Origin of the sequence: Zhongshania sp., assembly GCF_029212375.1 — a bacterium.
Taxonomy (GTDB): Bacteria; Pseudomonadota; Gammaproteobacteria; order Pseudomonadales; family Spongiibacteraceae; genus Spongiibacter.
Map to the genome: position 1 here is coordinate 110,778 of NZ_JARGNU010000007.1, position 57,671 is coordinate 168,448.

General features: G+C 54.1%; 47 protein-coding genes (2 of these 47 cut by a window edge). 24 read left to right on the top strand and 23 right to left on the bottom strand.

What is annotated here, in order from left to right; all coding sequences use genetic code 11:
- The 13 genes from P1U47_RS09390 to P1U47_RS09450 all read right to left on the bottom strand — a co-directional run.
- Positions 1-1,161, bottom strand: partial view of an SAM-dependent methyltransferase gene (locus tag P1U47_RS09390; RefSeq protein ID WP_301028534.1) — the 5' portion only. It extends 33 nt beyond the left edge of the window; only the first 1,161 of its 1,194 coding nucleotides appear in the window; its start codon is at positions 1,159-1,161; the stop codon falls past the left edge of the window.
- 164 nt (positions 1,162-1,325) lie between these two features.
- A complete protein-coding gene (locus P1U47_RS09395; RefSeq protein WP_301028535.1) occupies positions 1,326-2,978 on the bottom strand; it encodes a phosphoenolpyruvate carboxykinase in 1,653 nt (550 codons plus the stop codon).
- 82 nt (positions 2,979-3,060) lie between these two features.
- Positions 3,061-3,912 (bottom strand): Hsp33 family molecular chaperone HslO, encoded by an 852-nt coding sequence (gene hslO / locus P1U47_RS09400; protein ID WP_301028536.1) that lies wholly within the window; start codon positions 3,910-3,912, stop codon positions 3,061-3,063.
- Between the two features lie 84 nt (positions 3,913-3,996).
- Entirely contained in the window at positions 3,997-4,398 is a 402-nt protein-coding gene (locus P1U47_RS09405; protein WP_301028538.1) for a S4 domain-containing protein, read from the bottom strand.
- Positions 4,391-5,068, bottom strand: a complete 678-nt coding sequence (yrfG, locus tag P1U47_RS09410) for a GMP/IMP nucleotidase (RefSeq protein ID WP_301028539.1) — start codon at positions 5,066-5,068, stop codon at positions 4,391-4,393. Before yrfG ends, P1U47_RS09405 begins: the two co-directional genes overlap by 8 nt.
- 27 nt (positions 5,069-5,095) lie before the next feature.
- Complete coding sequence (locus tag P1U47_RS09415) at positions 5,096-5,275, bottom strand: hypothetical protein (RefSeq protein ID WP_301028541.1); 180 nt, start codon at positions 5,273-5,275, stop codon at positions 5,096-5,098.
- A 266-nt stretch (positions 5,276-5,541) separates the two neighbouring features.
- A complete protein-coding gene (locus tag P1U47_RS09420) occupies positions 5,542-5,727 on the bottom strand; it encodes a hypothetical protein (protein ID WP_301028542.1) in 186 nt (61 codons plus the stop codon).
- Positions 5,728-5,855: 128 nt separating this feature from the next.
- Complete coding sequence (locus P1U47_RS09425; protein ID WP_301028544.1) at positions 5,856-6,041, bottom strand: hypothetical protein; 186 nt, start codon at positions 6,039-6,041, stop codon at positions 5,856-5,858.
- A gap of 219 nt (positions 6,042-6,260) precedes the next feature.
- The gene (locus P1U47_RS09430) at positions 6,261-6,839 is read right to left on the bottom strand and encodes a TetR/AcrR family transcriptional regulator (protein WP_301028545.1); all 579 of its coding nucleotides are present in this window, start codon (positions 6,837-6,839) and stop codon (positions 6,261-6,263) included.
- Between the two features lie 364 nt (positions 6,840-7,203).
- The gene (locus P1U47_RS09435) at positions 7,204-8,445 is read right to left on the bottom strand and encodes a cyclopropane-fatty-acyl-phospholipid synthase family protein (RefSeq protein ID WP_301028546.1); all 1,242 of its coding nucleotides are present in this window, start codon (positions 8,443-8,445) and stop codon (positions 7,204-7,206) included.
- Positions 8,446-8,472: 27 nt separating this feature from the next.
- Positions 8,473-9,258 carry a DUF1365 family protein gene (locus tag P1U47_RS09440; RefSeq protein WP_301028548.1) on the bottom strand — a complete coding sequence of 262 codons (786 nt, stop codon included), beginning with the start codon at positions 9,256-9,258 and terminating at the stop codon, positions 8,473-8,475.
- Entirely contained in the window at positions 9,255-9,596 is a 342-nt protein-coding gene (locus tag P1U47_RS09445; RefSeq protein ID WP_301028550.1) for a hypothetical protein, read from the bottom strand. Before P1U47_RS09445 ends, P1U47_RS09440 begins: the two co-directional genes overlap by 4 nt.
- On the bottom strand, positions 9,593-10,627 hold the full coding sequence (locus P1U47_RS09450) for an FAD-dependent oxidoreductase (RefSeq protein ID WP_301028551.1): 1,035 nt from the start codon (positions 10,625-10,627) through the stop codon (positions 9,593-9,595). The genes P1U47_RS09445 and P1U47_RS09450 overlap by 4 nt, the downstream gene beginning before the upstream one ends.
- Positions 10,628-10,741: 114 nt before the next feature.
- Here P1U47_RS09450 and P1U47_RS09455 point away from each other — a divergent pair, with 114 nt between their 5' ends.
- From P1U47_RS09455 to P1U47_RS09485, 7 genes are all read left to right on the top strand, one after another.
- Positions 10,742-11,968 (top strand): MFS transporter, encoded by a 1,227-nt coding sequence (locus tag P1U47_RS09455; RefSeq protein WP_301028552.1) that lies wholly within the window; start codon positions 10,742-10,744, stop codon positions 11,966-11,968.
- A gap of 11 nt (positions 11,969-11,979) precedes the next feature.
- Positions 11,980-12,543, top strand: a complete 564-nt coding sequence (locus P1U47_RS09460) for a chalcone isomerase family protein (RefSeq protein ID WP_301028553.1) — start codon at positions 11,980-11,982, stop codon at positions 12,541-12,543.
- 167 nt (positions 12,544-12,710) lie between these two features.
- Entirely contained in the window at positions 12,711-14,573 is a 1,863-nt protein-coding gene (locus P1U47_RS09465) for a TonB-dependent receptor (RefSeq protein WP_301028554.1), read from the top strand.
- Positions 14,574-14,590: 17 nt separating this feature from the next.
- Positions 14,591-15,187: a TonB-dependent receptor gene (locus tag P1U47_RS09470; RefSeq protein ID WP_301028555.1), complete on the top strand. Its 597-nt coding sequence runs from the start codon at positions 14,591-14,593 to the stop codon at positions 15,185-15,187.
- A 159-nt stretch (positions 15,188-15,346) separates the two neighbouring features.
- Entirely contained in the window at positions 15,347-16,183 is an 837-nt protein-coding gene (locus tag P1U47_RS09475) for a mechanosensitive ion channel domain-containing protein (protein WP_301028556.1), read from the top strand.
- Positions 16,184-16,265: 82 nt separating this feature from the next.
- Positions 16,266-18,713: an acyl-CoA dehydrogenase gene (locus P1U47_RS09480; protein WP_301028557.1), complete on the top strand. Its 2,448-nt coding sequence runs from the start codon at positions 16,266-16,268 to the stop codon at positions 18,711-18,713.
- Positions 18,714-18,738: 25 nt separating this feature from the next.
- Positions 18,739-19,056 (top strand): DUF2007 domain-containing protein, encoded by a 318-nt coding sequence (locus tag P1U47_RS09485; RefSeq protein WP_301028559.1) that lies wholly within the window; start codon positions 18,739-18,741, stop codon positions 19,054-19,056.
- A gap of 290 nt (positions 19,057-19,346) precedes the next feature.
- Here P1U47_RS09485 and ilvD read toward each other — a convergent pair whose 3' ends face one another.
- On the bottom strand, positions 19,347-21,188 hold the full coding sequence (gene ilvD, locus P1U47_RS09490) for a dihydroxy-acid dehydratase (protein WP_301028561.1): 1,842 nt from the start codon (positions 21,186-21,188) through the stop codon (positions 19,347-19,349).
- A 193-nt stretch (positions 21,189-21,381) separates the two neighbouring features.
- On the opposite strand from ilvD, the gene P1U47_RS09495 reads away from it, so the two are divergent.
- The gene (locus P1U47_RS09495) at positions 21,382-22,560 is read left to right on the top strand and encodes a mechanosensitive ion channel domain-containing protein (protein ID WP_301028562.1); all 1,179 of its coding nucleotides are present in this window, start codon (positions 21,382-21,384) and stop codon (positions 22,558-22,560) included.
- 25 nt (positions 22,561-22,585) lie between these two features.
- On the opposite strand, the gene P1U47_RS09500 is transcribed toward P1U47_RS09495, so the two are convergent.
- Complete coding sequence (locus P1U47_RS09500) at positions 22,586-23,068, bottom strand: NUDIX domain-containing protein (RefSeq protein ID WP_301028563.1); 483 nt, start codon at positions 23,066-23,068, stop codon at positions 22,586-22,588.
- 101 nt (positions 23,069-23,169) lie between these two features.
- Here P1U47_RS09500 and P1U47_RS09505 point away from each other — a divergent pair, with 101 nt between their 5' ends.
- Positions 23,170-23,958, top strand: coding sequence for an SDR family oxidoreductase (locus P1U47_RS09505; RefSeq protein WP_301028564.1), 789 nt, complete (start codon positions 23,170-23,172; stop codon positions 23,956-23,958).
- 6 nt (positions 23,959-23,964) lie between these two features.
- On the opposite strand, the gene hemW is transcribed toward P1U47_RS09505, so the two are convergent.
- The 5 genes from hemW to trxA all read right to left on the bottom strand — a co-directional run bounded on the left by hemW (position 23,965) and on the right by trxA (position 29,816).
- Positions 23,965-25,143 carry a radical SAM family heme chaperone HemW gene (hemW, locus tag P1U47_RS09510; protein WP_301028565.1) on the bottom strand — a complete coding sequence of 393 codons (1,179 nt, stop codon included), beginning with the start codon at positions 25,141-25,143 and terminating at the stop codon, positions 23,965-23,967.
- A gap of 128 nt (positions 25,144-25,271) precedes the next feature.
- On the bottom strand, positions 25,272-25,757 hold the full coding sequence (locus P1U47_RS09515) for a septal ring lytic transglycosylase RlpA family protein (RefSeq protein WP_301028566.1): 486 nt from the start codon (positions 25,755-25,757) through the stop codon (positions 25,272-25,274).
- Positions 25,758-26,391: 634 nt separating this feature from the next.
- Positions 26,392-27,855: a 4-hydroxy-3-polyprenylbenzoate decarboxylase gene (gene ubiD, locus P1U47_RS09520; RefSeq protein WP_301028629.1), complete on the bottom strand. Its 1,464-nt coding sequence runs from the start codon at positions 27,853-27,855 to the stop codon at positions 26,392-26,394.
- A 130-nt stretch (positions 27,856-27,985) separates the two neighbouring features.
- Positions 27,986-29,254 carry a transcription termination factor Rho gene (rho, locus tag P1U47_RS09525; protein WP_301028567.1) on the bottom strand — a complete coding sequence of 423 codons (1,269 nt, stop codon included), beginning with the start codon at positions 29,252-29,254 and terminating at the stop codon, positions 27,986-27,988.
- A 235-nt stretch (positions 29,255-29,489) separates the two neighbouring features.
- A complete protein-coding gene (gene trxA, locus P1U47_RS09530; RefSeq protein ID WP_008253347.1) occupies positions 29,490-29,816 on the bottom strand; it encodes a thioredoxin TrxA in 327 nt (108 codons plus the stop codon).
- An 83-nt stretch (positions 29,817-29,899) separates the two neighbouring features.
- Here trxA and P1U47_RS09535 point away from each other — a divergent pair, with 83 nt between their 5' ends.
- The 3 genes from P1U47_RS09535 to waaA all read left to right on the top strand — a co-directional run bounded on the left by P1U47_RS09535 (position 29,900) and on the right by waaA (position 32,889).
- Entirely contained in the window at positions 29,900-30,826 is a 927-nt protein-coding gene (locus P1U47_RS09535) for a hypothetical protein (RefSeq protein WP_301028568.1), read from the top strand.
- A gap of 47 nt (positions 30,827-30,873) precedes the next feature.
- Positions 30,874-31,527, top strand: coding sequence for an isoprenoid biosynthesis glyoxalase ElbB (elbB, locus tag P1U47_RS09540; protein WP_301028569.1), 654 nt, complete (start codon positions 30,874-30,876; stop codon positions 31,525-31,527).
- Positions 31,528-31,602: 75 nt separating this feature from the next.
- Complete coding sequence (gene waaA / locus P1U47_RS09545; RefSeq protein ID WP_301028570.1) at positions 31,603-32,889, top strand: lipid IV(A) 3-deoxy-D-manno-octulosonic acid transferase; 1,287 nt, start codon at positions 31,603-31,605, stop codon at positions 32,887-32,889.
- A gap of 21 nt (positions 32,890-32,910) precedes the next feature.
- On the opposite strand, the gene P1U47_RS09550 is transcribed toward waaA, so the two are convergent.
- Positions 32,911-34,317 carry a TolC family outer membrane protein gene (locus P1U47_RS09550; protein ID WP_301028572.1) on the bottom strand — a complete coding sequence of 469 codons (1,407 nt, stop codon included), beginning with the start codon at positions 34,315-34,317 and terminating at the stop codon, positions 32,911-32,913.
- A 122-nt stretch (positions 34,318-34,439) separates the two neighbouring features.
- On the opposite strand from P1U47_RS09550, the gene P1U47_RS09555 reads away from it, so the two are divergent.
- The 6 genes from P1U47_RS09555 to P1U47_RS09580 all read left to right on the top strand — a co-directional run bounded on the left by P1U47_RS09555 (position 34,440) and on the right by P1U47_RS09580 (position 40,166).
- Positions 34,440-34,883, top strand: coding sequence for a DUF1249 domain-containing protein (locus P1U47_RS09555; protein WP_301028573.1), 444 nt, complete (start codon positions 34,440-34,442; stop codon positions 34,881-34,883).
- Positions 34,884-34,956: 73 nt separating this feature from the next.
- Complete coding sequence (gene cpdA, locus P1U47_RS09560; RefSeq protein WP_301028574.1) at positions 34,957-35,763, top strand: 3',5'-cyclic-AMP phosphodiesterase; 807 nt, start codon at positions 34,957-34,959, stop codon at positions 35,761-35,763.
- Positions 35,760-36,350, top strand: coding sequence for a YqiA/YcfP family alpha/beta fold hydrolase (locus P1U47_RS09565; RefSeq protein WP_301028575.1), 591 nt, complete (start codon positions 35,760-35,762; stop codon positions 36,348-36,350). The genes cpdA and P1U47_RS09565 overlap by 4 nt, the downstream gene beginning before the upstream one ends.
- Before the next feature lie 111 nt (positions 36,351-36,461).
- Positions 36,462-38,351 carry a DNA topoisomerase IV subunit B gene (gene parE / locus P1U47_RS09570; RefSeq protein ID WP_301028576.1) on the top strand — a complete coding sequence of 630 codons (1,890 nt, stop codon included), beginning with the start codon at positions 36,462-36,464 and terminating at the stop codon, positions 38,349-38,351.
- Between the two features lie 308 nt (positions 38,352-38,659).
- Positions 38,660-39,082 (top strand): c-type cytochrome, encoded by a 423-nt coding sequence (locus tag P1U47_RS09575; RefSeq protein ID WP_301028630.1) that lies wholly within the window; start codon positions 38,660-38,662, stop codon positions 39,080-39,082.
- Between the two features lie 196 nt (positions 39,083-39,278).
- Positions 39,279-40,166: a serine protease gene (locus tag P1U47_RS09580; protein WP_301028577.1), complete on the top strand. Its 888-nt coding sequence runs from the start codon at positions 39,279-39,281 to the stop codon at positions 40,164-40,166.
- Here P1U47_RS09580 and P1U47_RS09585 read toward each other — a convergent pair.
- Positions 40,129-42,093, bottom strand: coding sequence for a hypothetical protein (locus tag P1U47_RS09585; protein WP_301028578.1), 1,965 nt, complete (start codon positions 42,091-42,093; stop codon positions 40,129-40,131). The genes P1U47_RS09580 and P1U47_RS09585 overlap by 38 nt on opposite strands.
- Positions 42,094-42,397: 304 nt before the next feature.
- Between P1U47_RS09585 and P1U47_RS09590 the strand changes: the two genes are divergently transcribed.
- The gene (locus P1U47_RS09590) at positions 42,398-43,021 is read left to right on the top strand and encodes a response regulator (protein WP_301028579.1); all 624 of its coding nucleotides are present in this window, start codon (positions 42,398-42,400) and stop codon (positions 43,019-43,021) included.
- Between the two features lie 22 nt (positions 43,022-43,043).
- Here the strand turns inward: P1U47_RS09590 and rep are convergent, their stop codons facing one another.
- Positions 43,044-45,050, bottom strand: coding sequence for a DNA helicase Rep (gene rep / locus P1U47_RS09595; RefSeq protein ID WP_301028580.1), 2,007 nt, complete (start codon positions 45,048-45,050; stop codon positions 43,044-43,046).
- A gap of 492 nt (positions 45,051-45,542) precedes the next feature.
- Between rep and P1U47_RS09600 the strand changes: the two genes are divergently transcribed.
- The 5 genes from P1U47_RS09600 to P1U47_RS09620 all read left to right on the top strand — a co-directional run.
- On the top strand, positions 45,543-46,157 hold the full coding sequence (locus P1U47_RS09600) for an Hpt domain-containing protein (protein WP_301028581.1): 615 nt from the start codon (positions 45,543-45,545) through the stop codon (positions 46,155-46,157).
- Positions 46,147-49,137, top strand: coding sequence for a response regulator (locus tag P1U47_RS09605; protein WP_301028582.1), 2,991 nt, complete (start codon positions 46,147-46,149; stop codon positions 49,135-49,137). The genes P1U47_RS09600 and P1U47_RS09605 overlap by 11 nt, the downstream gene beginning before the upstream one ends.
- Before the next feature lie 42 nt (positions 49,138-49,179).
- Entirely contained in the window at positions 49,180-49,866 is a 687-nt protein-coding gene (locus tag P1U47_RS09610) for a response regulator transcription factor (RefSeq protein ID WP_301028584.1), read from the top strand.
- Between the two features lie 200 nt (positions 49,867-50,066).
- Entirely contained in the window at positions 50,067-50,564 is a 498-nt protein-coding gene (locus P1U47_RS09615; RefSeq protein WP_301028585.1) for a hypothetical protein, read from the top strand.
- Between the two features lie 449 nt (positions 50,565-51,013).
- Positions 51,014-57,671: part of a hypothetical protein coding region (locus tag P1U47_RS09620; protein WP_301028586.1), annotated on the top strand (this coding region is incomplete at its 3' end). The annotated region continues 1,651 nt past the right edge of the window; the window shows 6,658 of its 8,309 annotated nt.

The following is a 57,671-nucleotide window of genomic DNA, read 5'->3' on the forward strand; positions in this document are numbered from 1 at the left end:
GTGTTCTTGAATGCCGTAAAAAGCTTTAATGCCCGCGATCTGTTGCAATACTTCGCTGTTGTCTTGGGGCTGGCGCCGCTTTTGGGCGAGGATCATTTTATTTTTACTGGTGTGCTCCAGTGAGATAAATTCGAATACTTTAGTGTCGTAGCCGTGCGCTTCCAATAATAGCGCGCGCAGGCCATCGGTGAGCATTTCGGCCTCTTGGCCAAGGTGAATACCGTGTTGTAGCAATGGTGCTAACAAGGCGGGGCTTTTTAGCTGGGGACGAATTTGTTTGTGGCAACACGGCGAGCACATAATAATGTTGGCGCCGCTGCGAATGCCCATGTGAATGGCGTGGTCGGTGGCGGTGTCGCAGGCGTGCAGGGCAATCATGACGTTAATGTGCTGGGCGGCAAAATGCTGAACGTCGCCCTGTTCAAATTTAATGCCTTCCAAGGCTAAATTTGCCGCGGTTTTATTGCAGAGGTCGACGAGTTCTTGGCGCAATTCAACGCCGGTGACTTGGGCGGGGATATGCAGTTGGTCGTGAAGATAGTCGTGCAGGGCAAACGTTAGGTAGGCTTTACCCGAGCCAAAGTCGGCTATATGCAGTTCTTTTTGGGTGGCCAGTCCCGTTGTGTTTATCGCGCCAGCGAGCACTTCGATGAAGCGGTTTATCTGCTTCCATTTGCGTGACATCGCGGGAATGATTTGGGCTCGCTGATCGGTAATGCCAAGCGCTTGAAGATACGGGCGGCTCTGCTCTACAAAGCGATTTTTTTCGCGATTGTGTTGCTGAGTCTCGGTTTGGTTGTTGGTCTTGTTGCGGTGTTTATTGAGCAGTGCTTTGCCTTTTTTATTGAAGCGCAGTTGAATTTCCCATTCTGTGCTAATCAAGTGGGCGTTGTTGAAATCGTTGCCCAGCCAGCGGTGCAGCAGCCGCACGGCGTCTTCTATGCTCATGTTCTTGGTGACATGACGACTGCGGTATTCATAGAGGAATGACAGTAACGCGGTACTTTTTAGGTTTATTGGGCGAACGCTAATACGAGTAAGTTCGGGTTCATCACCCTGATACTTAGACAGTATTAAACGCTGCAATTGGCCATTTTGAAAAGCGTGTTGGCAGTCGCTGATAAAAATCGCGGTATGTTCTGCGGAGGAATCTGTTGTCATTAGCCGTGTCCAGTAAAAAGCCGAGCTAATTAGAAGGGCTGAGCCCTTGCAGGCAGGGGAGTGGTAAGTGTGTGCCGGATTAGGGTGTCAGGCAAGTTTGGCGGCATATTTAACGGCACAAAAAAGGGCAGCTAAGCTGCCCTTTTTTGTTACTCAGCCCGAATTTACGCTTTAGGGCCTGCAGCAATAATCGCCTCAGAAACGTCAAATTTCTTGATGTTTTCTTGGAATAGGCGAGCAAGCTTAGTTGCTTCAGCGTCGTAGGCTGCAGTGTCGCCCCACGCTTTGCGCGGGTTGATGTATTTGTCATCAACACCTGGAATCGCTTTGGGGATAGTCAGGTTCAGCGCTTCGAGCTGCTCAGTTTCGGCGCCAATTAGAGTGCCGTTCTGGGCGGCAGCAACGACTGCGCGGGTAACTGGGATTGGGAAACGTGAGCCAGTGCCGCCAGCGGCGCCTGAACCACCGGTCCAGCCGGTGTTGATCAGGTAAACCTGTGAGTCGAAGTCGTCGATACGTTTCATCAGCAGCTCGGCGTAGTCGCCAGCCGGACGAGGCATAAAGGGCGCGCCAAAGCAGGTGGAGAACGTGGGGTGGATACCCGCTTCTGCGCCCAGTTCAGTGGAGCCAACCCGTGCGGTGTAGCCGCTCAGGAAGTGAAATGCCGCCGCTTCTTTAGACAGAATTGAAATTGGCGGAATCACGCCAGATACGTCGCAGGTCAGGAAGATAACGGTTTTGGGTTCGCCTGCAGCGTTCTCAATAACACGTTTCTCTACGTTTTCCAGCGGGTAGCAGCAGCGGCCATTTTCAGTGAGGCTGGTGTCGTCGTAATCGGCGTGGCGAGTGTGGTCGTCAATAACCACGTTCTCAACAATGGCGCCAAAGCGAATCGCGTCCCAAATAATGGGTTCGTTTTTCTGGCTTAGGTTGATGGTCTTGGCGTAGCAGCCGCCTTCAATATTAAATACCGAGCCTTTTGCCCAGCCGTGTTCGTCGTCACCGATCAAGTAGCAGCTTGGGTCGGCAGACAGGGTGGTCTTACCGGTGCCAGACAGACCGAAAAATAGGGTGGTTTGGCCAGACTCGTCGACGTTGGCCGAGCAGTGCATAGGCATAACGTCTTTTTCGGGGAGCAGGAAGTTCTGCACAGAGAACATCGCTTTCTTCATCTCACCAGCGTAGCGCATGCCTGCCAGCAGTACTTTGCGCTGGGCAAAATTGATGATGACACAGCCGTCTGAGTTAGTGCCATCGCGCTCAGGCTCGCAAACAAAACCCGCGCAGTTGATGATGGTCCACTCTTCTTTGCCCTTAGGATTGTATTTGGCGGGGCGCACAAACATATTGCGGCCGAACAATCCCTGCCATGCAGTTTGGGTGTTTACTACCACGGGGATGTAGTGATCTTCGTGGGCGCCAACGTGGAGTGAGGAGACAAAGCTGTCGTGGTCGGCTAGGTAGTCTTCAACTCGGTTCCACAGGGCGTCGAATTTAGCGGCGTCGAAGGGACGGTTTACGCTGGTCCAGTCGATGGCGTCAGAGGTAGAGGGCTCTTGAACGATATAGCGGTCGCCAGGTGAACGGCCAGTGCGCTTGCCGGTGGTGACTACCAGCGCGCCGCTGTCGGCGAGACGGCCTTCGCCGCGACTCAGGGCTTGCTCAATTAGTTGAGCGGGGGTCAAATCTGTGTAAATCGTCGTTTCAGCACTCATTCTCTGTTTTCCTGTCGCGTAATCCTGAGAGCAGCCTTGGGTGTTGCTGTGGGGTGGGCAAGAAAGAGAACCCCCAAAGTGGCTGGTAATTTGGGGCGCCATTATTACAAAAAACCTGAAGCAGCGCTAATCTTTGCGGGCATAAATCTCGGTTTGAGAAGTGTGCCCAAATATGGTGCTTAATTTAATGACGGGTAATGTCGCTGCCTTGCTCAAAAAGGGCGTCGACATCGCTGGGGCTAAATTGGTAGAGGCGGTTGCAAAACTCGCAATTGGTCTCAATTTGGCCCTGCTCCAGAAGGATGTCGTCGAGCTCTTCGCGGCCGATAGATATTAGGGCTTGGGCGACGCGTTCGCGGCTGCAGCGACAGCGGGCGACCATTGGCTTGCTGTCAAATAAGCGAACGGCGTCTTGGTGGTAGAGCCGATAGAGCAGCGTTTCGACATCTAAATTGAGCAATTCGTCATTTTTGATGGTGTGGGCAATGGTGCTCAGGTGTTCCCAGCGGTCTAGGTCGGGTTTGATACTGGGCAATTGTTGCAATAGCAAGCCGCTGGCGTGTTGGCCGTCGGCGCACAGCCAAACGCGGGTGGCGAGCTGCTCGCTGCGCTGAAAATAGGCTTCTAGGCAGTGGGCGAGGCTATTGCCATCTAAGCTGACAATACCTTGGTAGGGTTTGCCGTTGTCTGGGGCGATGGTCATGGCCAGTTGCCCATTGCCGATCAGGGCTTTGAAGTCGGTGCTCATGGCTTCGTTGGCATCGCGAGCAATGGCGCGGAGCTCTTGCTTGGAGTTGGCTTCGGCCATAATCAATGGGATTTCGCCGTCGCCGCGCACTTGCAGTATCAGCGCACCTTCAAATTTAATAGTGGCGCTCAGTAAACTCGCGGCGGCGAGGAATTCGCCCAGCAAATTGGCGACGCCTGGGGGGTAGTGATGAATACTAAGAATGTCTTGGTAGCTTTTTTCTAAGCGAATATGCTCGCCACGAACATCGCTGTTGTCAAAAATAAAGCGGCTGATGGTATCGCTCATGGCGGGTCTGGTGTCCGTGATCAAAGAAGCGGCCAATTATAGCGTTTAGGCAGGGCTGGGTCTTGTTTGACTTGCGGCTAATATTTACTCGTCGTTTAGGTTTTTAAAGCGATGGATTTGACGGCGTTGCTTTTTATTGGGTCGCTCGGGGTGTAATAGGCCGGCCGCCGCGCCGAGTATTTTGCGGTCGGCGGCGATTTGTTCGCGGGCGCGAATACTGTCTTCGGTCTCGCGGTAGAGTAGTGCCGCCTCTGGTGCGCCGCGGCGCTGGCCGGATAGCGCGATTACATCCACTACTTTGCTGTCCCAGCCCGAGCGAATCGTGAGCGTTGCGCCAACTTGCACTTCTTTACTCACTTTGCAGCGCTCGCCGTTGTAGTGAACCTTGCCGCCTTCTACGGCCTGTTTGGCAAGGCTGCGAGTTTTGTAAAAGCGCGCTGCCCACAGCCATTTGTCGAGGCGAATACCCGCTGGGTTATCAGTCATTGGCCGTACTCCGCTTGGGAATGGGGAGTATTTCAGAAAAGTGGTGAATAGCGGGGTAGCTCAACTGCTCGCGGCTGGGTTGTTTGCTGTCCGGCTGGCGCAGGGTAAGTAGATGGCGAATACCAAATGCCGCGGCGGAATCGAGCACGCTGGCGGTGTCGTCAACCAGCAGCGTGCGCTCTGGATTAAAGTCCCAGTGCTGTTGTAGCCGATGCCAAAACTCGGGGTCTTCTTTGGGTTTGGCCAGCTCATGGGAGGTGATCATTTTGTGCATCCAGCGGGCTAGGTCGGTGTGCTCTAATTTTAGATTTAAGCTGCCGCGGTGGGCGTTGGTGACCAGCCAGGTTTCGCAGTGACTCGCGTCTAGGGCGTTTAAAAAATCCGCAGTGCTGGGGTGGGGAGCAATTAAGTGAGCTACTTCGCGCTTAAGGGCGACGATATCCACCTTAAGCTGATCTGACCAGTAGTCTAAGCAGTACCAATTGAGCGAGCCGCGCTCGGCCATAATGCGCTGTATTAAGTCTTGTGCTACTTGCTCTGGTTCGCCACCGTGAATTTCAGCGTAGCGCTTGGGGAGATGTTGCGACCAGAAAAAATTGTCGTAGTGTAAGTCGAGTAAAGTGCCGTCCATGTCGAGAAGAACGGTGTCAATTTCCTGCCAATTTATCATAGAGTACCGGTGTTGAACGCACCGGCTTTAATTTGCTAAGCGAGTGCTATTGAGTTTGCCGTTGACTGCATCGCGCATGTCGATTACTTCGGCGTAATTAACATTCAGCCACCACTCGGCGCGGTTATTGCCGTAGGGGTTAATCGTGCGCGCACCACGGCGAATTTCTTGGGAAAAAGTGCTATCTGATTTATTTGTTGTGGCCATTTTCGGCGCCCTCATTGGTTTTGCTCAGCGGCGTAATGCAGTGAGTAACCAAGGTACCGACAGGGCTAGGAATGGAGTATAGGGAAAAGTCCCTAGCGAGTGAACCTGTGTATTCAAACTGTGAACTGAGTACGGTTTCTGAGGTGGGTGCAGGGCTTATGACGGCCGTAGTGGAGCTCAGAAATGGGGTAGAAGCAATTTGTGCTTGCTAGGATGGGGGTAGATAACGCCGTGCATGACAACCTAAAATTTGCTAGTGACGGAGTTCAGGGCTTGCGCTTTTCTCGCGCGGCCTTGGTGTCAATTGCTTTGTTCATATCGATGTCTTCGGAGTAGTTTACATCCAGCCACCAATCGCCACGATGGCTGCCGAACTGGCGTTTTGAGGTTGGTGCTTCGTCGACTTGCTCGAATGGTGTATTGACGGGGGGCTTGTCTTCGGGTTTTTTCATCTCGGTAGGGCTCGTAGCTGAGGCTTCATGCACTCTTAAATTTAAAATACGACTTTTCCAGATAACTAAGTATAGGTGACTTTACTTAGTGGTGCGTAGCCAAAGATAAAACAGTGTCGTGCAGCGCTTTAGCTGGCGCGGCGCTGTAATGCGGAAACAGCGTGATTAATTTCAATGGTTTCAGCGTAATTTACGTTCAACCACCATTCGCTGCGTTTTAGGCCGTTTTGATTTAATGACGCTTGGCGCGAGATATTTTGGCCAAAAATAGTACCGTGTTCAGGCTGTGCTGGTGTTTTTTTTGCAGTTGCCATGGTTTTGTCCCCGAATCGTGTATTTTTTGTATGTAGTTACTTTAGCGATTAAGGGGCTGGCAGAATATGCGGAACAATGCTTACTCGGATGGGGGTATATGTGTAATAACGGTTGGGGTTGGCGGTATGGCTACCAAATGCGGTGTTGCGACCTACCGACGAAATAACACCGCACTAGAGTAGCGCGGCGTGATAAGGGCGCAGAGAGACCTAGCGGTCTCAAAGCATAAGCGCAAGCATACTGGCTTTAAATTGCTCTTTAGTGCTGGGGAATTGGCGGTAAGAGATAACTAGGCGACCGACGACTTTGATTAAGTCGTCGAGCTTTACGCTGCGTTTATTGCGTGCATTGTATGCATTTAGCGGCTCTTTGAGCAGTTCGCGCCAATGCTGGTCAGACTCGTCGGTGTCGATGTGCGGTGAGGCCTCGGCGGCATTAACGCCGGAAACCAAGTCGATCTTGCCCGCCTCTGGTGGCCGATAGGTGGCGGCAAACCAAATACATTCCTCTAGCATTAGCGGAAAGTTATTGTCGTGCAATACAGCTATATCTTTGATTTTATAGAACATCCGTTGGCGTTCTATGTCGATCAAGGCCGTAATAATATCGGATTTACCGTTAAAATAGCGGTACACCGTACGCCGAGTAACATTGGCCACTTTGGCAATGTCTTCTATGGTCGTGGCTTTGATGCCTTTGGTCATAAAACAGTCAACGGCGGATTTGAGCAGAATTTTCTTACCGGTATCGAGATCGTCGACCCGCGCTCCGTTGCCCCATCGTTTATTTGTCTTCATAGCGTTTGCTCTTCGGTTTTTCGTCCTGCCAATTGTCACTATCTTAGCATGCTGTAATCTTGTGGATGGCCTTAAAACCCGCTAATTTCATAGTGGATTGTACGTATAACTCGGTTTTTCATGAACGTTTGGAGGTAGTTATACTTTATAAGTTCAAGTAAATATCGCCAGATTACGCCCTATTTCGGCTGCAAGTACTGCTGAGCATAATACGGCCTACCACTAACTCTGGCGGAGGGGAAAGTACTGTCAGTCAGCGGTTTAGCTAGGTGGGTGGCTGTTGTGCTGTGGTGAGGCTATGCGGATAGGGGATGAATTAATCTATATTTTAAACAGAGGGCCGCTAAGCGACCCTCTGTTTTTTTTAGTGCAGCGGCTTCTCAAGCACAAACTGATAAACATCAATCGATTTACCCCGAAACCCACCCTCGCAGTAGCCTAGGTAGTAATTCCACATCCGCTTAAAGCGTTGGTCAAAGCCCAGAGGTGCAATCTCGGACCAGTGTTGGTTAAAGCTTTTTGCCCACTCGTGCAGGGTGCGGGCGTAGCCCAAGCCAAAGGCCTCTTCATCTTTTATTGTTAGCCCAGCGGTTTGCGCTTCGGCGCGGAAGCGCTCGGGGCTGGGCAGCATGCCGCCGGGGAAAATATAGGTCTGAATAAAGTCGGGGTTGGCGCTATAGCCCGCAAAGCGGGCCTCTTCAATAGTTATAATTTGAATGGCGGCGCTGCCACCGGGTTTGAGGCGTTGGTACAGAGTATCGAAATAGGTCGGCCAATATTTCTCGCCGACTGCCTCGAGCATTTCTATCGACACAATATGGTCGTATTGGCTCTTGGTATCACGGTAATCGGTTAGGCTGAACTCGGCGCTACCGCGCAGTTCCCGCTTGCTAAGCCGCTGCTTGGCGTATTCCAGCTGGCGCTCCGACAGGGTGATGCCGTGGAGTTCAACGGTCTTTTGCAGGCAAAGCTGCTCGGCAAAGCCACCCCAGCCGCAGCCAATCTCTAGAATGCGGTCACCGTCTTTTATATTGATTAGGTCGATGAGTCGTTGATATTTTGCGTGCTGGGCGTCGTTGAGGCTTTGCTGCTCGTCGCGGTAGTAGGCGGCTGAGTAAGTCATGCTGGGGTCTAGCCAGCGCTCATAAAATTCGTTGCCCAAGTCGTAGTGGTAGCTAATGTTGCGGCGGCTGCCGCGCTTGCTATTGGCGTTGCGGCGATGCCGCCATTTTTGAATGGCGCCTTCTAATTTACCGCTGTCGAGCATGCCGTCAAAGTAGGCTTCGTTAACGGCAATCCACTCCACCAAAACAGCGAGATCGGGGCTGTCCCAATCGCCGTCCATGTACGCTTCGCTCCAGCCTACTGAGCCGCCGGTAAAGGCTTTGCGCACGGCTTTCCAGTTGTGCAGAGTCACTACTGGGTTTAAGCGTTCGCAGGGGTGGTCGCCAAATTCAATGCAACTACCATTGGGAAGCGTCAGGCTGAGCACACCTCGCGCCGCCTTGGATAAGGGCGCGAGCACTTTGGCGAGCATTTGCTGTTGGCGCTTTGCCCACCAGCCGGAATCAAGATGACTTTCTAAGGCAGCTGCAGCTGATTTCATAGTAGACCCTTTGCGTATTCAGCATATTTATTTATCAATACGTGAAATTGACGAACTTGGTTCAGCTGGCCGAGGGACTAATTTCAAACCTTGGCAAAATAACTTTAGTGCCTCCCAGTGAATACCGCCAAGTACTTTCAACGTCATAAAGGGCAGGGTGCAGAAATTGCGCAGTAATTCGCGATCGTTAAAGGGCCTGCGCTGGCCTTGGAATGCGGCGTGAAGCAGGTCTTTGGCGTCTGCTTGGACGCGAATACTAATGCCGATTTTATCTAGAGGCGGCAGAAGCCTGAATTTATAGCGCATGGCCATGCTGTTAAACGGCGACACGTAAAAATTTTTATCGCACTGTTGTTGAATTGTGGTTTTTTCGCGGTCCGCTTTGGCCACCGCAAATAAATAGCTGTGCCGCTGCTTAAAGGTATTGCTCACCTCATATAGAACGGCAAACAACTGCTGCTGCTCGTTATAACAGTAATAGACGCTCAGTGGATTAAAGGTGTAGCCCATGATGCGGGGGTAGCAGAGTAAGCTGGCGCGCGCGAGGGTGTCATCGATTCCCTCTGCTTTCAGGCTGCGCTCAAGGTAGCTGCGGGGAGTTTCGCCGCTGCCATTGCCGATATCTTTAAAATGGAAGCTAAATAAATTAAAGCGATTCACCGAAAACCAGCGGCAATGGCTTGCCGCTTGGTCTAGCTCGTCTAGGTCAAACAGAAAACTGCTAATTCGGTAGGCAAAGCGGTGGCTCAGCGGCGCTAAGCGCTGGTGGCGAACTTCGCCGCGATAAATCGCGGTGCGCAACTCAGCGCTCACGCGGCATTATCGATCACCGGCTTAGTGCTCAGATGAATGCGGCCACTGGCATTGGGCACAATCCACGGTCGCACGGTATTGCCCAGTTGCTCGGCCACCGCCAAGCCAGATTGAATGCCATCTTCATGAAAGCCATAGCCAAAATAGCTGCCACAGAACCACGTGCGGCGCTGGCCCTGTAGTTCCCAAAGATGCTGCTGGGCGTTGAGAGAGGCCTCGTTGAACACGGGGTGCTGGTAGTTAAAACGGCGGTAAACTTGATCTTTACGCGGCTCAGTCAGCGGATTTAGGGTGAGCAAAATCGACTCTTGGCAAGGTAGATGCTGAAGTAAGTTCATCCAGTAACTGACCGACACTTTTTTGCTTGTTTGCTTGTTTGCTTGGTGTCGGCGAGGTAATTCCAGCTCGACCACACCTCGCAGCGCTTGGGCATTAAACTTTCATCGCGGTGCAGCACGGCTTCGTTATTCTCGTAGGCAAAGGCGCCAAGTAAACTGCTTTCCGCTTGACTGGGCTCGTCAAGCAGAGCCAGCGACTGATCTGCATGGCCCGCCATCACCACGTGGTCAAAGCGGTGACTCTCGCCGTGTTCATCAATAAGGGTAACGTGGTCGCTGGCGCGGCGCACTTTGCTAATACCGCAATTCAGCTTAATAGTGCCGCCAAAGTCGCTGGCCATTCGCTTTACGTACTCCCGCGAGCCGTTGTTCACTGTTTGCCACTGGGGACGCTCATTGACCTGTAAAAGGCCGTGATTATCGCAAAAGCGCAAAAAGGTTTTGGCTGGGTAGGCGAGCATTTTCTCAATGGGGGTAGACCAAATCGCGGCGCTCATAGGCAGTAGGTGGTCTTCACAAAAGCCGGGCCCAAACTTCTCTTGGCGCAGTAATTCGCCAAGGGACAATTCGGCAGGAAGGGTTTCTAGCCAGCCGGCGCTTTGCTTATAAAAGCGCAGTAAATCCTGAATCATGCCCCAGAAACGCGGCCGAAAAATATTGCGCTTTTGGGCGAACATGGTGGCTAAGGAGTTCGAGCCACTGTATTCCAGTCGGCCCTTATCTAAAGACACGCCAAAGGACATATCGGTGCTTTGGTAGCCAACGCCTAAATGTTTAAACAGTGCTACTAGATTGGGGTAGCAGCGCTCGTTAAAAACGATAAATCCAGTATCTACGGCAATGGTGCCCGCACTGGTGAGGATATCGACAGTATTGCTGTGGCCGCCGAGGCGTGAATCCTGCTCAAAAAGAGTAACTTGGTGTTGCTTGCCCAGCAGCCACGCGCTGCTTAAGCCCGATATTCCGGAACCGATGACCGCAATTTTTAATGGCGCTAATGCCGCCGGTCTTAACGTTGTAGATGTTTGCATAGATTTATCACTGATCGCACTTTGTTATATTTACGTATATCTCCCCAGAACAGATCAGCCGCTGTAAACACACGTGGCGAGGCAACATTAATTGCCGCTGTTATGGAGAAACACATGTGGAATCCTTTCCGAGTGTGGCCGCTTGTACGCTACGCCTTGCCAGGCTTGCCCTTAGCCGCCTTGGGGCTACCGTTTTATCTTTACGCGCCGCTGTGGCTAGCAGAGCAGGGCGGCTATGGCTACAGCATAGTCGGTGCGCTGTTTTTTGCCGCCAGATTTAGCGATGTACTTAGCGATCTGCCCGTGGGGGCTTGGATCGATAAGCACGGTAGTCATCGCAGCTTATGGCTTGGCGCATGGTTGCTCATTGCCAGCAGCGCACTTGCGCTGATCTATTTGCCCCACCCCTGGCCCCTGCCATTATTACTAACTGGGCTGGTATTGCTCATGCTGGGCTGGACTGGCATTACTGTACCTTGGTTAGCGCTTCCTGTGAATATCTCTGTTTCGGGCTTAGATCGCCTGCGCTATAACAGCAGCCGCGAAGCTCTGTTGTTATTGGGCACCCTGCTGGCAATGGTGCTGCCAGCGACCTTGACGCCGGCTATGATTCCCACAGCGCTGTTGCTGTTATTGGCGGTGTTGCTGCTCACAGTGTGCTTACAAGGCAGCCAAGGGCCGCCGCAAAATCGACAAATACTTAATTTTAAAGTGTTGTTGGCCGACCAGCGGCTGCGCAGTTTAGCGCTGCCGTGGTTTGCCAACATGCTGGCCAATGCGATTCCCGGCACCGTGCTTATTTTGTTTATGCGGGAAGTGCTGCATGCCGAGAGTCAGTTGCCGGTGGTATTGATAAGCTATTTTCTTGCCGGCTTGGCTGGGGTGCCATTTTGGTATTTCCTCGCGAGGCGTATTGGCAATCTGTGGGCGTGGCGCATTGGTTTGTGCAGTTCGGCGCTGTTGTTCAGCTTTGCGGCATTGCTGGGTGAGGGTGATGTGGGCTGGTTTATCGCCATTAGCATTGGCACCGGCTTGGCTTTGGGGGCAGATCAAGCGCTGCCGTCGGCGCTGCAAACGGCCTTGGCGCAGACCTTGTCGGCCGAACACGGCGGCGCGGCGCTAGGCGCGAGAATGTTTGCGCTGTGGAGCATGCTGAGTAAAGCGGCCATGGGCGTGGCAGTTGGCGTGGCGTATTTGTGGTTGGGTAGCCAGACCGAGGCCGCCGCGCCGCCGGTGTGGGCGATTAGCGCAGTTTATGTATTGGCGCCGGTCATCCTCAAGCTGCTGGTGTTTTTTATGTTGGGTCGCAAGTCGATGCTGGCGATTGATGGGGATTCTTAGTGGTGGCCATAATGATCAAACACTGGCGCATACGTTTGCTGAGTATATCGCTATTGTTGCAGCCGGTAATTTTGCCAAGCCAGCTCTTGGCGGCAGACAACTGGCGCACGGTGAGCGCAGAAACATTTAGCCTACTGTGGAAGGATTTAACCTATACCCGTTTGCAGGTCGACCCTGTGCAAGCCCTGCCGGTGGATGGTGATATCCTCGAGCCCAGTTATGCCAAGCAGATCATCATCAAGTATAAAATTGGAGTGTCGGCAGAGCGCTTTCGCGGTATGACAAATAAAGCGCTGGCCAACTCTTATTCTGCAGAGGAATTGTCGGCAGCAGCAGCGGATATCGCGCGTTTTTGCAGCTGGTATAAGAGTGTCGAAAAAGGAGATCAGTATCATCTTGCATGGCGACCTGAACAGGGCTTGCAGCTGAGTTTAAATCAAGAGCTCTTAGGGGTGATTCGCGATCCAAATTCTGCGGCGTTGATATTGAGTGTGTGGCTGGGCAGGGCCGCCGTTAGTGAGTCCCAGCGCGATTCCATGCTTGCGGCGTGGAGGGTGGCGGTGTCTACCGAATAGCTTAAGGCGATGCATGCAGTGTTTTTTACATAACATATTGAAAATATTATTAATAATTAAATGATCTAAGTTTAGAATATTTGCTTTTGCGAGCGTCTAATGGCTTGAAAAGCCTAGGCTGAGCCCCTAGCATGCGCTGCTTTATGCCTGCCGAGAGCGAGACTTAGGTGAACCCCCCTGTAAAATTCAATTTAATACTATTGAGTGTGGTCTGTGCGACTGCCCTTAACGCCCAAGAAAACACCCAAACACGCCGAGGCTTAAGCATCGAAGAGGTCCTCGTTACGGCGCAAAAGCGTGAAGAGGGCGCCAATGATATCCCCTTGGCCATTGTTACCTATACCGGCGAAGATCTTGTTGCGCTAGGAGTGACTGACACGCGAGACCTTGGCAAGCTGCTACCTGGTTTTTCGTATGCCGACGGTGGTTTTAATACCCCAATCTACACCCTGCGCGGGGTAGGTTTTAATAAAAACAGTCAAACCGCCAGCGCTACCGTGGGCGTGTATATTGACGAGTTCAATTTGCCCTTTCCTATTATGACCAAGGGCAGCAATTTGGATCTTGCGCGGGTGGAGGTGCTAAAAGGCCCGCAGGGTACACTTTATGGCCGCAACACCACCGGTGGCGCCATAAATTATATAGCCAATAAGCCCAGCGATGACTTTAGCTATGGCGGCAGTGCCGGCTTTAGCAGCTATGAAACTAGCGAGGCCAATGGTTTTATTAGTGGCCCGCTGTCTGAAACCGTAAGCGCTCGCCTCGCCCTGCGCGCTATTAATAGCAGTGAAGGCTGGCAGCGCAGCCGAACTCGCCACCCTAGTAGCGACGCCTATAACGGTAATACTGGCCGCAATATTGGCGGTGAATACCAGCAGTTTGGTTACGAGACATTAGGCAAGGTAGATAAGCAGAGCGCCCGTTTTTCAATGACGTGGTTGGCCGCCGACAATGTCGATGTTAGTTATCACCTCGACGGTTGGCGCGACCGCTCTGAGCCCCAGGCATTGCAGGTTATTGCCATTGAGTCACAAAACGCGATCTTGGGCGCGGCGGGTTTGCACCCCGAGGTTGCCGATTACCCTGTTAACGACAAAAACACCCAAGACAACCGCGCCGCCGACTGGCCAAATGCCGGTATGGAGTTTCGCTTAAATGACAGTTTTTACTCGACCGGCGTGCGGGTGGGCTGGAGCTTGTCAGAAGACCTAGACGCGGTATTTTTGGGATCAATAGGCCGTTTTGAATCGGATGGTAGTTTTATTCCCCAGTCTGGGGTCGACACCGTAAACACCGAGCGCAATGTGTTTGCGACTACCGATTACTTCAATGTAGAGTGGCGCTTGTCGGGCAATGCTCACCCCGACGTGTTCTGGCAGCTGGGTGTTAATTACAGCGAAGATGATGTGGCTGAATTTCAGCGCCTGCATCACGAGACAGTCAGTATTATTTTCCCCGTTGACGCACCAAATGGGGATGGTGTGGCGGGGCTGGATAATCGCTCGGGTTTTGGTGGCAATCAGCTTGCTGAAGTGGCAGCGGTGTTTTTTTACACCGAGTGGGCAGTGGCCGACGACTGGACCTTGAGCGGCGGCGCGCGCTATACCGACGAGTCGCGAAAGTTTAATGGCTGTGGCCAAGACGTGAATGTGGGCGACGAGCCGGGCGCCGACCAAGATTCACCGGGCGCTCAAGACGAAGGTGTCGGTTTGGCGGGGGCCTTTAGTGGCATTAGCGTGCTGCAATCACCGTTGGCTGGCTTTACCCCAGGCACTGCCGAGCGGGGCGGTTGTTTCACCCTAGACAATGAAACCCGTCGTCCGGGGCGTTACTTTGGTGAGCTGCAGGAAGACAATGTTGCTGGCCGCGTGGCGTTAGATTGGCGCTTTGCCGAAGACATGCTGGCCTTTGCCGCGCTGAGCCGTGGTTTTAAGTCGGGTAGCTTTCCCGTAATTAATATTTCAGATTCGGCACAGTTTGAGCCAGTAACCCAAGAGCAGCTCGACGCAGTGGAGATTGGCAGCAATTAACCCTGCTCAACAAAGCCATGCAGCTCAATGCCTCGGTGTTTGATTACCGCTATAAAGACAAGCAGCTGGTGACTAACTTCCGCGATCCGGTATTTGGCGCGCTGCCTATTTTGCGCAACGCCCCTAAGTCGACCGTGCGCGGCGCTGAGTTGGATGTGAAATACACGCCAGTCGAAGGCCTGTATTTATCTCTGGCGGTGGCTTATTTAGACACCGAAGTGAAGGAGTTTATTAGCGGCGACAGCAACGGCGATGAATTCGATTTTACCGGCAAGCCCTTCAATTACAGTCCGCGCTGGGAATACACCCTGCTGGTGGACTACGTGCTGCCAGTATTTGAGCGCTACGAGTTGTCATTGGGTATTGATTACAGCTATAGCGGTGAGACCAATGCCTCGCTTGAGCAGGATGAACGTTTCTTTATTGACGATTATGGCCTGCTTAACGCGCGTATTGGTTTTGCGCCAACGGCAGGTCCGTGGCAGCTGATGTTGTGGAGCCGCAACCTCAGTGACGAGTACTACTATAATAATGTTACCAATCAGCTCGACACCATTGGTCGCTATACCGGTATGCCGGTGACCTACGGCGTCACCCTGTCTTGGCAGCCCTAAAAAGTTCGCTGTTTTCGTCGATGCGGCCTATATTAAACAGATAATATAGGCCGCATCGACGGCCGTTCATTGAGGACCGCCATCATTACCATCGAAAGTTTTTTCATTTCTCTTAGTAATTATCTTACTTATCCCTTAGTCAGTCTTGGTAAAAACCCAGTGACCTTGGGAACCTTGCTGGCCGGTTGCGTGGTGGTGGGCATCGCGATGATGGGGTCGCGGGTCTTGCGGGGCAGCTTGCGCTCAGTGGCCCAGCGCCGCAGCGCATTTTCAAGCAGTACGCTTTATACCATTGAACGCCTCATCCATTATGTGGTCTTGATCGTAGGGGTGTTTGTTGCGCTGTCGGTGATTGGCATTGATTTGAGCAAGCTGGCGCTGGTGGCCTCGGCCTTGTCGGTGGGCATTGGCTTTGGCCTGCAGGCCATTTTTAGTAACTTTGTGTCGGGTTTGATTATTCTGGTTGAGCGCGCCCTGAAAGTGGGCGATTACGTGCAGCTGGAAAGCGGCGTGATTGGCGTGGTGACCGAAATCACCGTTAGGGCAACGATTATAACCACCTTGGAAAATGCCGAGGTTATCGTACCCAACTCTGAGTTTGTTAACGGCAAGGTGACTAACTGGACCCACACCAATAATTACTGCCGCTTGCGGATACCCTTTGGAGTGGCCTACGGTACCAATAAAGAGCGCATGCGCGATGTGGTGCTAGAGGCGATTAGGGAGTTGCCACAGACCTTATTGGATTTTCCGGGCCGCGCACCAGCGGTAATTATGAAAGGTTTTGGCGATTCAAGCCTCGATTTCGAATTGCTAGTTTGGGTTAAACCCGAGTACGCCGCCCAGCAGAGCGGCACCCGCTCGGCATTTTTATGGGCGATAGATAGCGCCTTGGTGGCAGCAAATATTGTGGTGCCCTTTCCTCAGCGGGATCTGCATATTGTCTCGGGATTGCCGTCTGGTTCTGGGCCAGAATTTAGCGCAACATCGGAGTAGGGCAAGAGTAGGGCAAGTACGGCTTATTCAATATTGAGCTTGGCAGGCTAACAACATCACCACTTAATTTGGAGATTGTATTATGGCCAGCGTAGTTACTGTATTAGGTTTTATTGTAGTACTGCTGTTTGTTTTTTATCGGCGGCTGTCGCTGCGCAATGGCGCGGTGGTTGTGGTGCTGGCGTGGTTGTTAGCGGGGCTGACTAGCCCCGTTTTTCTTCATCCCCTGAGTTTATTAATTCTCTTTGCCGGCTTGGCCTTGCTGCTCGTTAATTCATTGCGTATTCGGTTTTTGTCGGCACCGGCGATGGCTGCGCTTAAAAAAATGATGCCGCCCATGAGCGACACCGAGCGCGAAGCCCTCGATGCCGGCACCACGTGGTGGGAGAAAGAATTGTTTTCGGGGCGTCCTGATTGGTCGGTATTTGACGAGATCGAACTGTCGGAACTCAGTGCTAAAGAACACGCTTTTATCGACGGCGAAACCAATGACTTGTGCGCGCTGCTGTCGGAGTGGCAAATCCATCACGACAGCAAAGACCTTCCCGCCGAAGTTTGGCAATTCATTAAAGACAAAGGCTTTCTGGGCCTGATTATTCCCCCTGCGTATGGCGGCTTAGGGTTTAGTCCCTACGCCCAGAGCCGAGTGGTGAGTAAAATCGCCAGTCGCTCAACCGTGGCGGCGGTGACCGTGATGGTGCCTAATTCATTGGGCCCTGGTGAATTGCTGCTCAAATACGGCAGCGAAGAGCAAAAAGCTTTTTGGTTGCCCCGGCTGGCGAAGGGTGAAGAGCTACCTTGTTTTGGTTTGACCAGCCCAGAAGCGGGCTCCGATGCGGGCGCTATTCCCGATACTGGCGTGGTCTGCGAGCAAGACTACGAGGGTAAGCGGGTTCTTGGCGTTAAATTAAACTTCTCCAAACGCTGGATCACCTTGGCGCCGGTCGCCACCGTGGTCGGTTTGGCGTTTCGGCTCAGTGACCCCGACGGCCTGATTGGTGATGAGGTCGAGCGCGGGATTAGCTGCGCCTTAGTGCCCGCGACCTTGGCGGGGGTGGAGATTGGCCGCCGCCACAACCCAGGTTCGGCCTTTATGAACGGCCCAATTACTGGGGTCGATGTGTTTATTCCCATGGACATGCTGATTGGCGGCCAAGAATATATCGGCCAAGGCTGGCGCATGTTGGTGGAATGTTTGGGCGCTGGCCGTGGGGTGTCGCTGCCGGCATTGTCCACAGCCGGTGGCGAAATGAGCTATCTGCTGGTGGGCGCATTTGCTCGTATTCGCCGTCAGTTTGGTATTGCGGTTGGTAAGTTTGAAGGGGTGCAAGAGGCCAGCGCCGAGATCGCGGCATCGGCGTATATGCTCGAGGCCTACCGCGCCTTAGTTACCCGCGCACTGGATGACGGCGCGCCCTCGGTACTGACTGCCATGGCCAAATACCACGCTACCGAAAGTTTACGCGGGGTGGTTAACCACAGCATGGATATTCTCGGTGGTCGCGGTATTCAAATGGGGCCGCGCAATTTTATGGCCTTGGTTTACCAAACTGTGCCGATTGCCATTACCGTTGAAGGCGCCAATATTTTAACCCGTTCCATGATTATTTTTGGTCAGGGCGCCATGCGCTGTCACCCCTATTTAGCCAATGAACTCGCGGCGTTGAACGACGACACCGATGGCGCGCTGTCTCGATTTGACGGCCTGCTAATGGCTCATCTTGGCCACACCGCCGAGGTATTTAGCCGTGGTATTTTACTCGGCCTTAGCGGCGGTTTATTAACTAAGCCGAAATGCGGCAATAGCGAATTATCCAAACGCTGGTATCGCCATATTAATCGCTATAGCGCCGTATTTGCCGCCAGCGCAGATATTGCCTTGCTGACCTTAGGTGGCGATCTTAAACGTCGCGAATTGCTGTCGGCGCGACTGGGCGATGTTCACAGCCAGCTGGTGATTGCCTGCGCGCTGCTCAAATTTCACGATGCGCAAACCCCCGACGAGGCGAATGCCTTGCACGCGGAATACGCGCTGAAGCGCTGCTTTAGAAGTATGAATACGGCGCTTGCGGCGTATTACCGCAATCTGCCAATAAAGGGCTTGGGCGCAGTATTAAAGGCCGCATTTTTCCCGTGGGGAATGCCGCAGTGGGCCTCGTCAGACGACGAGATTAGGGTTTTAGGTGAGTTAATTATGCAGCCGAGTTCGGTGCGGGATCTCTTGGCAGACAAGGTGTATCTCAGTAGTGATCCCCAAGATGCGCAGGGTCGTATTCATTACACCTACCAGCTCTTGGTGGCGGTGGAAAAAGACTACGAACATTTTCTTTCCTTGGATAAACAAGGCGGTCTAGCGGGGGAATCTACCGCCGACAAGTTGGCCAGCGCAGTGGCCAGCGGGGGCTTAAATCAAGCGCAGGCAGATGCTATTGCCGCCTACGATAATTGCCGATACGACTGCCTATTGACCGACGCCTTTGATCCAAGTTTGGCGAATGTGGATGTGCGGCCGCTGAGGCCGGAAGCCTAGCAAATCGAACAATGTGGAAATAGCAGTGAAGAAAGTGTTTACCGACCAGAACCTAAGCTTGGTTGCCAATGCGGCGAATATATTAGAGCACGCGGGGCTGAGCAGTGAGTTGCGCAATACTTACGCGGGTGGCGCGAGCGGTGGCTTGGCCTTTAACGAGGTGTGGCCAGAGCTGTGGGTTGCCGACAGCAGTGTTGCGCAAGCCGAACAACTATTGGCGGTATTGGCGGGCGTCAGTGGCTGCGACTGGACGTGTCCGCATTGCAATGAGAGCAATGGCGCAAGTTTTGACTTGTGTTGGCACTGCGGTCGTCGTCATGAAAGTAGCGATAAAAAAGTGTAATTAAATTTTTGGCGAAGTTTAAAATGACGGCCTACACTGATTTCTTTACCGTTCTTTGACTGAAGCGATGACTAGCGTAAATGAAAAGGCGGCTCGGCTGGCCCTAGGGGAAATTGCCTATCATTTTGGCGACAAACCTAGGGTATAGTATTGACTAGAGCATCAAGAAATAGGCTCGAAGATTTATTGGGACGGCTGATGACCTCTGTTGCGTGAGGGAAAACAGCAATCTTATGGGGCCTTTTGGGCCCCTTTTTTTATGCCATTTTTTGCTTAAAGGCCTTAAGGCCTTATAGCTGGCTAATATCCCGCACCGCGCCTTTATCCGCACTGGTCACCATCTTAGCGTAAGCCTTTAGTGCCGCAGACACTTTGCGTGGCCGTTCCTTAACGGGCTTCCAGCCATCGGCGCCTTTGGCATCCATGGCTTTGCGACGTTTGTTAAGTTCAGCTTCGTCTATCAGCACGTTTATGCCGCGATTGGGAATATCGATACGGATAATATCGCCCTGCTCAACCAAGCCAATTGCACCACCGGCGGCGGCTTCGGGTGAAGCGTGACCGATAGACAGGCCAGAAGTGCCACCCGAGAAGCGACCGTCGGTGAGTAGTGCGCACACCTTGCCCAAGCCCTTAGATTTGATGTAGCTGGTGGGGTAGAGCATTTCCTGCATACCGGGGCCGCCCTTGGGGCCTTCGTAGCGCACAATAACCACATCACCGGCCTTTACGCGATCATTTAAGATATCGTCTACCGCGCCTTCTTGGCTCTCGCAGATATGGGCTGGGCCTTCAAACACCAGAATACTTTCATCTACGCCAGAGGTTTTTACCACGCAGCCGTCTACTGCAATATTGCCATAGAGTACGGCCAAGCCGCCTTCTAGCGAGAAGGCGTGCTCTAGATTGCGGATACAGCCGTTTTCGCGGTCGGCGTCCAGTGATGTCCAGCGCGTGTCTTGGCTAAAGGCGGTTTGGGTGGGAATGCCCGCTGGGCCAGCTTTAAAGAAGTTCTTCACCGCGTCATTGTCGGTGGTCATGATGTCCCATTGCGCCAAGGCCGCGGCCATGGTGCTGGCGTGAACGGTCGGCAAGCTGGTGTCGAGCAAGTCTGCGCGATCAAGCTCGCCGAGGATGGCCATCACGCCGCCAGCGCGGTGTACATCTTCCATATGGTAGAGCGGAGTATTGGGCGCAACTTTGCACAGCTGCGGCACTCTCCGAGACAGTGCGTCGATATCCTTCAAGGTAAAGTCGAGTTCGGCTTCCTGCGCGGCGGCCAATAGATGCAAGATGGTATTCGTTGAGCCACCCATGGCAATGTCTAGCGCCATGGCATTGCTAAAGGCGCTGAAAGAAGCAATATTGCGGGGCAGTACGCTGTAATCGTCTTCTTCGTAGTGCTTGCGCGTTATCTCAACAATGCGGCGGCCGGCTTCTAAGAACAGTTTTTTACGGTCGGCATGGGTTGCCAATAAAGAACCATTGCCAGGCAGTGACAGGCCAAGCGCCTCGGTTAGGCAGTTCATTGAGTTGGCGGTGAACATGCCGGAGCAGGACCCACAAGTTGGGCAGGCCGAGCGCTCGTATTCGGCAACTTTCTCGTCAGAGGCGCTGTCGTCCACGGCGATTACCATGGCATCGACTAAATCGAGCTTGTTTTCAGACAGCTTGGTTTTGCCAGCTTCCATAGGGCCGCCAGACACAAATATCACTGGGATATTCAGACGCAGCGCCGCGTTGAGCATGCCAGGGGTGATTTTGTCGCAGTTCGAAATACACACCATGGCGTCGGCGCAGTGGGCGTTGACCATATACTCCACAGAGTCGGCAATAATGTCGCGGCTCGGCAAGCTGTAAAGCATGCCGTCGTGGCCCATGGCAATGCCGTCATCCACGGCAATGGTATTGAATTCTTTGGCGACGCCGCCGGCTTCTTCAATTTCTCGGGCAACCAATTGGCCCATGTCCTTTAAGTGGACGTGGCCGGGCACAAATTGGGTAAAGGAGTTAACCACCGCAATAATTGGCTTTTCAAAATCGCCGTCTTTCATGCCGGTGGCGCGCCACAGTGCGCGGGCACCCGCCATATTGCGGCCAGAGGTAGTAGTCTTGGAACGGTAAATAGGCATAATTTTCCTCGCGCGCGGTTCGCTGAGTAGTATTTTGAACGATTGCTATTGGGCGGCAGTTTAACACAGAGCGCGGCACCTTCGTATGCGGTAAATAGTGTGCCGGCAAGCACTCGCGCAGGTGTCTATACTCGTGGCTATATTCCTTGCTATGGGTATGATGCAGACTGGTATCAGCAAAGAGGGTAATTGAATGGAAGACGCACTAGGCGCGGTTCACAGCGTGGCGCCGAACTGGTTGGGCCAGTGGGGGCCGTTTACGGTGGTAATGGCGCTGCTGTTTGCTAGCTGGTTGTTTACGCGCAAGGTGTTTGCGCTGCAAAAAAACCATGGTGCCGATACCCGTTATCGCGAGCAGGGCACGCGACTGGCCTTTCGTCTCAGTGGCGTGTTGTTGGCAATAAGTACAATACCAATGAGTGGCGAGCTGCGCGGCCAGCTATTGAGTTTAGTGGGGCTGTTAATGAGCGCCGCGATTGCTCTGTCATCAACCTCGGTGATGGGCAATTTAATGGCGGGTTTTATGTTGCGCACGGTCAATAGCTTTCGCGCTGGCGACTATATTGAGTTTCGCAATGAGCTGGGGCGGGTGTCGCAGCGCGGCTTGCTGCACGTGGAGTTTCAGAACGAAACCAGCGAGCTAGTGACGGTGCCCAATCTTCTATTGGTTCAGGAGCCCTATAACGTCGTGCGAGCCTCGGGCACGGTGGTGTCGGCCGAGGTGTCTCTGGGTTACGACGTAGATCGTCGCGACATTGAAGCCGCGCTGCTCATTGCTATTGAAGCCGCGGAGCTCGAAAACGGCTTTGTGCAAATTCGCAACCTCGGCGATTTCTCAGTTAATTATCGCGCCAGCGGCTGGTTGAAGGAAGCGGGTTTGTTGGTTAGTGCGCGCTCGCGCCTGCGGGGCAAAATACTGGATGCTCTGCACGAGGCGGGTATCGAAATTGTGTCGCCCAATTTTATGAATCAGCGTCCACTGCCGCCGGAGCTTAAGTTTATTCCTAAGCGTAGACACCAAGCCCAGCCCGACGATGATAAAACTGGCCATGCCGAAGAGATTTTGTTCAATAAAGCAGAAGTTGCCAGTGCCGTAGAACAGCTGCAAAGCAAGATTAAAAAGCTAAAAGATTCCCTGAGTGTGGATGTGGCCGAGGGCGAAGAGGCCCCCGATCGCGATGCTCTTAAAGCAGAGCTGAGCGCCCTGACCGAGGAGCTAGAACTCGCTCGCCAGCTGGCGAAGGATGAGATTGCCAGAGATCGTGATACCAGTAATGACGACGGCGAGGATGTGGAACCAGACGCGGAATCGGCAGAGCAGTCTCAGCCGGATGGGTCCTCGTCAGAAACACCAACACCTAAGGCTAAATAACCTTAGGTCTGCAACGGCGGGGATTTTAAGCTGAGCGCAGCGAATCCTGCCATTCACTAATCGCCAATCCCGTACCCATTGGCCAAGGTTTGATCTCTAGGGCGGGCACAATCTTATAATCGTCTAATTCGTGGTTGAGTTTGATCTCACCCGCTGCGCGCACATGGTAGGCAATAATCACCTGATTTTGCTGGGCAAAGGGGTAGACTCCTACGAGCTTGGTTTCTATGGCGTGGAGGTTTAACTCTTCCATTGTCTCGCGGCGGGCGCATTGCGCTGGGTCTTCGCCGGCCTCTAGAAAGCCTGTGATAATAGAATAAAAACTCTTAGGCCACGCCACATTGTGCGCCATCACCACGCCGCCCTCGACCTCTACAATCATGGCGACCACCGGCACGGGATTATTCCACAGCACAAAGCTGCATTCGATGCTGGAACAGCCTTTGCGGATCTCGCTGTCGATCAGTATTTCGGCAATGGGGCTGGCGCATTGGGGGCAAAAATTCATGGTGGCCTCGATATAGTTATTGGCATTAAGCCACTGATTTTGCCACAGACGGTGTCTGTGCGACTATGTTGGTATTACGTTAATTTACAAGGCGGCTGGTTGTGGATTTAAACCTTAATAATAAAATTGCCCTGGTTACCGGCAGTAATCGCGGCACCGGTGAATGTATTGCGACTACCTTAGCTAAAGAAGGTGCGCGGGTGGTATTTCACAGCAATGAACGGGGCGGCGCCGAAGCGGCGGCGGCCACCGTGGCCAATGCGGTAGGGGTGTGGGGTGATATCAGCACCGAGGCGGGTTGCGAGCAGGTATTGGCCCAGACTCGTGCGGTGATCGGTGAGGTGGATATTTTGGTGAATAACTACGGCACCGCAACAGCGGGCAAATGGGCGGTGAGCGGCACCAATGACTGGCTGGATATGTACCAAAAAAATGTGCTGTCGGCGGCGCGTTTAATACAGGGTTTGGTGCCCGCGATGAAGGCCAAGGGCTGGGGGCGAATTGTGCAACTTGGCACCATTGGCAGCCATCAACCTAATAGCATTATGCCCCATTACTACGCGGCGAAAGGCGCGCTCGCGACCATGAGTGTTAGCCTAACCAAGGAATTGAGTCACACCGGCATCACCGTTAATACCGTTTCGCCGGGTTATATTCGCACTGCAGAGCTAGAAGCGGGCTTTCGCCGCCGCGCCGCGAAACAAGGCTGGGGCGAGGATTGGAACGACATTGTTAAACACGTCGTTGCCACCGAATATCCCAACCCCTGTGGTCGCATTGCAGAGCGCCAAGAGGTCGCCGATTTAGTCGCGTTTATTTGCAGCGACCGCGCTGGCTTTATTAATGGTCAGAATATTCGTATTGATGGCGGCGCCGTTTGCTATGTCTAAAGGCGTCTAATCGGGCAAAAATTCAGCGAGGATGCTGTCGACTAACTCAAAGCCGCGGGGCGTGGGGCAAATCAATAGGTTTTCTTCGTGGAGCAAACCTTGCTGCTTTAATCTGCTCAGGGTGGCCTCTATTGCTTGGCTATTCAGCCCCGTGCGCTCACTAAATAACTGCCGAGTAAAACCCTGCTGCAGACGCAGCGCGTTCATCATAAATTCTAGTGGCAAATCGACTGCGGCGATCAGCTCGGTTTTACTGCTGCGCGAGGGTTTGCGCAGCAAATAATCTTCTGGCTTACGGGTTTTTTGATAGCGCAGAATGTCGCCATTGGCACGGCTAATTTTACCGTGGGCGCCAGCGCCGATGGCCAGATAATCGCCAAACTGCCAATAGTTAAGATTGTGGCGGGCCTGGTGGCCAGGCTTGGCAAAGGCCGAAATTTCGTAGCGGGCAAAGTTGTTTGCGGCTAGCAGCGCGCCCCCCGCATGTTGGATACGATGCATTTCAGTTTCCACCGGCAATAGCGGTGGCCGTTTGTAAAATTCGGTGTTGGCTTCAATAGTGAGCTGGTACCAACTGATATGCGGCGCGCCAGCGGCAATGGCGGTATTTAAATCGCGCAGCGCGTCACCCGGTGTTTGCTCATTAAGGCCGTGCATCAAATCGACATTAAAATTGCTAAAGCCCGCCTGTTGGGCGCAGCTAATGGCGCGCAGCGCGTCATCGCTATTGTGAATGCGGCCCAGCTTTTGAAGCTGCACGGGATCAAAGCTTTGCACGCCTATCGACAAGCGATTAATACCCACCCCGCGATAGCCCTCAAACCGGCCCTGTTCCAAAGTGCCGGGATTGGCCTCTAGGGTAATCTCGATGTTGTCGGCAAATTTTAGGTGCTGCTGTAAACCGCGAAACAACGTCTCGTAGGCCGCCGCACTGAATAGACTCGGCGTGCCGCCACCAATAAAAATGCTTTGCAGCTCACGGCCTTGGATGAAGTCCACGTCTTGCTCAAAATCTTCCAGCATTGCGGCAACGTAGGCCTGCTCTGGTAGCGCGCCTTTTTGCTCATGGGAGTTAAAGTCGCAATAGGGACATTTGCGCACGCACCAAGGAATGTGGATGTAGAGCGATAAGGGTATTGGCTGCGGTCGTCCGGTACTGAGGGTCGTTAATGGGGAATCGTTCATAGCCGGACTTTACTTGTGGTGGTCTGCTGCGGCTGGCAAGTTTAGCATTATTCATGGGGCGGTTGTTATTGACGCTAGCCAAGCCGTTTTTACTACCGCTGCCTAGCGAGGGGAAGGCTAATATAGGCTTACTCAATCACTTGAATATCGACCTTGATTACGCCCGACGCGGTATTGCCAATCTCAGCAAAGGCCGACTTTGAAAGGTCAATAATCCGCCCTCGGGCAAAGGGGCCGCGGTCGTTAATGGTCACCAACACACTTTGGCCGGTTTTGGGGTTTGTGACTTTAACGTGGCTGCCAAAAGGCAGGGTTCTATGGGCTGCGGTTTTTAGCTCGTGCCGATAGCGCTCGCCGCTGGCGGTTTTTTGGTTGTGGTGCCTATCGCCATAATAAGACGCTAGACCAGACTCGATGATAACGGGGGTTTCCTCTACAACGAGTACAACTTCCTCCTCCTCGACCGCTGCCTCTTCCATCGGTAATGAAGAGCAAGCCACCAAGGAGAGTAGCAATGTGAACATTGCAATGATCGATAAAGCGCTGAGGCTGCTCGGGGCGCGGCTATGTTGCGGCGCTATAAGGCCAAGCCAGTTGTTTGAGATTTTTGACAAAAATAACACCCCTAGTGGCGCTTAGTATTTGTGCTAGCGCACTAATCGATCTTGGGAGTTGGGAATAGTTCCCAGGAAGTGGTGCTTATCGGCTAAGACGCCGTTACTTCAGGCACTCGATGCCTGATTTTCTGGGCATACTCGCGAACGCGAGATGCGAGTGAGCGGTAGCGAATGCTCTTGCGTCAGACATCCGACGTCAGACCGGTTTTTCCCGTTTACCCCGTTACTTGCTGCGGTGCTGAAGGGCATTGGCGTAAACTGCGAGTCTTGTGCTTAAAAAGAACTGCTTATTATTTAATACCAGAACGCGGCACCGCTCTTGATCCCGCTTTTGAACTCACCGAGCATCGCAGAAATTCAATGGGATGCTGTTAGCGAGGACTGTCTGAGCCGAAGGCGAGTTCCGCAGCGATCCCATTGAATTTTGAGAAGCGCGGGGTACCCGAAGGGTGAGTGATAGCGGGCGAATTTCTTGCTTACTTCTTTTTTCGCAAAAAGAAGTAAGTCGCGTAGCGAGGGCGAAATAAAAGCTAGCAGGAAGGTAGGATAATTTTTACAGTGCCAAACTACCTTGTTTGGAGTTTTGCTCTGGCGCCAAAATATTGCTATCAATAGCCTTAACTGAGAGCGCTTAGCTCAACCCCAACGTATCCCAGATATCATCTATTTTCTGAATAACAGCCGGATCTTTCACAATTGGCCGCCCCCACTCACGGGTGGTTTCACCGCCCATTTTATTGGTGGCGTCCATGCCCATTTTTGAGCCAAGGCCAGATACCGGCGAGGCAAAGTCGAGGTAGTCGATGGGGGTGTTTTCGACCAGTACGGTGTCTCGCGCGGGGTCCATGCGCGTGGTAATGGCCCAGATCACATCATTCCAGTCGCGGGCGTTGACGTCGTCGTCGCACACAATCACAAACTTGGTGTACATGAATTGCCGCAAAAATGACCACACCCCAAACATCACGCGCTTGGCGTGGCCAGGGTATTGTTTCTTAATGGTGACAATCGCCATGCGATAGGAGCAGCCTTCTGGCGGTAAATAAAAGTCCACGATTTCGGGAAACTGGCGCTGCAGTAGCGGCACTAATACTTCGTTTAAGGCGACGCCGAGCACTGCTGGCTCATCGGGTGGCCGGCCGGTATAGGTGCTGTGGTAGATCGGCTGTTTGCGATGGGTGATGTGGGTCACGGTAAATACGGGAAAGCTATCGACTTCGTTGTAGTAGCCGGTGTGGTCGCCGTAGGGACCTTCGTCGGCCATTTCTTCGGGGTCGATATAGCCTTCTAAAATAAACTCAGCACTGGCGGGCACGTTTAGATCATTGCTCAGGCTGGTGGTGAGTTCGGTTTTACTGCCCCGCAATAATCCGGCAAAGGCGTATTCGCTGAGGCTGTCGGGTACCGGCGTTACGGCGCCGAGGGTGGTTGCTGGATCGGCGCCAAGGGCTACCGATACCGGAAATTTTACGCCGGGGTGGGCGGCTTTAAATTCTTGGAAATCGAGGGCGCCACCGCGATGCGACAACCAGCGCATAATCAGCTTGTTCTTGCCAATTAATTGCATGCGGTAAATGCCTAGGTTCTGGCGTTCTTTGTTTGGGCCACGGGTAATAACCAGCGGCCAAGTGATTAGCGGCGCGGCATCGTCGGGCCAGCAGGTTTGAATCGGCAGGGTGTTTAGGTCGACAGCATCGCCTTCAATCACGCATTGCTGGCAGGCGGCGCCGTTCACCATTTTTGGGCCCATATTCAATACTTGCTTGAATACCGGCAGCTTGCTCCACGCGTCGCGCAAGCCTTTTGGTGGATCGGGTTGGCGCAGAAAGGCGAGTAACTCGCCAACATCGTGCAGGGCTTTGATGTCGTCCTTACCCATGCCCATCGCCACCCGCTTTTCGGTACCGAATAAGTTCGCGAGTACGGGAATGGTATAGCCAATGGGGTTTTCAAACAGCAGTGCAGGGCCGCCAGCGCGCAATACGCGGTCGCAAATCTCGGTCATTTCAAGATTGGGGTCAACAGGGTGTTTGATGCGCTTTAGCTCGCCCTTGGCTTCAAGGTCGGCAATGAATTCTCTGAGGTCTTTATACATAGGGAAGGTCTGACGTCGGAAGTCGGATGTCGGAGACGGCACGATGCGGCCTCAGCGTCATACTATCAAACTCGATATGTGTTGCGGGTTGCGGGTTTTAGCGTCGGACGTCAGACATCCGACGCCCGACTCACTTTCGCTTCATTGAATCAAAAAACTCGGCATTGGTCTTGGTGTCTTTGAGCTTGTCGATTAAGAACTCAATCGCTGCGGTGTCTTCCATGCCGTGCAGTAATTTGCGCAGTATCCACATTCTGGCCAGTTCTTCTTCGCCGGTGAGGAGTTCTTCGCGGCGAGTACCTGAGCGACGGATGTTGATGGCGGGGTAGACGCGCTTTTCGGCGATTTTACGATCTAAGTGCAGTTCGTTGTTACCTGTGCCTTTGAATTCTTCGTAGATCACTTCGTCCATTTTGGAGCCGGTGTCGATCAGCGCGGTGGCGATAATCGACAGGCTGCCGCCTTCTTCAACATTACGCGCGGCGCCGAAGAAGCGCTTGGGGCGCTCAAGGGCGTGGGCGTCAACACCACCGGTCAGCACTTTGCCAGAGCTGGGGACGATGGTGTTATAGGCGCGAGCAAGGCGGGTAATGGAGTCGAGCAGAATAACTACGTCGCGCTTGTGTTCAACCAAACGTTTGGCTTTTTCAATAACCATTTCGGCTACTTGAACGTGACGGGCTGGTGGCTCGTCAAAGGTCGAGGCTACAACTTCTGCGCCGCGGGCGCCAACAGAGCGCTGCATCTCGGTAACTTCTTCTGGGCGTTCGTCAATCAGCAAAACAATAACGTAACACTCGGGGTTGTTGCGGATGATACTGGCGGCAATATTCTGCAGCATCAAGGTTTTACCCGCTTTTGGCGGTGCAACGATCAGGCCGCGTTGGCCCTTACCGATGGGTGCGGCCAAGTCGATAATGCGACCGGTCAAATCTTCAGTAGAGCCAGTACCCAATTCTAGGGTCAGGCGCTCATTGGGAAACAGGGGGGTAAGGTTTTCAAACAGAACTTTGTTCTTGGACTGCTCTGGGCGGGTAAAGTTAACTTCGTCTACTTTAAGCAGTGCGAAGTAACGTTCGCCTTCCTTCGGCGGCCGGATCTTGCCGGCAATACTGTCGCCAGTGCGCAAATTAAAGCGTCTGATCTGGCTGGGTGACACGTAGATGTCGTCGGGGCCGGCTAAGTATGAGCAGTCGGCAGACCGCAAAAAGCCGAAGCCGTCTTGCAGTATTTCTAAAACACCGTCGCCGTGAATATCTTCACCGCTCTTAGCGTGACGTTTTAGTATGGAGAATATAATGTCCTGCTTGCGAGAGCGGGCGATATTATCGAGGCCAATTTCTTTGGCAATATCGAGTAGTTCTTGAGCGGGTTTGGTTTTAAGATCGGTAAGATTCATAGGTATATGGGTTTAGTGGCATCAATTAGACGAGATATGAGCGAGACGTGGGAACGGCAGAATCGGAAAGCCGAAACGAACTCGACGTGTTAAAGAAGAAGCGAAAATAAGGTTAATTATTGGGTGTTCTTTGAAGGATCGTCAGCACTCTATCATTGAAAGTTAGAGGCGTCCAGCTTTTAAAGCAGCTTTTAAAATAAGCAAAACCGCGCGGCGAGGGCCGCGCGGTTTTGAACTACAGTGCCGCGTTAATAAAATCGAGCAGCTGAGTTTTAGACAGCGCGCCGACTTTAGTTGCTTCGGCATTGCCGCCTTTGAATATAATCAAGGTTGGAATACCGCGCACGCTGAATTTTTGAGGCGTATCGCTATTGGCATCAACATCAATTTTGCAGATCTTGATCTTGCCCGCGAACTCTACAGCCACTTCTTCCAAGACTGGGGCGATCATTTTGCATGGACCACACCACTCTGCCCAGAAATCGACCAGTACAGGTACGTCTGACTTCAGCACATCTTCTTCAAAGCTGCTGTCGGTGACGTGAACGATGTTGTCGCTCATGTTATTTCTCCGAATACACATCATAAATTAAGGATGTGCGATGATAGCACAGGATTTGGGCGGAAGTGAAAAGGCTAGCGGGGGTGAATTTGACAACAGGCTCCACTATTGCGGCGATTGATATGGGCTCGAATAGCTTTCATTTGCTGATTGCTGAGCGGGCAGAAGCCGGGCCAAGCTCGGCCTACCGCGCCGAATACCGCACCGAGCGCAAAGTGCAGTTAGCCGCCGGCAGTGAACACGGCGTATTGCAGGCCGATGCTCAGGCGCGGGCGTTGGCCTGCCTTGCCGAATTTAAGGAAATATTGGCGGCCTATCGGCCCGTGATTTTACGCATTGTGGCCACGGCCTCGTTGCGCGGGGTGGCGAATGCGGCGGATTTTTGCGAACAGGTAATGTACTTGCTCGGGGTTGAGCCTGAGATAATTAGTGGTGAGCGCGAGGCGGAGCTGGTTTATCTTGGCGTGGCAGCGCCCGGCGACATCGGTCAATTGGTGGTGGATATTGGTGGCGGCAGTACTGAGCTTGCGTTGGGGCGCGGCCAAGTGCTCGGGCAGGGGCTCAGTGTGGCGGTGGGCTGTTTGAGCTATTTACGGTATTTTCCTGCTGGCCGCTTACAGCGCACTGATTTTGACGCGGCGACAGCGGCGGCGCGGGCCGAATTTGAACTGGCGGCGGCAAGCTTGTCCAAGCCAAGTCGGCTGCAGTTTATTGGTTGTTCCGGCACCTTGCTGGCGGTTGAGCAGGTGCTTATGGCGCGCAATGGCGGGGGGCGTGGTATTCGCCTAGCAGAATTGCAGGAGTTGGCGACCGATTTACAGTCGTTTGCCAGCCTCGGCGCCATTAGTTATCAGGGTTTAACGGAAGATCGGCAGTCTATTTTTGCCTCTGGAGTGGCTATTGTGTTGGCGCTCTTTGGGGCTTTAAATATAGAGGAAATGCAGCTTTCTGAGCAGGGCCTGCGCGAGGGCGTAGTTAAAAGTTACCTGTTGGCGGCGAGCGCCGATTAGCAGCGCTAGGTTTTCATTCATAGAATCAGTTCAAGAGGAGAGGATACATGAAAAAAGTCGCATTAATTTTAGCGGGTTGTGGCGTCTACGACGGCTCAGAAATCTACGAGAGCGTATTGACTATGTTGTCGCTGGAGAACCACGAGGCCAGTTACCAGTGTTTTGCGCCCAATATTGAGCAAATGCACGTTATTAATCACCTAGATGGGAGTGTTGCCGAGGGCGAGAGCCGCAATGTATTGGTGGAAGCGGCGCGTTTGGCGCGGGGCAAAATTAAAAATTTGGCTGAGGCTAAGCCAGCCGATTTTGACGCGGTGATTGTGCCGGGTGGTTTTGGCGTTGCCAAGAACCTGTCTGATTTTGCGGTAAAAGGCGCAGACATGAGCGTGCAGCTCGAGGTGCTTAGCTTTATTCAGGCCATGCACGCCGCCGCTAAACCCGTTGGTTTAATTTGCATTGCGCCCACCATGGCCGCACGGCTTTTTGGCGAAGGGGTGAAGTGCACGATTGGTAATGACCCAGAGGTCGCTGGCGCCATTAATACCATGGGTGGCAGCCATCAAGATCGGGCGGTAGACGAGGTTTGCGTGGACGAGGCCATGAAACTGGTTACAACCCCAGCCTATATGCTGGCGAGCAGTATTGGTGAAGCCGCCAAGGGGATTAATCGCTGTGTTCGCGAAGTGCTTAATATGGCGTAAGCCAATTAGCGGGCCGCTTAAGGCCCGCTTATTGGCCTAATTAGCTGCTGCGAAGTTGGAGTTTGTACCCCTAATATGTCTCGTTTTTTATACAGTGCTTTCTTTTATCTCATCTTGCCCTTGGTCTTGTTGCGGTTGCTATGGCGAGCGTGGCAGGCACCGGCCTATCGGCAGCGGATTGCTGAGCGCTTTGGCTTTTTTAAAGCGCCAGCTCGCACCGGGGGTTTGTGGATACACGCCGTGTCGGTGGGTGAAAGCATTGCGGCGGCGCCATTGGTACGTTATTTTCTTGAGCATCATCCCGATTTGCCGGTGGTGGTGACCACCATGACCCCAACTGGCTCGGAGCGGGTGCAGGCCATGTTTGGCGCCGAGGTTTTTCATGTGTACGCGCCTTACGATTTGCCAGACGCGATTGCGCGGTTTTTAAACCGTGTTCAGCCACGTGTGGCGGTGATTATGGAAACCGAAATTTGGCCAAATATGGTTTGCCAAACGCAGTGCCGAGGCATTCCGGTGGTATTGGCAAATGCGCGGCTGTCGGCGCGCTCGGCGCGGGGTTACGGGCGTATTGCGGGGCTGAGCCGCGCGGTGTTTTCGCGCTTTAGTCAGGTGGTGGCCCAAGGCGAGGCCGACGGTGCGCGCTTTGTGGCGCTGGGTTTGCCTGAGTCGCAATTAACGGTGTCGGGCAGTATTAAGTTTGATTTGACGATACCTGCGGCGCTGCGGGAACAGGCCGAGGGCTTGCGGGGTGCGTGGCTGGGCAGCCGTCCAGTGTGGATTGCGGCAAGCACCCATACTGGTGAAGATGAGGTCTTATTGGCCGCTCATCAGGCGTTGTTAGCGCAGTTTCCCGACGCTTTATTGATTTTAGTGCCCCGTCATCCTGAGCGTTTTCCTAAGGTGGCTGAGCTGATCGCCAGCAATAATTTGAGTTTTGAGCGCCGCAGCGCAAGCTTGGGTGCCGCAGGCACGGTGCCAGTGGCCAGTGGCACCGCGGTGATACTGGGCGACACTATGGGTGAGTTACTGCTATTGCTGGGCTGCGCCGATATTGCCTTTGTGGGCGGCAGTTTAATCCCCCACGGTGGCCACAATAGCTTAGAGCCGGCGGCGTGGGGCCTGCCAGTAGTGACTGGGCTCAGCGATTTTAATTTTACGGAAGTGAGCGCCTTGTTAGCTGACGCGGGCGGTTTGGTTCAGGTTGCGGATGCCAATGCGCTGGCAGAGGTCTTACTTGGCCTAGTGGCCGATCCGCTTCGCCGCCAGCAACAGGGCGCGGCGGCAAAGCAGGTGGTGGACAATAACCGCGGCGCTTTGCAGCGCTTGATCGCGGTGATTGAGGCTCAGCTTAAAGCCTAGGTGCTGCTTAGTTGTGCTCGCTTAGCTGCGCTCGCTCAGCGACACAGACTCAGAAGCTTGCAGCCACTTGTTGAGCTGAATAATGTCGGCTGGGCTCAAGGTGCCCGCGTTCAATTTTAGCTTCAGCACATCAATCACATAGTCGTAGCGCGCATTGGTGTAATCGCGCATGGCGCCATACAGTCTGCGCTGGGCATCGAGCACGTCAACAATATTGCGGGTGCCCACTTCATAGCCGGCTTCGGTGGCGTCTAAGGCGCTGCGCGTAGAAATAATATTCTGATGGCGGGCGTCGACAGTTTTTACGTCGGTGTACACCGCAATATGCTGGGCGCGGGTCGCGGTTATCACTTGGCGCTGAGTGGCTTGCGCATTGTAATTAGCCGCATTGTATTGCTCGTAAGCTTGGCGGCGACCGGCACTGACTCCGCCACCGCTAAACAACGGCATGGTGAGGGTGATGCGCAGAGCGTCGGTTTCGGTGTGGCTGTCTGGTGGCGTGGCAAAGATGCTGGTTGGGTTGTAGCGAGTAGTGCCGTCGAGGTCGTCTTTGCTGGTGGTAAAGCTGCCAGTAATCTTGGGCAGGTGCTCCATTTTCTTCGCTTTAGCTGTTTGGTAGGCTGAGCCTGCACCGGCATTAGATACCTGCAAAAGCTTGTTGTTGGCTAGTGCAAAGTCGACCCACTCGGCGCGGTCTGCCGGCTCGGGCATACTAATGGGGAAGTCGGCTTTGAGTGACCACAGATTATTGTGCTCTTGGCCAGTCAGGCTGCTGAGGTTTTCTCTGGCAATGGCGAGATTACCTTCAAAACCAAGGCGTTGGGCGACAGTGCCGTCGAACACGGCGCGGGCTTCATGTACGTCGGTGATGGCAATCAGGCCCACATCAAAGCGCTGCTGGGTTTGCTCTAGCTGGCGCTTAGCGGCGCGCTCTTCAGCTTTGGACGCGTCTAAATTTTCGCGGCCGCGAAGTACGTTAAAATAGGCCTCGGCAGTGCGGATGATTAGTTGTTGTTGCTCATAGGCCAATTGCGCTTGAGCCTGCTCAGAGATCTTCTTTCCAGCTTGAAAGGTAAACCATGCGGGAAGATCAAAAAGTGCTTGGTTTAATGACACTGCGTAGTATTCAGACTCGCTACCGGTTGAGGCTTTTTGGTCAATAATGGCGCCAGTGTTGGTTGGGCTTTTGCGCTCGCTGTCGCTATCCACATCTTGGTAATAGGCTTGGGCGCTAATTTGCGGCAGCAGCGCAGCGCGGCCGAGATTTTTAGTTTCAATATTGGCGCGGTAGCTGGCTTCGGCGGCCTTGAGCTGGGGGTCATTTTTCACCGCCAATTCATAAACATCCAGTAAAGTATCGGCGTAGACGGAGTGACTGCCGAGTAGCGCAGCCAGAGAAACACTGAGAAGATGACGTTTGGCAATCATAGAGTTAACCTGTTCTCCAGAGAGGGGAGGATTGGATAGCCGAGAAGTGTATCAAAATAACACTGCTTGAGAATGAATATTAACTAAAGTTATGGTTTAGCCAATAAATGTGCGGGAGAAGTGTGAGCAGTCATCGTTATCAAATCGATCTCAGTGGGCATCTTGCCGATTGCGAGATGAATTTTCGCCGTTTGCAGCAGCTTTTACCGGTTGATGCCGCGGCGGGCGACTGCTTGCGATTTGGAGTGGCAGCCAATACCGTAGAGCTACTGGTTAAGGAGCGGGCGCCTTACACCACCATGCTGGAACTGCGTTTGCACAAACCCCTGTTTGCCGATTTACCGGCCCCCCTGCTGCATGTGCGAGTTTACCACGATGCTAAATTAGCCGAGGTCATGGGGTCGCGGGGCTTGCGCCCGCATAAGCCGCGCTATCGCTACCCTAATGCCAGTATGTTTCAACGCGACGAAAAAGCGCAGCAGAATACCTATCTCGGCGAGTGGTTGAGCCTGTGCTTAGAATTAGGGCACTCGCTGGACAATCCACTTAATATTCTTGAAATATGATGGCGGTCTCGAAATTTACTGGTGCTGACTAAAGGCATACCGTATAAATCAAGCAAGAGATAATGGGGTAACGGTGAAATTGCCTGTTCAGTCAAACAAGGCGCCACTTTGCGTGGTGCAAATTAGCGATTGCCATCTGGGCGCAGAGCCCAGCGATCGGCTGCTTGGTATGGATACCGATTATAGTCTTGAGGCTGTCTTGCAGGCGGCAGCAGAGGAATATCCCGATATCGATTTACTGGTAGCCTCTGGTGATTTGGCCGCCCACGGCGATGCTAGCGCGTATCGGCGCTTATCCGCACGTTTGCAGGGTATGGCAAAGCAGATGGTGTGGTTGCCGGGTAATCACGACGACAGCGCCTTGATGCGCAGCATTGTGGGGGCACCCTATATGCCAAACCGCTTGGTGCTTGGCGATTGGCAGCTGGTGTTTTTAAATTCTGCTGTGCCAGGTCAAGTTGGCGGAGAGCTGGCGGCGGATCAGCTGGCGGTGCTGGCAGAGGCGGCCGAGCACGAGCAGCCGACATTGGTTTTTTTGCATCATCATTTGCGGCCACTGGGTTGCGCTTGGCTAGATGAACAGCGGGTGGCCAATGCCGACGCGTTGTTTGCCCTGCTTGCCGATAAAACGCAATTTAAAGCCATTGTCTGTGGCCATGTGCATCAGCAATCCGAACAGGTGTATCAGAATATTGGCCTGCTGAGCACACCGTCGACCTGTATACAATTTGCGCCAAACAGCGCTAATTTTGCATTGGATGACTGTAATCCCGGCTATCGCGGGTTTTACTTGGGCGAAAAATCCCAGTTTCAAACGAGAGTGTCCCGAGTAAAGGGTGTAACATTCGCGGTCGATAATTTGGCAAGTGGTTACGAATGACAGCGGCGTTAATTTATATTCATGGTTTTATCTCTTCACCACAATCCCACAAAGCCCAACAGCTGGCTCGCTATGTTGCCGAGCACCACCCTGACATTAGCTATTTTGTTCCCAGCTTAGCTAATACCCCCGGCGAAGCTGCGCAGCAGCTTGACGAGCTGGTACAGCACTGTTTGCAACATCACGCGGGGTCGGTGGGTTTGATTGGCAGTTCTTTAGGTGGCTTTCTGGCCACGGTGCTGGCCGAGCGCTACAGTTTGCCTGCGGTCTTGATTAATCCTGCGGTAGAACCCCATAATTTTGCCGGTCATTTTCTTGGCGCGCATCACAACCCTTATACGGGGGTGGATTTCAGTCTTAATCAGGCCGATATCGACCAGTTGCGCAGCATGGTGAGTGCGCCAGTGAAAGGGCGCTACTGGGTTTTGGTGCAAGAGGGCGATGAAGTGTTAGATTACCGTCTCGCCCTAGAATTTTATAAGGGCTGCGATATTACCGTCGAAACCGGCGGTGATCACAGTTTTCAGCAGTTTGAGCGCCATTTGCCCGCCGTCGTGGATTTTTACGCTTGGGGTAGTGGCTTGTAGCTCGCAAACCGATGAGTTTGTGTGGCGGCGTAATATCGGAAAGATGAGCCCGTTTGGGGCGTATCTCCTTAAATAATAGACAATGCGGCGCAGCCGCTAATATGGTTTCAAATGTCACAATATGATGCACAGTCCATTGAAGTTCTTACTGGCTTAGAGCCGGTGCGCAAGCGGCCGGGGATGTATACCGATACCACCCGTCCCAACCACCTTGCTCAAGAAGTGATCGATAACAGTGTTGATGAGGCGCTGGCTGGCCACGCCAAAGAAATCACCGTTACCCTTTATAACGATGGCTCGCTGAGCTGCGCCGACGACGGTCGGGGTATGCCGGTCGATATTCACAAAGAGCAGGGTCTGCCCGGGGTTGAGGTGATTATGTGTACCCTCCACGCTGGGGGTAAGTTCTCTAATGATAACTACCAATTCTCTGGTGGTTTGCACGGCGTTGGCGTATCGGTGGTCAACGCGCTGTCTAGCTCCCTTGAAATTGTCATTAAACGCGATGGCGAAGTGCATCAAATGTTCTTTGCCGATGGCGACAAGGCCTCTGAGCTGGCAGTGATTGATAGCTGCGGCAAACGCAACACCGGCACCTATATTCGGTTTACCCCGAACCCCAAGTATTTTGATACCGCCAAGTTCTCGGTTCGCCGTCTTAAACATGTACTGCGCGCCAAGGCCGTTTTGTGCCCCGGCCTAAAGGTTGTTTTCGTCGATGAGACCGGCGCCGAGAGCGAAGAGTGGTATTACGAAGACGGCCTGCGCGATTATTTGTCGAGCCATACGCGGCAATACGACACCCTGCCCGCCGAGCCGTTTATTGGCCATTTTAGCGGCCGCTCCGAGGCGGTGGACTGGGCCGTGCAGTGGTTGCCAGAAGGCGGCGAGCCGCTGACGGAATCTTACGTGAACTTGATTCCCACGGCGCAGGGCGGCACCCATGTAAATGGGCTGCGCAGCGGATTGCTCGACGCCATGCGCGAATTCTGTGAGTTTCGCAGCTTAATTCCCCGCGGCGTAAAGCTTGCGCCCGACGATATATGGGAAAAGTGCAGCTATGTATTGTCGTCGAAACTGGCCGATCCGCAGTTTTCTGGGCAAACCAAAGAGCGCCTGAGTTCGCGTGAAGCCGCCGCCTTTGTCTCTGGCGTAGCCAAAGACGCGTTTAGCCTGTGGCTGAATCAGCACACCGAAGACGCCGAAAAGCTCGCCGAGCTGTGTATTAATAATGCCCAGACGCGGATGCGCAAAGCCAAAAAAGTGGTGCGCAAAAAGGTCTCGGCTGGCCCAGCGCTGCCCGGTAAATTGGCCGACTGCTCCGGTGGTGACATCGAGCGCTCAGAACTGTTTTTGGTAGAGGGTGATTCGGCTGGCGGCTCGGCTAAGCAAGCGCGAGATCGTCAGTTTCAGGCGATATTGCCGCTGCGCGGTAAAATTCTGAACACTTGGGAGGTTGAGTCTCAGCAGATCTTGGCCTCGCAGGAAGTGCACGATATCTCTGTGGCGATGGGCATAGACCCCGATTCCGATGACCTCAGCGGCCTGCGCTATAACAAAATTTGTGTACTGGCCGACGCAGACTCCGACGGACTGCACATCGCCACCTTGCTGTGCGCGCTGTTTTTGCGGCATTTCCGGCCCCTAGTTCAGCAGGGTCATGTTTATATTGCCATGCCGCCGCTATACCGTATCGATCTGGGTAAAGACGTTTATTACGCGCTGGATAATGCCGAAAAGCAGGGCATTATGGATCGCCTAGAGGCCGAGAGTAAGCGTGGCAAAATTTCAGTTACACGCTTTAAAGGCTTGGGTGAAATGAACCCCCTGCAGTTGCGGGAGACGGTTATGGATCCGAATACCCGTCGCCTAGTGCGTTTGTCGATAGAAGACGGCGACGAAACCGATGGTTTAATGGACATGCTCCTGTCGAAAAAGCGGGCACCAGATCGCAAAAGCTGGCTCGAAGCCAGCGGCGATGAGGCCGAAGTTTTATTGTGAAGGCGCTTTTCGTTTGCCGGTAGATGTGTTTTCGCGATTACGCCGCCGATTGATGGTAATCCGGCAAGCCATGGTAACGGCAGCACCATTGGCTTTGCGGCTAAAGATCCCGCACAGGCCAACGGCGGCGTGAGTTGTTAAGATGCGTCGGGCATTCGCGACCGCCGCAGGGGTGGTGCGCGGCGTGAATAATTTGGTGTGTTGGCAGTGTTGGAGTAATTGCGGTCATGCCGCTATAATGCCGTCATTAAAATTTGCGGGCTGATCAGCCCTGTATGTCGAGAGGGCGTAAAACGGTGAATAGTGTGATGTTAAAGAGATTGGCGGCCATCGTAGGTTTGTTGTTGGTATGTGGGTCGGCGTGGTCATTGACCGATAAACAGTACGGCGAAGTAGAGTCCCGTATTCAGCCCGCAGGTAAGGTATGTCTACAAGGTGATAACAGCTGTGGTGCTGCAGTTGCGGCAGCGGGCGGTGCGCCAAAATCGGGTGAAGATGTCTATAAAGCTAGTTGCCAAGGTTGTCATGCCGTGGGTGCTGGTGGCGCGCCGAAATTTGGCGACGCAGCAGACTGGAAGGCCCGTACTGCCAAGGGTATGGACCAGGTGTATAGCCATGCCATTAACGGTTTCAGCAATATTGGTATGATGCCAGCCAAAGGCTTGTGCATGAGCTGTTCAGACGACGAAGTGATGGCCGCGGTCGACTATATGGTTGATCACAGCAAATAAGCTTAGTGTCATCGCTGTGAGCCGCGCCTTGCGCGGCTTTTTTTTGCCCTCAATATTAGGCTGGGCCAAGAGCTGTCCACCGTCTTTACTTGGCCAAGCTCAGAGATTAGTAAAAAGAGGCGTTCAATAGCACAATAGCGCCTGTTTTGTGCTGTAGTATTTGTGGCACGGTTTGTCTAAAAATAGGTATCAAGCAATGAAACAATGGATGTTACTGGCGGCGATACTCGCACTCAGCGCCTGTGGGGGTGGGTCGTCATCATCGAATGAGCGCCCAGAGCAAGCGGGTGTTCCTGGTGAATCGACGCCAGCGCCAAGTATCGCAACGAGCTACGGCGTACCATCGGCCAGTCAAATTCGTCCTGGGGTACTCGTTAGCGCAGATGGCAGCAGTTGCACTGGTAATTTCCTGTACTCGCCCAATGCACAAACGGTGTATATCGGCGTGGCGGCCCACTGTTTCAGCGTCGACGCGAACTCCGGTGTTGATCCTTGTGAATCCAATAATCTGGCTATTGGGTTTAATCAGGTGATTATAGAAAACGCCAGCCAGCCGGGGGAGTTGGTTTACACCAGTTGGCGCGCCATGCAGGAAATGGGTGAAACCGCGGGCTCGGCTGTTTGCACTTACAATGATTTTGCTTTGGTAAAAATTCACGCCAACGACATTGCCAAGGTCCATCCGGCGGCGATTGCATTTGGCGGGCCTATCGGCCTCTACACTGGCATAGCCAAGGTTGGCGACGGGGTATATGCCTATGGGCAGTCGCCTTATCATTTTGGTCGTCGCAGCCGAGAAACCAAACAAGGCAAGATAAACGCGGTGCTGGGTGGTGGGTGGGCTTACGACATTGTTACCGACACGGCCAGCGTGCCAGGTGACAGTGGCGGCCCCGTATTTAGCGCAGGTGGTAAGGCGCTGGCGGTAACCAGCGTGCTGTCCTTAAACTTGAGTCCGACCCTCGTTAGCAATGGTGTTGCCAATTTAGATCGCGCGCTGCGCTATGCCATCGATGGTGGCTTTATCAATGCCAGCACCAAGCTGCTCAGCTGGCCGGATTTTTACCCAGCGGGCGATTTATAAATTCTGCCGTAGCGCAGCTATGTAACGCACTCGCTAAAAAACAAAGCTGTATTTTTTGATTGTCGGCAACGCGCATCTCGCCGTGCAGCGCCGCGATGATGCGCGGCAAGCTATCGCCCTGGGCAATATTGTTTAGCGCTAGGTAAACGCCCTTGTTGTGGGCTCGAAACGTAATGACTAAATGCTGGGCTTCGTAAGTAATATCAATACAGGCATGACAGACATTCGCTGCTTGGCTGGACAGCCTAACCAACTCTCGCAAGCTCGAAGACAGCGTTTTATAGGCCGGATACGCTAAGTTTATGGGGGTTGTTGGTAACTGAACAGTCCAGTCGAGTATAACGCCCAGTCGGTCAAGACGCTGTTCGAGTTCGAGATGTAAATCTGCCAGCAATTCATGCAGCGCAATCTTGCGGCCGTATAAACCACTGCTAATGGTGTGGGATTCGGCAAGTATATTCCTTATGACTTCTTTTATTGGATCGCACTCATCGTGACGTAGGGCAGGAAGTAACGCCTCGCCAATATTGTGCTGTAAATCATTGGCGAACTGCTTGTTTTGCACTTGCTGTTGGCGATGGAATTGCTGGTTGGCGGTGATCAAACCCTTTGCCGTGGCACAAAGGGTGTCTATTATTTGCGCGTCGCTGGCGTGGAATAGGCGTTTGTTGCCGTCCGCATATTCACAGCGAAGGCTGCCGATGCCTTTTAATAGCGGTACATTAAGAAACTTGCCCGCGTGACTAATACTTGCGCTTGGGTAATTGGCGGTGAGCCGTTTAATAGTGGCTGAATCGAAAAATTGGCTAATGAAGGTTTGCCACGCTTGGTCGATGTCTTCATCTCGGGCGTGATAGTTAATGGCTGCGAGCTGAAGTAAGTCTGCGCTTGTTACTGGCGGTGCTGCCAGTGACTTACTGGTTTGATGAATGGCGAGGCCAAAGCCGAGTAGTAACAAAAGTAATGTCGGCGGCGCATATACCGGCCACTGCGCCAAACTTAGGTAGTGGCTTATTGCGATTACACAGAAACCGATTGCCGACACCAAAATAAAAAACAGGTAGCGATGTCGCGTAAGGCTATTTAATTTGTAGCGACTAATGCTGAGTGCCAAACCGCATAAAATCCATAACAGTGGTGTGGTGTAATCAATACTCAGCAAACCGTGGAGTTTGCTGGGGTAGTTGCTAATGGCATTTAGCGTAAACAGCAGGGCTGGGCTCATAAATGTAAAGAAACAAAACAAGGCGGCGTTGTGAACCGGTGCTTTAGCATGGACATGCCATTGCCAAACAGCCATTGCAACGGCGGTAAGAATGCCGATTGGAATGGCAAACTGGCGGTTCATGGACGTATTTAGGATGCCTGCCTCAGAAACGACAAACCACGCAATAGCGAGGCAAAAGAGTGCGATATCAATGCTGTAGTGGCCGATGCGTTTAGGAAAATGGCGCAATATACCGACGAGGCTGGCACTTAAAAGTAAATCGGCAAGAAATTTTAGGTCGCATAATACCACCAGTAAGGGGCCAGACATGGCCAGCTCCCGGCTGCTATACACACTGGACGTCAAGCTGGCGCTAAAAAGAGCGCCGCAACTAAGGAATAAATAGCGTCGGCCAACAGTGTTGGAATCGAAATAGAAAAGACTCGCGCCGAGTATCCAAGCCATTAGTCCGGTGGCAAGTTTCTGCCAAAAATGTAACGGCAGTTCACTAAAATGGCGGGATTTTTGAGTCGCCACGCTAATAGTGTCGCCAGCGGCGGTGATGAACTGCACATGCTCAGCTTGTAGGGTTAGATAGAGTTGTTGCTGCCGGCGGAGGAACTGCCAGTAGCTATCGTAGCTTGCGAACTCTCGGTTTGGATTGCGGGCAAAATCGCTGGCGGTTAGCGCTAGCTTGCCTTCGCGGCTATTTATAGCCACAATCTTAGTGCCTCGAGGGCTGGTATCGGGTAATGTGGTAATGGCGTAATTGTCCGACCAGACGAGATTCAAGCCGCTAATAGGGTTGTTACAGGCCGCTAAAATACTAAGAAAAATAGCGAAAATTGGAATACTACAAAGCCATATCAAATGCTGGCGAGAACGCTTTCCTTGCAACTCACTCACTCCTTTGAGTTTCGCTATGAATTTGTGCGCCTATCATCCTGACGGGGTCTTACACAAATGCGTTTATTTTTCTTGGTTAAAGTAGCATAAAAAACAGTCTGTCACTTAGGAGATTGACGTGGGAAATTCAAAACAAGGATGTTTGAGTGTCTTAGCTATTGAGTCTGATTCAGAGCTGTGTAGCTGGTTGAGCAAGCAACTGGAGTTAGTTTACGGTGTTGCCGAGGTGCGGGCGGTAGCCAGCGTTGCGGCGGCGAACGCATTGCTCACAGCGTGGACACCGGATTTGTTTGTGGTTGATATATGTACACTTCCTTTAGATTCTGTGCTGCCATTGATCACTCGAATTAAGCGGTCGCAGCCGCGGCAACGCTGTATTGTGACAACACTTTATGACGATTCCGATGAGTTATTGTTATCGTTGCGCGCTGGTGCCGATGGCTATGTCAAAATTGACGAGGACGACGCCTTATTTATACAACAACTTCAAGATGTCGTTTTAGGCCGTCCTCGGCTGACGGCCAAACTGGCGCGGCGATTAATTAGCGAATTTGGCCTTCAGTATCGCGACGAGTTAGCCTTAGTCAATTGCGAGATGAGCGTGTTGGAATTGGTGGCCAGTGGCCTGAGCGTAAAACGTAGCGCGCAAGACCTTGGTATGAGTTATGAAGCGATCGCGAATACCGTGAGGGGGCTTTTTGGCAAATTACATGATCAACATCAGCCAGAAGCCGCCGCCTAATTCAGCGGCAGTGTCGCGCGCCTTAACCCAGCATATCTCTAAGGCTGGCCAAGGTCTCGCCGCCGCGCTTTTGGTTTTGCACGGGGTCGGCGTCGCCGCGGCCCTCCCACTCCAAATCTTCTTGGGGAAGTTCGGCAAGGAAACGGCTGGGTTCGCAGCTGGTGAATTCACCAAAACTTTTACGCTTGGCGCAGTAGCTCATGGTTAGGGTGCGCTGGGCGCGGGTGATACCCACATAGCAGAGCCGGCGCTCTTCCTCGACCATGCCGTCGTCGATGCTGTTTTGGTGGGGCAGAATGCCCTCTTCTAAGCCGATCATAAACACATGGGGAAACTCCAAACCTTTGGCGGCGTGTAAGGTCATGAGCTGAACTTGATCGTCGCTTTCTTTTTCGTCTTCTTGACGCTCCATTAAATCGCGCAATACCAAGCGTGTTATTGCGCCCTCAATGGCATTGTCGCTTTCGTCATCTTTAAGCGACTTTTCTAAGGAGTTGATCAGAATGTGTACGTTGGCCATGCGGCGCTCAGCGATGGCTATCGATGAGCTGTTTTGGATAAGCCAGTCTAAGTAATCGATATCGCTGCACAGCTGGCGAATGCTATCGATGGGGTCGTCTTCGTAGCATTTGCGGCGCAAATTACCCAGCCAGCTGGTGAACTCCCGCAGGCGCAGCAAGGCGGCCTCGGGCAGACGCTGGGCGAGGCCAAACTCGTCGCAGGCATCGTACATGCTAATTTCGCGCTCGGTGGCGTAACGGCCCAAGTTTTCTAATGTTGAGGTGCCAATCTTGCGGCGCGGCACGTTCACAATGCGCAAAAAAGCGTTGTCGTCGCCGGGATTAATGATCAGGCGCAGATAGGCCATGATGTCTTTAATCTCGTTGCGGCTAAAAAACGAGGTGCCGCCGCTGAGTTTGTAGGGAATCTGGTGAACCTGAAGTTTAAGTTCCAATAAGCGCGACTGGTGATTGCCCCGATAGAGCACCGCATAATTGCCAAAACGTCCCTGGGTGCGGAGTTTGTGATCGAGAATTTCGGTCACCACCCGCTCGCACTCGGCGTCGTCATTGCGGCAGCGAATAACCCGAATTGGCTCGCCGTAACCCAGTTCAGACCACAGCGCCTTATTCATCTCGTGGGGGTTATTGGCGATAACGGTATTAGCCGCTTTGAGGATGCGCGCGGTGGAGCGGTAGTTCTGCTCTAGCTTGACCAGTTTAAGGTGTGGGTAGTCTTTGCTAAGCAGGGCGAGGTTTTCGGGCTTGGCGCCGCGCCATGCGTAGATTGATTGGTCGTCATCGCCCACCACGGTTAGGCCGCCGCGGCCACCGACGAGCTGCTTAACCAAATGGTATTGCGAGCCATTGGTGTCTTGGTATTCGTCCACCAGCATATAGCGAATTTTCTGCTGCCACTTTTCTAAAATGGCGGGATGCTGCTCAAACAAGAGCGCGGGCAGCATGATCAAATCGTCAAAATCCAGCGCGTTATAAGCTTTTAAAGCGCTTTGGTAGCGTAAATACGCTTGGGAACAAAGAATGTCGGCCGGCCCCTCGGCGCTGGCAATCGCCTGCTCGGGGGTAATGAATTCGTTTTTCCACTGGGATATACGTTGCTGAATGCGGTCGGCGTTGTCACTTTCGGCGCCGTGATCCTGCATCAATAAATCGCGAATCAGGGTTTGCGCGTCTTGGCCGTCAAAAATAGAGAAACCAGATTTGTACTGCAGCGCCTTGTACTCGGCGCGCAGAATGTTCATGCCCAAATTGTGGAAGGTCGACACCGTGAGGCCACGGGCCTCTTTGCCTTTAACGAGCTGCGAGACGCGCTCCTTCATTTCGCGGGCGGCCTTATTGGTAAAGGTCACCGCCGCAATATGACGCGCCGGCATGCCGCATTTCTCAATCAAATAAGCCATCTTGCGCGTGATAACGCTGGTTTTACCGCTGCCAGCGCCGGCTAGCACCAGTATCGGACCGTCAATATAACGAACCGCTTCGCGTTGTCTGTCGTTGAGTTTACTCACGCTGATGATCTTTCCCGAGGTAATGCAAGAAGGGCCGAGCATTGTACCAGCGCCCATGGCTAACAAGAACTCATCGACGAGCTGCGGCTAATTAATACCGCTAAAGTTCGCCGCGGTAAATCAGGGCTCGAAGAGCCAAGGGTGACCGAAAAGTCATCATCCCGCTAGCGGAAAACCGAAAATAATAAAGATCGAGCGGTTTTCATAAGAGCCGTGTGTCTGCGCAACTGACGTGAAAAACCTACTACAAACTTCGAGTTGCTGGGTGAGCCACGCACAGAATTTCCAGTCGACTTGTGTGGAAAAGGCATTTATTCTTCCGATGCCCAGCAGCGTTCTGTCAGCTAAGGTCATCCTTTTAAATGTACATGGAGAGAGACGTTACGCTATGTCTCACGTACCGCATTGAATAGTAAACACGACCTTCGCGTATCTCTTATACGCATTGCAATTGTCAGCAGTAACCGGGTCACATTGACCCTGACAAGCCGAATGATCGAACACCTCGGTTATTCAAATGCAGTGGCTTTTACAAACTTAGAAAGGCTGCTGACTTTTCCGGAACCCCTCCACATAATTTTGCTTGATGCGGCAGATACGGTAGAAAACTGGGAATCACTTATCGCTCAGCATTGCGGTGACGCCCGAGTCATTATCCTCGGTGAGCGAGTTACCGAGAGTAAGCATTTCTGTCTCAGCAAACCCTTACAAAAAACGAGCTTGGCAACCGCGCTTGACGACCTGATGCAGAATCTTAATGGCACTGCAGCCGAGCTAGGGGCCGTTGAAGAGTTGCTTGAGTTGTTCGGCGCGGCGGGCTTGGCTGAAATGATCAATGCGCTTAGGGTTGATTTACCGCAGCAAAATTCCAGACTTGAGCAAGCATTGGCGTCGCAGGATTACACGGCGTTAAAGCACGTCGCGCACGCACTGCACGGCGCCGCCCTGCAGTTTGGTGCAAATGAATTTGCTACCTTATGTAGTGATATTGAGCGGCGTTGCGCAGAACAAGACGCGGGTATTTTTACCGCCCCAGAGCCAGACCAAATGATGACATCTTACGTTGAGCTTATTTCGCAACTGGCTGCAAACCGCTATGTCGATTAAGCCTTCTTCTGCCCGACCGTCGCTAAGCGCATTTGTTATATGTCTTATGGTGATGTTGGTGGGTTGTCTACTCGCCTTGCAAACTGCCCGTTCAATCGATAAAAGCCAGCGGGCGCGATTCGATAATGAAGTACATCGGCTTGCAAACAGTGTAGAGCAACGTATGAAAGCCTATGCACAAGTGCTGCGCGGCGGCCGTGCTTTTTTTGAGGGCTCAACGGATGTGAGTCGCGAAGAGTGGCGCATTTATGTCGAGCAGTTGCGCCTACCGGAGCATTTTCCGGGCATTAATGGGATGACTTTCGCGCCGCGGCTGGGGGAGGAGGAGCTGCCCGCATTTATTGCCAAAGTACGCAGCGAGCCCTTGCCATCAACACTCACTGATCCATCGGTAATGCGTGAATTCAACCTCCGTGATCCACCGCCACCGATCAACCCCGTCGAAACCTCGGTGCACGCGCCGGTGCTCTACGTCGAGCCGCTGACCCACAATTCTGCACGGGCGCTCGGTATCGATTTAATGCGTGATGCCGCTCGTCGTCGCGCGTTGGAAGCGGCGGTTGCCACAGACGATGCTGTGCTGAGTCCGAGTTTGCGTATATTACTGCGGAGTAGCACTCAAGTTGGGTTCATCGTCTTTCAGCCGGTTTACCGAGACGGCCGGCTACTCGGTTGGATCAACGCCACGTTTCATGCCGAAACCTTTATGCACGGCTTGCTCGCTGATGATGGCGGCGAGTTAAGCATGGCGGTGTACGATGGCGACGAGGTGGAACATAACGCCCTGTTGTACTCGTCCGCCGGGGTGACGGCCGACGGCGGACCAAGGCCACTGGTGGTGCCTACGAATGCCCATTTTGTGACGGACGTCGTTCTAAATATGCCGGGCCGCCCTTGGGCCGCCCGCTTTGTTGCTGGCCCAGACTTTGCCAGCTTGTCAGAACGCATGCTGCCCTGGCTGCTGGTATTGGGTGGTTTTTTATCTAGTTTGGTGATTTATCTGGTGTCGCGTGCCAGTGCACAGTGGCAGTCGCAGGCTGGCTTGTTGGCGCAGCAGGCTGAGGCCTTGCGCGAGGCGAGGGCGGTAGCGGAATCAGCTAATCTGGCCAAGAGTCATTTTTTGGCGAATATGAGCCACGAAATTCGCACGCCGCTCAATGCGATTCTCGGCACCGCTGAACTGCTCGGCGACACCCGTCTTGATGCCGATCAACGCCAGAGTTTGGATACCATTAGTCAAAGTGGCGACCACTTGCTTGGCGTTATCAATGAAATTCTCGACTACACCAAGGTCGAAGCGGGATTGATGGAATTGGACGAGGCGGTTTTTGATCTGCGCCAAATCGTAGAAGAAGCCATTGAGCTGGTGGCCTACCGCGCAGCAGAAAAGCAACTGGAACTGGCCTGCGATTTTGCCTCCGGCACGCCCGAAATGTTACGTGGCGACGCCGGGCGAGTGCGCCAAGTATTGGTCAATTATCTTTCCAATGCCGTCAAATTCACCGAGCGCGGAGATGTCGCCGTTGAAATTTCTGCACAAGCATTAGCGGCGGATCGGCACCACTTTCGTATCGCCGTGCGTGACACGGGAATAGGTATTCCCTCCGACCGCCTAGATCGCTTATTCAAATCCTTTAGCCAAGTCGATGCTTCAACAACTAGGCGCTACGGCGGCAGCGGATTGGGCTTGGCGATTTGCAAACGCTTGGCGGAGTTAATGGGCGGCGATGTTGCAGTAGACAGTCATCCTGGTCGAGGCTCCATTTTTTCCTTCAGCTTCCCTGCGGAAACAAATCCCGCATGGCAGCCTAGCCTGCGGCCCGATGTCGGCGTGCTAGAAGGTCTGCGCTTGCTTATTGTTGACGACAACGACACCAATCGCCGAATTCTTCGGCGGGCGGCGGCAGAATGGGGCATGACAATTGTCGATACTGGCTTCCCTCAAGAAGCCTTAGCAATGTTTGCGCGTGGCGAGGTTTTTGATCTTGCGGTACTTGACTATTTCATGCCAGAGATGGATGGCGTAAGCCTTGCGGCGCAAATACGTAAACTACCCAGTGCGGCGGGCTTGCGATTGCTGTTGCTGAGCAGTGCCCGCCCTGGGCCTGGGGTCGCCGCGGCATTCGATCTGGTCAGGTTAAAACCCTTGCGTCGTAGCGGTCTGCTGGATGCCTTCCTTGATCTGTTCGGGCACAGTCCAAGTTCCTCAATTGACGCGGGTGCTGGGCCGCAATTAGCAGAGAGCTATACCTCGCTACGGGTCTTGCTGGTGGAAGACAAGCCCATGAACCGACAGGTTGGCACACGAATGCTGGCGTCACTCGGGGTCGGTGTAGACGTTGTTGAGAATGGCGCCTTGGCGCTGGATGCGATTCGTTGGCAGGCCTACGATTTAGTGTTGATGGATATTCACATGCCAGAAATGGACGGCCTAGAAGCCACGCGCCAGATACGTGCGTTGGAGGATATTAGCCAACCCCATATTTACGCCATGAGCGCGAGCGTGCTAGACGACGAACGCCAAGCGTGCCTCGATGCAGGCATGAATAAGCATCTAGCCAAGCCCTTTCGTCGGCGTGAACTTGAACAAGCCTTGCGTGAGGTTGCTAGCGCGCGATTCACCACGCCTGTGCTTGCAAGCAATACCGCGACCTTGAGCGCTGAATGCCTAGCCAAGATGCTAAACGACTTCGGTGAACAAGGTGCTCGCGATGTGCTTGATGTTATCGCCGAGGAAGCAGAACCCACTTTGGTGGCACTGCAGCAGGCGGTAAGCGCAGAAGGCAATGACAATATTCAGCGCGGAGTTGCAACGCTAAAGGCTAATTGCCAACTACTGTACGCCGAGCACCTTGCGGGGCAATGGTCGAGTTTGGATACGCTAGAGAAAATAACGGCCAATCAATCAGCGTTTGACGCGGCCTGTGCGCAATACCGTGCTTTATGCCTGTCATTGCCTCATTCTCCACGCGCATTATAATAATGTGCTAAATAGACGCGATTTCACCGGAAAATACAGTGCATGGATAAGCCAAGTTTCACCGTCATCATTGCCGATGATCACCCCCTATTTGGCGTGGCGTTGCGGCTGGGTGTGCAAAATATCGCGCCAACAGCGCAGATTGTCGAAGCCACTGACTTCGCTGAATTACGCGGGGCTATTGAGCGCTTTCCCGACGCCAGCTTGGTATTGCTAGATCTAATGTTGCCAGATGTCGAAGGCTTGGCGGCGTTAAGTTATTTGCGTGATAACCGCCCGAGCTTGCGTGTGGCGGTTATCTCCGCACTGGATCAGCCCGCTTGGATTCAGGCAGCCGATGTTCTCGGGGCCGTGGCCTTCATTCCAAAATCGCTTTCTGCCACGCAAACCCAAGAGGCGCTGCGCGTCGTGCTAGACGGAAAAACTTGGTGGCCGAAATTGTCGGTAGCACCATGCCGACGAGGTCAAGCTCAGGAGGACACGATCGAAGACCGAATTTCACGCTTGTCACCCCAAGAATTACGCATTCTGTTAATGATTCGTGATGGCCAACTGAACAAGCAGATTGCGGCGCATCTGAGTATTGCTGAATCCACCGTGAAAACCCATATCAGCACCTTGCTGCGTAAACTAAATTTAGCTAGCCGCACCCAAGCCGCCGTCATTGCCCAGCGCGTGCTAAGCCACCGCCCACCTGAATTTGGGTCGCCCTCAAAAGAAGAAAGATAACACTCTCCCTGACGCGTTCTCTGGCAGTCTCGTACTAAAGTGCTAGTACCACTCACGGATTTTCATGCACTTAAATTTAGCGGATTCTTGTAGCCACGTTCTTATAAATACAAGTTGATTGTCTAGGCGGCTTGTTTGCGGAACGGTTGTTCGAACCCTTTCGCGCCCTTGCGGACGCTGGCCAAATGAGAGTATCCAAAATGAAAATGAAATTGATGGCTGTGTTAGCAACAATACCCAAGGCCTACGTTAAGGCCTTAGGGGTCATCGGCCTGTGCAGTGTGGTGCTGATCGCTGGTGCGACGGTACCTGCCGCGTATCAAAGTATGGAATCACGTCGGGACATGGAAAAACTCACCGACAATGTGATGCGCGCGGTGACGGCTGGAGAATTGGAACAGGCCTACGCCGAACTCAAGAAGAACGTCACCCTGCCACCGGAATCGGTTGATGCTGGTTTGAAATCTACATTAATGCAGCGCAATGCCGAGTTTGACGCGCGCTTCGGTAAAGTCGTGGGCTTTACGCAAATTAGCAATAAAAAGGTGGGTGACTCACTCTGGCGATTCACTTACTTGGAACAACACGAGCTGCAACCGCTGGTGTGGACATTCCAGTTCTACTCAGTCGGTGATTCGTGGGTTCTGAACGAGTTTAGCTGGTCGCCGCAGACCGCTGGCCTGTATCTACAGGATTAAGGTTCTGGGTTTAGCCACTGAATGAAGCTTCAAAAATAATAACAAATAGATCGGAGTCGCTCTGCTAAAGCGGAGTGACTCAAAAAAAGCAGCTAGGCTCTATTAACAAAGCGGCGGCCGCTTTACTCAGCGAAGCTAAGGCGTCATTTTGCCAAGAATAGGGCTGCCGCTTGCTACCCGTAAATTTCGTATCCAAGTACAAATGCTCTCGACGGCGTAGTAGCAAAGCCCCTTCGCCATTTCACCGCTTTTTGAAAATGTAAACATCACACAATTGCCTGCCTAAGACCGGCCCCGTCGTATAAGGCCATCCAAGCCTCTCAGAATTAGCCTTCACTAAGTAAGTCCAAGCCAGCACTCATACTAAAGTCGTAGTTCTACTCACCGATACCGCCGCAGGCTCAAGAAGTCGATTATTGCGACCATGCAATGAAGCGAAGGAAGCTGCAATGAAACCTATAGCCAAGCTTGTGCGGAGCTGCCGCTTACGCCGCGCCGTAGTCGTATCTGAACTGGCGCCCAGCCCAAGTACTGGCAGCGCCTCGGTCAAAGGTAAAAGGCAGGTCGGCGCGGCGTCGCTGGCGGTTTGGCCTTTAGTCATGACAGCGGCGTTGCCGCTAATGAGTTTTGTCCCGTCGGCGTTGGCCGAAGAATGCCTTCTAGACGGCAACATTATCGGCGGCAGCAATGGCAGTGGCACGACCTCGCTGGCCTGCGGCTACAGCAACACCGCCAGCGGTGCAAATAGCAGCGCTGTCGGCACCATCAACACGGTGTCGGGGACTAGTTCCAACGCCTTCGGTCGCAACAATTCGGTGACCAGCACCTTCAGCAACGCGCTGGGCATCGGTAACACTGCCAGCGGCGCGAGCAGCACCGCGATCGGAGTGAATAGCACGGCGGCTGCGCAGTTCTCGCTGGCTATCGGCAATGACGAACCCGTCGGTGGCGCCCGTGTGGCGGCTGGCGCCACCAGTGGCATCGCGATTGGCCGCAATGCCAGCGTTGCCGCCAGCGGTATTGACGCCATCGCGATCGGAACAAATTCGTCGTCGGCGGGGCTGCATTCGATCGCGGTCGGGTTCACGAGCGCGGCCACAGGATTTAGCTCGAACGCTTTCGGACACTATACAATCGCCAGTGGCGACTACAGCGTTGCAATCGGTAACAGCAACAGGGCTTTGGGTGAGGCAAGCAGCGCAATGGGCTTTGGGAACATTGCCGATGGAGAATCGAGCTCGTCCATAGGCAACTACAACCAGGCTGCTGGGCCCTTCAGTACTGCCGTGGGTCGAATCAACATAACCGACGGCCAGGCCAGTAGCGCCTTTGGCTACCAAAATACGGCGGCCGGCAACTACAGCACTGCGCTGGGTGCCAACAGCACCGCTGGCGCGGATTTTTCGCTGACGCTTGGTAACTCTGACAATGCTGCTACCGGTGCCCGCGTGGAAGCCGGTGCCACTAACGGTATTGCCATCGGCCGCAATGCCAGCATTGCCGCCACCGGTATTAACGCCACCGCGATGGGAGCAAATTCGTTGGCGACTCAGTCGGATGCCATTGCCTTCGGCACGACTGCGGCGGCGACAGGACAGCGCTCGATCGCGATCGGCTACTTGAGCAAGGCCACTGCTACTGAAAGCATCTCTATTGGCTATAGGAGCGAGGCGACGGGCGAAGGGAGCAGTGCAGTCGGTTGGCAAAATGAAGCCATTGGTGTGGCTAGCGCGGCCTTCGGCGATTTCAACGAATCGGCAGGTATCAGCAGCAGTGCATTTGGCCAGTACAATTTGTCAGATGGCTATAGCAGCAGTGGCTTTGGCTACGCCAACGATGCGCGGAGTGATTACAGCAGCGCGTTCGGAGGCCTTAACGTCGCGTCGGGCGAGTACAGCAACGCTTTTGGCTACTTGAACACGGCCGCCGGCGACTACAGCAGCGCCTTTGGCTTCAGAAACGAAGCGACCGGCAATGACAGCCTTGCCATTGGTCGCGAAAATCGGGCGATCGGCGATGTCAGCTACGCATTTGGGTTTAATAACGAAACACAGACTGGGACCCTCGCGTTTGGCGCTTCAAATACGACAACGGGGTTGCTTAGCAGTGCGTTCGGAAATGGTAATGAAACAACCGGTGTTGCTAGCCTAGCGTTTGGCGGACTAAACCAGACGCCAGGTGAATTGAGCATAGCCTTCGGAGTTGGCAATGAGACACAAGGCCAATATAGCCACGCGTTCGGAACGGGAAACATAGCGAGCGGCGTTTCCAGTGCCGCAGTCGGCAGTTTTAGCACGGCCGGTGGCGACTATTCGCTGGCCTTCGGTAGTTCGGATGCTACAACAACAACAGCCACCGGCGCCCGCACTGCCGTTGGCGCCACCAACGCCATCGCCATTGGGCGCAATGCGGCCATCGCCGCCGCCGGAGTCAATTCCATCGCTTTGGGCAGCAATACCTCGGCCACCGCCGCATCGGCCACGGCCTTGGGTCTGGGCAGTACGGCGAGCGGTTTCAACAGCAGTGCACTGGGCTCTGGCAACCTCGCTGACGGCCAAAGCAGCGCGGCAGTCGGCAGCAACAACCAGGCGACCAACACCGGCAGCAGCGCGCTGGGCCGCAGCAATGTTGCCTCGGGGCAGTTCAGCACGGCGGTGGGCGTTGGCAATACGGCGAGCGGCTTGCGCGGTACCGCGGTGGGTGCGCAGAGCACGGCAGGCGCTGACTTCTCGCTGGCCATTGGCACCTCCGACACCTCGGCCAGTGGTGCACGCGTTGCCTTGGGAGCCACCAATGGCATCGCCCTAGGCCGCAATGCCAGCGTCGCGGCAGCGGGCGTCGACAGCATTGCCTTCGGTTCCAGCGCCAGTGCCACTGCCGCGAATAGCGTCGCACTCGGTCAAGGTTCGGTGGCGAATAGCGCCAACACAATCTCTGTAGGCTCATCCACCAATCAGCGCCGCATCGTCAATGTGGCGGCGGGCACTGCCGGCACGGATGCGGTGAACCTCACCCAACTTAATGCGGCGATCGCGGCCGATGTTGATATCTGCGAGGCCGGCAGCGGCGCTGGCTCACTGGCCTGCGGACAAGGCAATACAGCTTCTGGGCCGACCAGTGCGGCGCTTGGCAGCAACAATCAGGCGATATCGACCAGCGCCACGGCAGTGGGTCGCAGCAACCAAGCGACCGCCAACAACAGCAATGCCATCGGGTCCGGTAACATTGCCAGCGGCCTGCGCGGTACCGCAGTCGGCGTTAACAGCACGGCGGCAGCCCAAGATTCGCTGGCCATTGGCAGTTCTAACAGCTCAGCTACCGGGGCACGTGTCGCTTTAGAGGCTACCAATGGTATCGCTATCGGCCGCAATGCGAGCGTTGCGACCGCGGGCATCGATGCCATGGCCTTAGGTACCAATGCGGCAGCTAGCGGCTTGCGCGGTATGGCTATTGGCGTGTTCAGCACGGCGGCGGGTCAGGATTCGCTGGCCATCGGTGGCGCGGAGACCGCAGTCACCGCAGCACGTGTCGGCAGCGGTGCAACGAATGGTGTCGCCCTTGGTGCAAATGCCGCGGTGGCGAACAACGCCGCCAATGCTACGGCGCTTGGCTCTAGTGCTGCAGCTTCGGCAGCGGCCAGCACGGCCGTTGGCAGAGCCGCCGCCGCGACGGGGGTTTCTAGTTTAGCTCTCGGTCATGGCGCTAGCGCCACCGCAGCCAGCAGCACCGCGATTGGTCAAGGTTCGGTGGCAGATGTTGCCAACACGGTATCAGTAGGTAGCACCACCGCGCAGCGCCGCATCGTCAATGTCGCAGCTGGCACCGACGGCACCGACGCGGTGAACCTGACCCAACTCAATGCGGCGATCGGCGCCAATGTTGGTCTCTGTGCGGCCGGCAGTGGCGCGGGGTCGCTTGCCTGCGGACAAGGTAATACTGCCAGCGGCGCAAGCAGCAGTGCTCTCGGCTACGCCAACCAAGCCAACAGTCTGGAAAGCAACGCGTTGGGTGACCACAACACAACTGGCGGTAACTACAGCAGTGCGGTCGGCGCCTACAACACCGCAGCGGGCGAGGCCAGCAACGCAATGGGTGTATCCAACGTGGCGAACGCCGAGCGCAGTAACGCGCTCGGGGCCAACAATACGGCCAACGCCGAGTTTAGTAGCGCACTCGGCGCCAGCAATACGACGGGCGCTTCGGCTACCCAAGCCAGCGCTGTCGGCTTTGGCAATACCGCGAGTGGCATCAGCTCCTCGGCGGTTGGTCACGGCAACACGGCAAACAAGAGAGAAAGCAACGCGTTTGGCTTCAATAACGTGGTGGACGGGCTGTACAGCACCGCTGTTGGCTACGGCAATAACGTTTCGCTGCCGATTGGGAGCGGCTCCGCCACTGCCATCGGTTCGCAAAATACGGTGTCCGCCGGCGGTGCCACTGCGGTTGGCAACAGAAGCACGGCTTCAGGTGCGGCAAGCGGCGTGTTCGGCTTTAGCAGTGCGGCGTCAGGTGGATTTAGCCTGGCCATGGGCGCATTCAGTTCCTCGGCGGCTGACTCCTCGGTGGCCATCGGAAATTCTGGGGATGCAGCCACCGGCACGCGTGTCGAGGCTGGCGCGAGTTACGGCATTGCCGTGGGCACCAACGCGGCTGTGGCGGCTGCTGGCGTGGATGGCATCGCGATCGGCAGCAATACACAGGCATCAGCACTCGGCGCAATCGCGCTGGGAACAGGCAGCGCGGCGAGCGGAAATTACAGCGAGGCTCTCGGTGCATTCACCACCGCCTTCGGCGATCGGAGCAGCGCGGTCGGTTCTTTCAGTGCAGCAATCGGAACCGATAGCAGCGCGGTGGGTTACAGCAACCTGGCCGAAGGATTGGAAAGCAGCGCGCTGGGCGGCTTCAACACGGCGAGCGCTGAGCAAGCCAGTGCAGTCGGCCATGGCAATACGGCGAGCGGTGTCAGCAGTAATGCATTCGGCTCGAGCAACACGGCATCAGCGCTGGTCAGCACGGCGGTTGGCCACAGCAACAGCGTCCTGAATGAGTTCAGCTCCGCCATCGGCACGGAGAATATGGTGACCGGAAGCAGCAGCACGGCGGTTGGCCGTGCCAATACGGCATCGGGCGCCGCCAGCAGCGTGTTCGGCGTGGCCAGTACGGCATCAGGCAATATCAGCATGGCCTTGGGCAACCTCAGTAACTCTGGTGCCGATTACTCGCTCGCCATCGGTAACTCGGACACCGCCGCCGGCACGCACGTAGATGCAGGTGCCACCAGCGGCATCGCCGTGGGCCGCAATGCCGCCGTGGCGGCGGCGGGCGTGAATGCCATCGCCTTCGGCACCAGTGCCTCGGCGAGCGCAGCGAACAGCGTCGCGCTGGGCAGCGATTCGGTCGCTGACGTGGCCAATACGATTTCAGTCGGCGCAGCGGGCAGCGAGCGACGCATCGTCAACGTTGCCGCCGGCAGCGCGGGCACCGACGCGGTGAACCTGACCCAACTCAATGCGGCGATCGGCGCCAATGTTGGTCTCTGTGCGGCCGGCAGTGGCGCGGGGTCGCTTGCCTGCGGACAAGGTAATACTGCCAGCGGCGCGAATAGCAGTGCCGTCGGCAGCAACAATATGGTGTCACAGACTAGCTCCAGCGCCTTAGGTCGCAGCAATACAGTGACCAGCTCCTACAGCAACGCCTTGGGCTTCGGTAACACCGCCAGCGGCGATACCAGCACCGCAATTGGTTCGAATAGCAAGGCGGCTGCGCAGTATTCGTTGGCGATTGGTAATGACGATCCTGCCGGTGGCGCCCGTGTGGCGGTTGGCGCCACCAGCGGCATCGCAATTGGTCGCAATGCCAGCGTTGCCGCCGCCGGCATTAACGCCATTGCGATGGGATCAAGTTCCACCGCCGCCGCTGCGGATGCGACCGCGGTCGGGCGCAGCACTCAGGCAACGGGTGTCGGCAGTTCGGTCTTCGGAAATAACAGCACGGCAGCTGGAGAAGGGGCTCTCGCATTGGGATTTAAGAACACCGCAGCAACCCGCTACAGCGCTGCAGTGGGGTATGAAAATTCGGTCCAGGATGATCGCGGCGCCGCTGTCGGCCTCTACAACAGTGTGACCGCGAACGGCGCTCGCAGCATCGCTTTCGGCTACAGCAATACAGCAGACGCTGAATTGACCACCGCGGTGGGTGTGGGAAACCAGACCTCCGGTCGAGCCAGCAGCGCTGTTGGTTACAACAACACCAGTTCAGGGATTGCTAGCAGCGCATTCGGCACTTTCAGTACGGCCGCTGCGGACTATTCATTGACCTTTGGCAACTCGGCGGATGGCGAAGCCGGCACGCAAGTCGCGGTGGGCGCCACCAACGGTATCGCCATCGGCCGCAATGCGTCGATCGATGCGACCGGGGTCAATGCCATCGCTTTGGGGTCCAACACGGTAGCCAGTGGCGAGCGTGGCGTGGCCATCGGCAACTTGAGTTCGGCTGCTGGACTCAACTCGCTGGCGATCGGCGGTGCGGACATTGCCTCCTCCGCCACCCGCGTGGGAGCCGGTGCCACCAATAGCATCGCCATCGGTCGCAACGTGGTGGTGGACGAAAACTTCACGAGTTCGGTGGGCTTGGGCTCTAACGTGAGTATCGGCGCCAGCAATGCGGTGGGAATCGGCGCGAATGTGAGCGTGACTGGTGTCAACAGCGTGGCGGTGGGCCGATACGCCAACGCTGAGGGTTACCAAAGTGCCGCCTTCGGTCAGGTTGCACGAGCCCTGGCGGCGGAGACGGTCGCGCTTGGTAGTGATTCAACAGCTACTGCGGTGGGCAGTGTTGCACTGGGCAGTAATTCGGTGGCTGACGTGGCGAATACCGTCTCGGTCGGCGCCGCTGGCAATGAACGTAGAATAATGAATGTGGGCGCTGGCTCATTGGCACTTGGCAGCACCGATGCCGTTAATGGCAGCCAGCTGCGCGACCAGAGCTTGGTGCTGAGCAGTGCGCTCGGCGGCGGCGCGGTGGTAAATCCAGATGGCAGCTTCACCGGGCCAACTTACAATGTTGCTGGTACTGACTATAGTAATGTTGGCGGTGCGGTGGAGGCCT

Excerpts from the sequence above, each read along its gene's own strand:
- P1U47_RS09470 (WP_301028555.1), top strand. The coding sequence starts at position 14,591 with ATGCAGCTCAATGCCTCGGTGTTTGATTACCGCTATAAAGACAAGCAG.
- P1U47_RS09435 (WP_301028546.1), bottom strand. The coding sequence starts at position 8,445 with ATGAAATCAGCTGCAGCTGCCTTAGAAAGTCATCTTGATTCCGGCTGG.
- P1U47_RS09425 (WP_301028544.1), bottom strand. The coding sequence starts at position 6,041 with ATGGCAACTGCAAAAAAAACACCAGCACAGCCTGAACACGGTACTATT.
- P1U47_RS09480 (WP_301028557.1), top strand. The coding sequence starts at position 16,266 with ATGGCCAGCGTAGTTACTGTATTAGGTTTTATTGTAGTACTGCTGTTT.
- P1U47_RS09430 (WP_301028545.1), bottom strand. The coding sequence starts at position 6,839 with ATGAAGACAAATAAACGATGGGGCAACGGAGCGCGGGTCGACGATCTC.
- P1U47_RS09550 (WP_301028572.1), bottom strand. The coding sequence starts at position 34,317 with ATGATTGCCAAACGTCATCTTCTCAGTGTTTCTCTGGCTGCGCTACTC.
- parE (WP_301028576.1), top strand. The coding sequence starts at position 36,462 with ATGTCACAATATGATGCACAGTCCATTGAAGTTCTTACTGGCTTAGAG.
- ubiD (WP_301028629.1), bottom strand. The coding sequence starts at position 27,855 with ATGTATAAAGACCTCAGAGAATTCATTGCCGACCTTGAAGCCAAGGGC.
- P1U47_RS09395 (WP_301028535.1), bottom strand. The coding sequence starts at position 2,978 with ATGGCGCCCCAAATTACCAGCCACTTTGGGGGTTCTCTTTCTTGCCCA.
- elbB (WP_301028569.1), top strand. The coding sequence starts at position 30,874 with ATGAAAAAAGTCGCATTAATTTTAGCGGGTTGTGGCGTCTACGACGGC.
- trxA (WP_008253347.1), bottom strand. The coding sequence starts at position 29,816 with ATGAGCGACAACATCGTTCACGTCACCGACAGCAGCTTTGAAGAAGAT.
- P1U47_RS09415 (WP_301028541.1), bottom strand. The coding sequence starts at position 5,275 with ATGGCCACAACAAATAAATCAGATAGCACTTTTTCCCAAGAAATTCGC.
- P1U47_RS09615 (WP_301028585.1), top strand. The coding sequence starts at position 50,067 with ATGAAAATGAAATTGATGGCTGTGTTAGCAACAATACCCAAGGCCTAC.
- P1U47_RS09580 (WP_301028577.1), top strand. The coding sequence starts at position 39,279 with ATGAAACAATGGATGTTACTGGCGGCGATACTCGCACTCAGCGCCTGT.
- P1U47_RS09495 (WP_301028562.1), top strand. The coding sequence starts at position 21,382 with ATGGAAGACGCACTAGGCGCGGTTCACAGCGTGGCGCCGAACTGGTTG.
- ilvD (WP_301028561.1), bottom strand. The coding sequence starts at position 21,188 with ATGCCTATTTACCGTTCCAAGACTACTACCTCTGGCCGCAATATGGCG.
- P1U47_RS09445 (WP_301028550.1), bottom strand. The coding sequence starts at position 9,596 with ATGAACTTACTTCAGCATCTACCTTGCCAAGAGTCGATTTTGCTCACC.
- P1U47_RS09420 (WP_301028542.1), bottom strand. The coding sequence starts at position 5,727 with ATGAAAAAACCCGAAGACAAGCCCCCCGTCAATACACCATTCGAGCAA.
- hemW (WP_301028565.1), bottom strand. The coding sequence starts at position 25,143 with ATGAACGATTCCCCATTAACGACCCTCAGTACCGGACGACCGCAGCCA.
- waaA (WP_301028570.1), top strand. The coding sequence starts at position 31,603 with ATGTCTCGTTTTTTATACAGTGCTTTCTTTTATCTCATCTTGCCCTTG.
- P1U47_RS09575 (WP_301028630.1), top strand. The coding sequence starts at position 38,660 with ATGTTAAAGAGATTGGCGGCCATCGTAGGTTTGTTGTTGGTATGTGGG.
- P1U47_RS09610 (WP_301028584.1), top strand. The coding sequence starts at position 49,180 with ATGGATAAGCCAAGTTTCACCGTCATCATTGCCGATGATCACCCCCTA.
- rho (WP_301028567.1), bottom strand. The coding sequence starts at position 29,254 with ATGAATCTTACCGATCTTAAAACCAAACCCGCTCAAGAACTACTCGAT.
- P1U47_RS09600 (WP_301028581.1), top strand. The coding sequence starts at position 45,543 with ATGATCGAACACCTCGGTTATTCAAATGCAGTGGCTTTTACAAACTTA.
- P1U47_RS09605 (WP_301028582.1), top strand. The coding sequence starts at position 46,147 with ATGTCGATTAAGCCTTCTTCTGCCCGACCGTCGCTAAGCGCATTTGTT.
- P1U47_RS09450 (WP_301028551.1), bottom strand. The coding sequence starts at position 10,627 with ATGCAAACATCTACAACGTTAAGACCGGCGGCATTAGCGCCATTAAAA.
- P1U47_RS09455 (WP_301028552.1), top strand. The coding sequence starts at position 10,742 with ATGTGGAATCCTTTCCGAGTGTGGCCGCTTGTACGCTACGCCTTGCCA.
- P1U47_RS09460 (WP_301028553.1), top strand. The coding sequence starts at position 11,980 with ATGATCAAACACTGGCGCATACGTTTGCTGAGTATATCGCTATTGTTG.
- P1U47_RS09565 (WP_301028575.1), top strand. The coding sequence starts at position 35,760 with ATGACAGCGGCGTTAATTTATATTCATGGTTTTATCTCTTCACCACAA.
- P1U47_RS09500 (WP_301028563.1), bottom strand. The coding sequence starts at position 23,068 with ATGAATTTTTGCCCCCAATGCGCCAGCCCCATTGCCGAAATACTGATC.
- yrfG (WP_301028539.1), bottom strand. The coding sequence starts at position 5,068 with ATGATAAATTGGCAGGAAATTGACACCGTTCTTCTCGACATGGACGGC.
- hslO (WP_301028536.1), bottom strand. The coding sequence starts at position 3,912 with ATGAGCGATACCATCAGCCGCTTTATTTTTGACAACAGCGATGTTCGT.
- P1U47_RS09405 (WP_301028538.1), bottom strand. The coding sequence starts at position 4,398 with ATGACTGATAACCCAGCGGGTATTCGCCTCGACAAATGGCTGTGGGCA.